Raw genomic sequence first — 54,902 nt, 5'->3', positions numbered from 1 at the left:
GCGCTGTATGAGCCTCGCGGCGAGCTTCAGTTCGTGGCCGAGTCCATGCGGCAGGCCGGAGCGGGCGCCCTGTTCGAGCAGTTCCTGCGGCTCAAGGCCCAGCTGGAAGCCGAAGGCCTGTTCGATGCGGGTCGCAAGCGCGACCTGCCGAGCTTTCCCAAGCGCTTGGGCGTGATCACCTCGACCGCCGGGGCTGCCCTGCATGACGTGCTGACGGCCCTGGCGCGGCGGGCGCCGCATGTCGAGGTCGTGATCTATCCCAGCCCCGTGCAGGGCGCAGAGGCGCCGGCCGCACTGATCAAAGCTTTGCGCACGGCCAATGAACGCGCCGAGGTCGATGCGCTGATCCTGTGCCGCGGCGGCGGTTCGATGGAAGACCTCTGGGCCTTCAACGACGAACGCCTGGTGCGCGCCGTGGCCCACTCCGTCCTGCCGATGGTCTGTGGTGTCGGCCACGAGACCGACGTCACGCTCTGCGATCTGGCGGCCGACCTTCGTGCACCCACGCCGACCGCCGCTGCCGAGCTGGCGGCGCCCGAGCGCGACACCTGCCTGGCCGAGCTGGCCGGCCTGGCGCGCTCGCTGCAGCGCCGCATGCAGCAGCGCGTTGATGCCGCAGCCCAGCGCCTGGACCGTGCCGGTCTGCGCCTCGCCCGCCCCGGCCAGGCCCTCGCCCAGCAGCGCCGCCGGCTTGACCTGCTGGCCCAGCGCTGGGGCCAGGTCTTGCCGAACCAGCAGCAGATCCGCTCGCAGCGCCTGGACATGCTGGAGGCACGCCGCCAGCGCGCATTGCCTTCACAGTTCCAGGCCGGCGCGCTGCGCTTGGATGCGCTGGCCGCACGGCTTTCGGCGCTCGATCCGGCCCGCGTGCTGGCCCGCGGCTACGCCTGGCTGGACGACGGCTCGGGCGGCGCATTGACCTCGGTCGAGCAACTGCAGCCGGCCCAGCAGGTCAGGGCGGTGCTGGCCGATGGCGAGGCCGAGCTGCAGGTGCTGTCCACACGGCTCAAGCCTGCTGTAGGGTCTTGAGCAAGCTGCCTACAATCGTCGCCGCCTCACCCTCCCATTAGAAGGAACAGACATGGAACACACCCTGCCCGCACTGCCTTATGCCAAGGACGCCCTGGCCCCTCACTACAGCGCCGAGACGCTGGAGTTCCACCACGGCAAGCATCACAACGCCTATGTGGTGAACCTGAACAACCTGCAGAAGGGCACCGAGTTCGAAAGCAAGACGCTGGAAGAGATCGTCAAGACCTCCAGCGGCGGCATCTACAACAACGCCGCCCAGATCTGGAACCACACTTTCTTCTGGAACTGCATGAAGCCGGCCGGCGGCGGCGCTCCGACGGGCGCGCTGGCTGACGCGATCAATGCCAAGTGGGGCAGCTACGATGCCTTCAAGGAAGCCTTTGTGAAGAGCGCCGTCGGCAACTTCGGTTCGGGCTGGACCTGGCTGGTCAAGAAGGCCGATGGCTCGGTCGACATCGTCAACACCGGCGCCGCCGGCACGCCGCTGACCACCGCTGACAAGGCCCTGCTGACCGTCGACGTCTGGGAACACGCCTACTACATCGACTACCGCAACCAGCGCCAGAAGTTCGTCGAGACCTTCCTCTCGAACCTGGTGAACTGGGAGTTCGCTCAGGCCAACTACGCCTGATCTGGCCCCGCCAAAAAGAAAGCCGGCTTCGTGCCGGCTTTTTGCTTATTTATTGCGACCAAGGTTTGCCGCGCAGCTTGCTGCCGGGCTTGATGCCCTTCTTGGCGAACCAGCCGGTGTTCATCTCCAGCGCATAGCGCACCGGCTTGAGCGAGCAATGGGAGTCCAGTGTCTGCGGCTTCATTTCCTCGATGTTGACCACCGTGCCGTCGTCGGCGATGAAGGCGATGGACAGCGGCAGCAAGGTGTTCTTCATCCAGAAGCATTGCGGCTGCGGCTGGTCGAAGATGAACAGCATGCCGTTGTTGGCGGGCATGCTGGGCCGGTGCATCAGGCCGATAGCGCGCTGCTCGTCGGTCTGGGCTACCTCGGCCTGGATCAGGTGCATGCCGGCGCCGAGCTGGATGCTCGGCAGCTGCTGGGCATGGTCCTGGGCTACGCCCAGGCCGGCGGCCAGGCTCAGCAGCAGGGCGGCAAGCGCCTTGAACTTGATTTGAGTCATGTCGTCTTGAGGCAGTGTGTATAGATTATGGGGCGGCAGCGCGAGGTCGCTGCAGCACCCATGAGCACCAGCGCCCTGCCTCTTTCCAATCCAGCCAGCATCGCGGTCGACGACCCGGCGCTGCTCGCCCCGTTCACCAGCTGGGAGGGCGGCGATGCCGTATCAGCCCTGCAGTTGTCGGGCCTGCATTGCGCCGCCTGTGCCGGCATCATCGAGCGAGCCTTGCTGGCCCAGCCGGGCGTGACCGGCGCCTCGGTCCATGCCGCGGCCTCGAGGCTCAAGCTGCGCTGGCGGCCCGAGCAGGCGCGACTGGCAGACCTGGTCGCCGCAGTGGAACACGCCGGCTACGGTGCCGTACCCGACGTGGCCGCCGAGGCCCGCCGGCTGCGCCAGCGCGAACAGCGCCAGGCGCTGTGGCGGCTGTTCGTTGCCGGCTTCATGATGATGCAGGTGATGATGCTGGCCACGCCGGTCTACGTGGCGGCGCCGGGCGAGATGGCGCCCGACCAGCAGCGACTGCTGCAATGGGGCCAGTGGGTTCTGAGCCTGCCGGTGCTGATGTTCTCGGCCTCGCCGTTCTTCAAGTCCGCCTGGCTGCAATTGCGCAGTCGGCAACTGGGCATGGACGTGCCCGTGGTGCTGGGTCTGGTCGTCGCCTTTGTCGCCAGCAGCGCCGCCAGCTTCGATCCCGGCGGCCTGTTCGGCCACGAGGTCTATTTCGATTCCCTGACCATGTTCGTCAGCTTCCTGCTGGCGGGCCGCTACCTGGAGCTGCGCTGGCGGCACAAGGCGGCCGAGCAGCTGGAGCAGTCGGTGCAGGCCCTGCCGGAGTTGGCCGAGCGCATCGACGAGCAAGGCCGCAGCGAGCAGGTCCACCCCAGCCGCCTGCGCGTCGGTGACCTTCTGCGAGTGGCTGCCGGCCAGGCCTTTGCGGCCGATGGTCGCGTGCAGAGCGGCCACAGTGCGGTCAACGAAGCCCTGCTGAGTGGCGAGTCGTTGCCGGTGGCCAAGGCGATGGGCGACGAGGTGGTGGCAGGCAGTCTCAACCTCGATGCGCCGCTGCTGGTGCGGGTGGAGCGGGTAGGTGGCGACACCCGCTACGAGGCCATAGTCCGACTGATGCGTGAAGCCCTGGTCCAGCGACCCGGCAGCCTCGCGTTCGCCGAGCGCATGGCCAGGCCCTTCCTGTGGACCGTGCTGCTGCTTGCGGCAGGTGCGGCGGCCTGGTGGTCTTGGTGGGATCCATCGCGAGCGGTCTGGGTGGCGGTCTCGGTCCTGATCGTGACCTGTCCCTGTGCGCTGTCGCTGGCGGCACCGGCGGCCCGCGTGGCGGCGACCGCGGCCCTGGCACGGCGAGGGCTGCTGCTGCGACGCGCGGAGCTGCTGGAGACGCTGGCCGAGGTCGATCTTCTGGTGCTCGACAAGACCGGCACCCTGACCGAGGGCCAGCTGGTTCTGGGTCGGCACTGGCTGGCTCCCGGTGCCAATCCCGGCCTGCCGGCGATGGCGGCGGCGCTGGCGGCCCAGTCGCGCCATCCGCTTTCGCAGGCGCTGCGCCGGGCTTGCCCCGAGACGACGTTCGATTGGCGCGACGTCCGCGAGCAAGCCGGCCAGGGCCTGGAAGCCATGGACGCGGATGGTCGCAGCTGGCGCCTCGGCTCACAGGCCTGGGTAGGGCAGGGCGTGGACCCGTCGCAGGGCCTGGCCCAGCTGGCCTTCGGCTGCGAGGGTCGGGTCTTGCTCTGGTTCCTGTTCGACGAACGGATGCGAGCTGACGCCGCTGCCGCGCTGGCGGCCTGGCATGAGGCCGGGCTGGACAGCCTGCTGTTGTCCGGCGATTCGCCGGCGCGCGCCGACCGTGTGGCCGCAGCCGCCGGCGTGCAGCGTTGCATCGCAGGTGCCAGTCCCGAACGCAAGCTGGCCGTCGTGGCCGAGCTGCAGGCGGCCGGACGCAAGGTCCTGATGGTCGGCGACGGGATCAACGATGCGCCGGTGCTGGCGCGGGCCGATGCCAGCATCGTGATGGCCGAGGGCGCCATGCTGGCGCGAGCGCAGGCCGACGGCGTGCTGCTGGTCAATCGGCTGGCGGAATTGCCGCGCGCCCGCGCCTTGGCCCTGGCGATGCGCCGCATCGTCAAGCAGAACCTGGCCTGGGCCGCGCTCTACAACCTGGCCTGCGTGCCGCTGGCGTTGGCCGGCCTGCTGCCGCCCTGGGCCGCCGGCCTCGGCATGGCGCTCAGCTCGCTGCTGGTCGTGGCCAACGCGCTGCGGTTGAATCGCTAGGCCCGAGATGGAGTCGCTTTATCTGCTCGTCCCCCTGTCGGTGCTGCTGGTGCTGATGCTGGTCGGCCTGTTCGGCTGGGCGCTCAACAGCGGCCAGCTGGAGGATCTGGAGCGCGAGGGGGAGCGGATTCTGGAGCCCGAGTTGCCTTCGGTTGATGGCGATCAAGGAGCCGGCTGAGGCAGCGCCGAACAATCCTTTTCATTCAAGCGCAATGACTGAAAAGGAGTAGGCGATGGTTCAAACAGCGCCTGGTGGAAGGACCAGTTACGAGGACGGCCCGGTACGCGCCTTTGCCCTGGCGGCCGTGCTTTGGGGCGTGGTCGGCATGCTGGTCGGCGTGGTGATCGCCGCGCAGCTGGCCTGGCCCGATCTGCTGGGAGGCATCTCCTGGCTGAGCTACGGGCGGCTGCGTCCGCTGCATACCAATGCCGTGATCTTCGCCTTTGGCGGCTGCGCGCTGTTCGCGACCTCGTACCACGTGGTCCAGCGCACCGGCCAGACGCGTCTGTTCGCGCCCGGCCTGGCCTGGTTCACCTTCTGGGGCTGGCAGCTCGTGATCCTGGCGGCGGCGATCTCGCTGCCGCTGGGCATCACCAGCGGCAAGGAATACGCCGAGCTGGAATGGCCGATCGACCTCTTGATCACGGTCGTCTGGGTCAGCTACGCCGTGGTGTTCTTCGGCACCGTGGGTACCCGCAAGATCCGCCACATCTACGTGGCCAACTGGTTCTTCGGCGCCTTCATCCTCGCGGTGGCTCTGCTGCACCTGGTCAACAGCGCAGCGCTGCCGGTGAGCCTGTTCAAGAGCTACTCGGCCTATGCCGGCGTGCAGGACGCGATGGTGCAGTGGTGGTACGGCCATAACGCCGTGGGCTTCTTCCTGACCGCCGGCTTCCTCGGGATGATGTACTACTACATCCCCAAGCAGGCTGGCCGGCCGGTCTACAGCTACCGCCTGTCCATCGTCCACTTCTGGGCGCTGATCTTCACCTATATGTGGGCGGGTCCGCACCACCTGCACTACACCGCGCTGCCTGACTGGGCGCAGAGCATTGGCATGCTGTTCTCGCTGGTGCTGCTGGCGCCCAGCTGGGGCGGCATGATCAACGGCGTGATGACGCTGTCGGGCGCCTGGCACAAGCTGCGTGACGACCCCATCCTGAAGTTCCTGATCGTCTCGCTGTCCTTCTACGGCATGTCGACCTTCGAGGGGCCGATGATGTCGATCAAGACGGTCAACGCGCTCTCGCACTACACGGACTGGACCGTGGGCCATGTGCACAGCGGCGCCCTCGGCTGGGTCGGACTGATCTCCATGGGCTGCCTTTACCACCTGATCCCGCGCATGTACGGCCGCACCGAGATGTTCAGCAAGCGCGCCATCGAGCTGCACTTCTGGGTGGCGACGCTGGGCATCGTTCTCTATATCGCCGCGATGTGGATCGCCGGCGTGATGCAGGGCCTCATGTGGCGCGCCGTGAATCCGGACGGCACCCTGGTCTACACCTTCGTCGAGAGCGTCAAGGCGACCTTCCCGTTCTATGTGGTGCGCCTGGGCGGCGGGCTGCTGTACCTCGGCGGCATGCTGATCATGGCCTGGAACGTGATCAAGACCGTGCAGGCCGGCAGGGTCGAACCGGTGGCCGTGCCGCTCTTGCCGGCCCACGCCTGAAGCCAAGGAGGAAAGCAAGATGGCAAGCCAACATGTGGCCGGTCACGAGAAGATCGAGACCAACAACTTCCTGATGATCGTGCTGGTGCTGCTGACCGTGGTGGTCGGCGGCATCGTCGAGATCGTTCCGCTGTTCTTCCAGCGCTCCACCACGCAGCCCGTTGCCGGCCTCAAGCCCTACACGGCGCTGCAGGTCGCGGGCCGCGACATCTATGTGCGCGAGGGTTGCTACAACTGCCACTCGCAGATGATCCGGCCCTTCCGCGCCGAGACGCTGCGCTACGGCCACTACTCGGTGGCCGGCGAGTTCGTCTACGACCGGCCGTTCCAGTGGGGCAGCAAGCGCACCGGGCCGGACCTGCACCGCGTGGGCGGCAAGTACAGCGATGAATGGCATCGCCTGCACCTGATCAACCCGCGCGACCTGGTGCCCGAGTCCAACATGCCGGCCTACCCCTGGCTGGCCAGCCAGCCGGTGGATGCCAGCGATATGGGCAAGAAGCTGAGCGTGCTGCGTACGCTGGGCGCGCCCTACAGCGATGCCGAGGTCGCCGGCGCCGCCGAGGCGGTCAAGGGCAAGACCGAGCTGGAAGCGGTGATCGCCTACCTGCAGGTGCTCGGCACTGCGGTCAAGTAAATCAAGGAGTCGCTGCCATGGATATCAACCATTTGCGCGTGCTGGTGACGCTGGTCTCGCTGGCCTGCTTCGCCGCCATCGTGGTCTGGGCCTACAGCCGCTCGCGCAACTTCAGCGCCGCCGCCGCCCTGCCGTTCGCAGAAGGCGAGGAATCCGCCGCCCCGCTGTCGGGGCAAGGAGTGAGGAATGAGTGACTTCATCAATGACGGCTGGTCGACCTTCGTCGCCGCCGCCACCGTGCTCGGCCTGGTGCTCTGCATCGTGCTGCTGCTGATCGCGGCGCGCCGCCGCGTGATGGCCGGCGACAACACCACCGGCCATGTCTGGGACGAGGACCTGCGCGAGCTGAACAACCCGCTGCCGCGCTGGTGGATGGGCCTGTTCGTCCTGACCGTGCTGTTCTCCGGCGTCTATCTGGCCCTGTACCCTGGGCTGGGTGCCATGGCCGGCAGCCTTGGCTGGACCAGCGAGGGCCAGCATGCCAACGAGATGCTCAAGGCCCGCGAGGCCATGGCCAAGGTCTATGCCCAGTACCAGGGCAAGACGGCGGAGCAACTGGCCAATGATCCGCAGGCCATGGGCATAGGCGAGCGGCTGTTTGCCAACAACTGCGCCGGCTGCCATGGTGCCGATGCCAAGGGCAGCAAGGGTTTTCCGAACCTGACCGACAACGACTGGCTGCACGGTGGCACGCAGGAGGCCATCGAGCAGACCATCGCCAAGGGTCGTACAGGCCAGATGCCGCCGATGGCGGCAGCGGTCGGTACGCCGCAAGACGTCAAGAATCTAGCCAACTATGTGCTGAGTCTGTCCGGTAGCGCCCACAACTCGATTGCGGCCCAGCTCGGCAAGTCCAAGTTCACGGCCTGCGCTGCGTGCCATGGCATGGACGGCAAGGGCAACCCGGCCCTGGGTGCTCCCAACCTGACCGACAAGATCTGGCTGCACGGCTGGGGCGAGGACGCCGTGGTCCGCATGATCAATGAAGGCAAGACCAACCAGATGCCGGCCCATGAGGCGCGGCTGAGCCCCGAGCAGGTCCATGTGCTGGGCGCCTATGTCTGGTCCCTGTCGGCGGGAGCCGCGAAGCCCTGAGCCATTGATGAGCATTCCGGAAGATTCCAGCGTCCAGGTCATCTCGCTCTACCGGGCCGAGGACAAGATCCACGCGCGGGCCGTGCACGGCTGGTTCGCGGCTTGGCGCTGGGGCCTGGTCTGGTTCACCCAGCTGCTGTTCTACGGCCTGCCCTGGCTGGAGTGGAACGCGCGCCAGGCCATGCTTTTCGACCTGGGCGCGCGTCGCTTCTACATCTTCGGCCTGGTCCTCTATCCGCAGGACTTCATCTATCTGACCGCGCTGCTGATGATCTCGGCCTATGCGCTGTTCCTGTTCACCGCGGTGGCGGGGCGGCTCTGGTGCGGCTATGCCTGCCCGCAGACGGTCTACACCGAGATCTTCATGTGGGTGGAGAAGCTCTTCGAGGGCGACCGCCAGGCCCGCATCAAGCTCGACAAGGCGCCCTGGAGCTTCAACAAGCTCTGGCGCAAGGCCGGCAAGCAGACGGCCTGGATTGCGACGGGCCTGTGGACCGGCTTCACCTTCGTCGGCTATTTCACGCCGATACGGCAGCTGGCTGGCGAGGTGCTTGCCTTCGGTCTCGGGCCCTGGGAGGCCTTCTGGATCCTGTTCTACGGCTTCGCCACTTATGGCAACGCCGGCTACATGCGCGAGCAGGTCTGCAAGTACATGTGCCCCTATGCACGCTTTCAGAGCGCCATGTTCGACAAGGACACGCTGATCATCAGCTACGACGCCGAACGCGGCGAGCCGCGCGGCTCGCGCAGCAAGAAGGCCGATCCCAAGGCTCTGGGCCTGGGTTCCTGCATCGACTGCACGCTGTGCGTCCAGGTCTGTCCGACCGGTATCGACATCCGCCAGGGCCTGCAGTACGAGTGCATAGGCTGTGCGGCCTGCATCGACGTCTGCAACGACGTGATGGACAAGATGAGCTACCCGCGCGGTCTGATCCGCTACGACACCGAGAACGGACTGTCGCAGCACCTCAGTCGCCTGCAACTGGTGCGGCGCATGTTCAGGCCGCGGGTGCTGATCTACGGCAGCATCCTGCTCCTGGTCTGTGTTGCGATGGCCGTGAGCCTGGCCATGCGCGAGCCGGTGCGCATGGACGTGGTGCGCGACCGCGCCAGTCTGGCTCGCCTCGTCGAGGACGGCATGGTCGAGAACCTCTACCGGGTGCAGCTGATGAATGCGACCGAGCAGGAGCAGCGGGTCAGCCTGTCGGTCCAGGGCCTGCCGGGCCTGCGCCTGCGAGACGCCACCGTGGTGACACTGGCGCCGGCCGAGGCCAAATGGGTGACGCTGGCCCTGCGACTTGCTCCCGAGGCGGCGCAGGCAGCCGGATCGGGCGTCCACAAGATCGAGTTCCTGTTGACCCGTGAGGGCCCTGAGGCGCAGGCCGGCCCGCACGAGAAATCCAGTTTCGTGGTGCCGCGCTGAACGGCAGCTACAAGGAGAGCATTCATGCAAGCCAGCCAGAATGACAAGCCCGCCCCCTGGTGGCGCGAACGCCTGATGTGGTTGGTGGTCGGCGGCCCGGCTGCGGTCGTGATCGCCAGCTTTGCCACGCTGACCCTGGCGATGCGCCATCCCGACCCGGTGATCGAGGTGGCCAGCCGGCCCTCGGCCGACAGCGAGGGTGATGCGGCGGCGATGCAGCCTGCGGTCAAGGCCCGCAACCATGCCGCCACTGGCGGCCGCTGAACAGCATGGATTCGCAGCTCGACAAGGGCCTGCCGCCGTCGCGCCTGGCGATGGTCGTGCTGTGGCCCTCGTTCATGATGGCCGGCGTGCTGGAGGCGCTGATCTTCGCCGTGGTCGATCCGGGCGACTTGTGGGTCAGCGATCAGCTGGGCCTGTCCAGGCAAGGCTGCTATACCCTGGTGTTCCTGCTTCTGTGGCTGCTGGTCAGCATCGCCGCGGGCATCAGCGTGCTGCTGGCCCGCATGCCCGAAGACAATGAGCCCGGCCGGCGCAGCGCGCCGCACTGGCCGCGCTAGCGCGTCACTTGGCCGAGGGCTCGAAGCGCCATTCCATGCCGCGCAGCCTGCCCTGCATCTGCCCTTCGATGCGGGCGCGCAGCGCGCCGTCGGCCTCCTGCCAGTAGATCACCCGCTGGGGGAAGTCATGGGCCAGGTTCTCGAACACGACACGGCGCTCGCCCATCTCCTTGAGCTTGAATTCCACCACCGGCTTGCCGCCTGGGCTGGCCAGGTAGGCGATGCCGGCGGCCGTCTCGACGATGCGCAGGAACTCGAAGCTGCTGCCGCGCTTGGCCGAGGTCGTCAGGTTGACCGCGGCCATCAGCTGGCCGCGCGGGCCCAGCCAGGATTCCTGGACGGTCTCGCCGTCCTTGCTCTGGGTCCAGCTGCCGGCCATCCAGGCGAGCTTGTCCAGCGACTGGGCCTGGCTGGCCAGGCTGCTGCCCAGCAGGGTCAGGGCGGCGAGGCAGCGAATTGAGGCATGCATGTGGAGGACTCCGTCTTGTCCGTTGATGAGGCCTCCAGCCTAGGCACGAGCTCAGCCCGGGTCTTGTACGAATCCGACATCAGCGGCGCCGACCATGGCGGCCGACAGGCCTTGCAGCGAACGATGGAAGGCGGCCGGCGGCAGGCCGGCAAAACGCCTGAAGTCGCGGACCATGTGGGCCTGGTCGAAATAGCCCGCGGCCAGCGCCGCCTCCACCCAGCGGCCGGCCTGCGGCGACTCGAGCCGATCGAAGACCCGGCGGAAACGCAGGATGCTGGCCAGCAGCCGCGGCGGCACGCCGACCTCGGCGCGGAAGCGTCGCTCCAGCTGGCGGCCCGACATCTCGCAGCTGGCCGCCAAGGCATCGATGCTCAGCTCGCCCTCGCTGGCTTGCAGGGCGCGCACGCCTGCGCTCACCGCGGCATCGGGTTGGTGCCGGACCTGGTCGAGGCGGCGCAGCAGGAAGCGTTCGACGATGGCAACGCGCGCGCGCGCTTCAGCGGCTTCGTGAATCTCGTCCAGCAGGCTTTCGCCGGCCTGGCCCCAGGGCGTGGCCAGGTCCAGGCGGGCGTCCAGCAATTCATGCAGCGGCGGCAGCTCGCCAAGCAGGGCGCGTGCGCCAGCCGGTCGGAAGCGCACGCCGATCACGCCCGCGCGTCGCCCCGGTTGCAGCAGCAGCGGGCCGGTGATCTGGCCGGCAAAGACCAGCCGCGATTGCTCGCCGGCGCCGCTGGCCGATCCGTCGTATTCCAGGAACGGGTCGCCGTAGTGCAGCAGCAGCTCCGGATGTCCGTCGGGCACGATGCGCTGGGCCTCGGCCGCCGCGCCATGGTCGGCCTCGAACACCCAGATGCAGTGCAGGAAGGCGGCCAGCCGGGGCGGGGGGGCGAACTCGGCGAAGAACATCAGGGACGGGCAGGGTGGGCGAAGGCCCAGTATGCCCGCCGCCCGTCAGCAGGCTTGGCCGTTGAGCAGCTGCTGCAGGCCGGCCTGGTCCAGGATGCGGATCTGGCGCTGCTTGACCTCGAGCAGGCCCTCGTCCTGGAACTTGGAAAAGGTGCGGCTGACGGTCTCGAGCTTGAGGCCCAGGTAGCTGCCGATTTCCTCGCGGGTCATGCGCAGCACCAGGCTTGACGCGGAGAAGCCGCGGGCGTTGAGGCGCTGAGTCAGGTTGAGCAGGAAGGCGGCGAGGCGTTCCTCGGCGCGCATCGATCCCAGCAGCAGCATCACGCCGTGGTCGCGCACGATCTCGCGGCTCATGATCTTGTGGAACTGGCGCTGCAGGTCGTTGATCTCGCGCGAGAGCTCCTCCAGCTGGCTGAACGGAATCACGCAGACCTGCGAGTCCTCCAGCGCCACGGCATCGCAGCTGTGGCGGTCGTTGCTGATGCCGTCCAGACCGAGCAGCTCCCCGGCCATCTGGAAGCCGGTCACCTGGTCGCGGCCGTCCTCGGACGAGACGCAGGTCTTGAAGAAGCCGGTGCGCACCGCATAGATCGCCTGGAACTCGTCGCCGGTGCGGAACAGGGTGTCGCCGCGCGGCACCGACTTGCGGCTGCCGACCATGGTGTCGATCTGGTCCAGGTTGTCAGGGCTCAGGCCCACCGGCAAGCAAAGCTCGCGCAGATTGCAGCTGGAGCAGGCGACCTTGAAGTGCTCGGGCTTGACGGCAGTGGGGGTGGCGGTGGCGGCTTGCATGATGCTCCTCAAACTGAGCCGCATTGTTCGATGCCTCATGCGCAGGGAGATTGATCGGCATCAATTCGTTTGGCGATGCCCTTGGCAAAGTAGCGTTCATGGTCAAGACGCTCTCCGCCCCACCGCCCGGCATCGATGCCGACCTGCTGCGCCGATTCGACGTGGCCGGACCACGCTATACGTCCTACCCGACGGCAGACCGTTTCGTCGAGGCCTTTGGTGAATCCGAGTACATCCGCGCGCTGGAACAGCGCCGCGACATGGTCGGCGGCAGCGCGCCGCTGTCGGTCTATGTCCATATTCCTTTCTGCGAATCGGTCTGCTACTACTGCGCCTGCAACAAGGTGATCACCAAGCACCATGAGCGTGCCGGTGAGTACCTGCAGGCGCTGCGCAAAGAGATCGCCTTGACGCTGCGCCACCTGGACCGAGCCCCGCTGGTCTCGCAGCTTCACTTCGGTGGTGGCTCGCCGACCTTCCTGAGCGACGCCGAACTGGAAGCGCTGATGGCCGACCTGCGCCAGGCCTTCCGGCTGCAGCCGGGGGCCGAGGTGTCCATCGAAGTTGATCCACGCACGGTCGACGCCGGGCGGCTGGCCCATCTGCGCCGGCTCGGCTTCAACCGGCTTTCCTTCGGCGTGCAGGACTTCGACCCCGACGTGCAGAAGGCAGTGCATCGCATCCAGAGCCATGACAGCGTGGTCTCGCTGATGCAGGAGGCGAGGGCGCTGGGCTTCGAGTCCATCAATGTGGACCTGATCTACGGCCTGCCGCTGCAGACGCCGGCCAGCTTTGCCCGAACAGTGCAGCAGGTGGCCTCGCTGAGGCCGGACCGCATTGCTCTGTATGGCTACGCCCATCTGCCGCAACGCTTCAAGCCGCAGCGCCGCATCGATGCGGCTCAGCTGCCGCAGGCGGCCGACAAGATCCAGATGCTGGCCGGGGCCATCGGCGGCTTCCTGTCGAACGGCTACAGCTACATCGGCATGGACCATTTCGCGCTGCACGAGGATTCCCTGGCCGTGGCCAAGCGCCAGGGTCGGTTGCACCGCAATTTCCAGGGCTACAGCACCCAGCCGGACTGCGACCTGATCGGCCTGGGCGTCTCCAGCATCGGACGGGTGGGCGCCACCTACAGCCAAAGCGTCAAGACCTTGCCGGAGTACTACGACGCGCTGGCCCAGGATCAGCTGCCGGTGGCCCGTGGCCTGGCGCTCAACCGCGACGAACTGCTGCGCCGCGCGGTGATCATGGCCCTGATGTGCCAGGGCCGGATCGAGTTCGAGTCGATAGAGCTGGCCCATCTGATCGACTTCAAGCGCTACTTTGCGTCGGAGCTGGCTCAGCTGCATGGGCTGGAGGAGACCGGCATGGTCGTCGTCGAGCCGGCCGCCATCCAGGTGACCGCCCTGGGCTGGTACTTCGTGCGGGCCGTGGCCATGGTGTTCGACCGCTACCTGCAGGCCGACCAGCAACGGGCGCGCTTCTCGCGCATCATTTGAACGCCCGGGCAACGGCATGCTGGACCTTGCGCTCGCCGGATCAGCCCTACTGATGGGGTTGGCGGGAACGCCGCATTGCCTGGTCATGTGCGGCGCATCGTCCGCCGCCTGCAGCCGGGGAGGCCACGCTTCGGCGGGTGCATTCCAGATCGGACGGCTGCTCAGCTACTCGGTGGCAGGCGCACTCGCCGCAGCGAGTGTCGGTGCGCTTGCCTGGCTGGGTAGTGCCGCAGCCTGGTTGCGGCCGCTCTGGTTGCTCGTCCATTGCGCGGCCCTGTTGCTGGGGCTCTACCTGCTGGTCTTCGCGCGCCAGCCGGCGTGGCTGGCCCAGTTCGGTCGGCAGACCGCCGAAGTCAGCGTGGCCGTGCCAGGGGCAGGGGCGGGGCGGGTAGGCCTGTCGGCGCCGGCCCGCTCCGGCCTGCTTGGCCTGGCCTGGGTCGCCTGGCCTTGCGGGTTGCTGCAATCGGCGTTGCTGACCGCCAGCCTGGCCAGCGGGCCGGCCGCCGGCGCAGGGGTCATGGCCTCATTTGCGGGCGCCTCGGGCCTGGGCCTGGCCCTGGGGCCGGCGGTACTGAAGCGCTCGCTGGGCGGCGAAGGCATGGCCTGGGCGGTGCGCCTGGCTGGCTTGTGCCTTGTCGTCGCTTCCGGCTGGGCGCTGGGCCATGGGCTGTGGCTGCAGATCGCCCTGATCTGCGGCCTCCCGACCTGAGTCGCCGGGCGGCCAAGACTTATATAAGACTGGGGCTCGCAGCCCGGCGCGGCTGTCCTAGAATCGCCGCTCTAGTTGTCCCACCCCCTGCGCCTGCTTGTTGGCCGATCTGGATTCCCCATGACTACTCAGCAACCGACCATCATCTACACCCTGACCGACGAAGCGCCGCTGCTGGCGACCGCCTCGTTCCTGCCCATCGTCCGCGCCTTCGCGGCGCCGGCGGGTGTGAATGTCGAGACCAGTGACATCTCCGTGGCCGGCCGCATCCTGGGCCAGTTCCCGGAGAGCCTGCGTGAAGACCAGCGCGTGCCGGACCGCCTGTCCGAGCTGGGCAAGCTGACGCTGAAGGCCGAGGCCAACATCATCAAGCTGCCCAACATCAGCGCCTCGGTGGCCCAGCTGAAGGCCGCGATCAAGGAGCTGCAGGGTCAGGGCTATGCGATCCCGGATTACCCGGAATCGCCCAAGACCGATGAAGAAAAGGACATCCGCGCCCGCTACAACAAGTGCGTCGGCAGCGCGGTGAACCCGGTGCTGCGCGAAGGCAACTCCGACCGCCGCGCACCCAAGGCCGTCAAGGAATACGCCCGCAAGAACCCGCACAGCATGGCCGACTGGAGCCAGGCCTCGCGCTCGCATGTCTCGCACATGCATGGCGGCGACTTCTATCACGGCGAAAAGTCGATGACGCTGGACCGCCCGCGTAACGTCAAGATGGAGCTGATCACGAAGAGCGGCAAGACCATCGTTCTGAAGCCCAAGGTGGCGCTGCTGGACCGCGAGGTGATCGACAGCATGTTCATGAGCAAGAAGGCCTTGCTCGACTTCTATGAAAAGGAAATCGAGGACGCGCGCCAGACCGGCGTGATGTTCTCGCTGCACGTCAAGGCCACGATGATGAAGGTCTCGCACCCCATCGTGTTCGGCCATTGCGTCAAGATCTTCTACCGCGAGGCCTTCGAGAAGCACGGCGCCCTGTTCCAGGAGCTGGGCATCAACGTCAACAACGGCATGGTCGATCTGTACAACAAGATCGCCACGCTGCCGCAGAGCAAGCAGGACGAGATCAAGCGCGACCTGCACGCCTGCCATGAGCACCGCCCGGAGCTGGCCATGGTCGACTCGGCCAAGGGCATCACCAACTTCCATTCGCCCAACGACATCATCGTCGACGCGTCGATGCCGGCCATGATCCGTCAGGGCGGCAAGATGTGGGGCGCCGACGGCCGCCTGAAGGACGTCAAGGCCGTGATGCCCGAATCGACCTTCGCCCGCATCTACCAGGAGATGATCAACTTCTGCAAGTGGCACGGCGCCTTCGACCCGAAGACCATGGGCACGGTGCCCAACGTCGGCCTGATGGCCCAGCAGGCCGAGGAATACGGTTCGCACGACAAGACCTTCGAGATCACCGAGGCCGGCACGGCCAACATCACCGACCTGGACAGCGGCGAAGTGCTGATGAGCCAGGAAGTGGAAGAGGGCGACATCTGGCGCATGTGCCAGGTCAAGGACGCCGCGATCCGCGACTGGGTCAAGCTGGCCGTCAACCGCGCCCGCAACTCGGGCATGCCGGTGGTGTTCTGGCTGGACCAGTACCGCCCGCATGAGGCCCAGCTGATCACGAAGGTCAAGATGTACCTTCATGAGCACAACACGCAGGGCCTGGACATCCAGATCATGAGCCAGGTGCGTGCGATGCGTTACACGCTGGAGCGCGTGATCCGCGGCCTGGACACCATCAGCGCCACCGGCAACATCCTGCGCGACTACCTGACCGACCTGTTCCCCATCATGGAGCTGGGCACCTCGGCCAAGATGCTGTCCATCGTGCCGCTGATGGCCGGCGGTGGCATGTACGAAACCGGCGCGGGCGGCTCGGCACCGAAGCATGTGCAGCAGCTGGTCGAAGAAAACCATCTGCGCTGGGACTCGCTGGGCGAATTCCTGGCCCTGGCCGTTAGCCTGGAAGATCTGGGCCTGAAGAACAACAACGCCCGCGCCAAGCTGCTGGCCAAGACGCTGGATGCCGCCACCGGCCAGCTGCTGGACAACAACAAGAACCCCAGCCCCAAGACCGGCCAGCTGGACAACCGCGGCAGCCAGTTCTACCTGTCGCTGTACTGGGCCCAGGCCCTGGCCGCGCAGGGCGACGACGCCGAGCTGGCCGCCAAGTTCGCGCCGCTGGCCAAGCAGCTTTCCGAGAACGAAGCCACCATCGTGGCCGAGCTGGCGGCCGTGCAGGGCAAGCCGGCCGACATCGGTGGCTACTACAAGCCCGACATGGCCAAGCTGGAAGCCGTGATGCGCCCGAGCGCTACCTTCAACGCCGCGCTGGCCGCGATCTGAGCAGGAGACCTTCTTTCATGTACCAGCACATCAAGGTGCCTGAGCAGGGCAGCAAGATCACCGTCAACGCCGACATGTCGCTCAATGTGCCGGACGAACCCATCGTCCCGTACATCGAGGGCGACGGCACCGGCTTCGACATCACGCCGGTGATGCTCAAGGTGGTCGATGCAGCCGTGGCCAAGGCCTATGGCGGCAAGAAGAAGATCCACTGGATGGAGGTCTATGCCGGCGAGAAGGCGACCAAGGTCTACGGCCCGGACGTCTGGCTGCCGGCCGAGACCATGGACGTGCTGCGCGAGTACCTGGTCTCGATCAAGGGCCCGCTGACCACGCCGGTGGGTGGCGGTATCCGTTCGCTGAACGTGGCCCTGCGCCAGGAGCTGGACCTTTACGTCTGCCTGCGCCCGGTGCGCTATTTCAAGGGCGTGCCATCGCCGGTCAAGGAACCGGAGAAGACCGACATGGTCATCTTCCGCGAGAACTCGGAAGACATCTATGCCGGCATCGAGTTCGAGGCCGAGAGCGACAAGGCGAAGAAGCTGATCAAGTTCCTGCAGGACGAGTTCGGCGTCAAGAAGATCCGCTTCCCCGAGACCTCGGGCATTGGCGTCAAGCCGGTCTCGCGTGAGGGCACGGAGCGCCTGGTTCGCAAGGCCATCCAGTACGCCATCGACAACGACAAGCCCAGCGTCACCATCGTCCACAAGGGCAACATCATGAAGTACACCGAGGGTGGCTTCCGTGACTGGGCCTACGCGCTGGCGCAGAAGGAATTCGGCGCCGAGCTGATCGACGGCGGCCCCTGGGTCAAGTTCAAGAATCCCAAGACCGGCCGCGACATCGTCGTCAAGGATTCGATTGCCGATGCCTTCCTGCAGCAGATCCTGCTGCGCCCGGTCGAGTACTCGGTGATCGCCACGCTGAACCTGAACGGCGACTACATCTCGGACGCCCTGGCGGCGCAGGTCGGTGGCATCGGCATCGCGCCGGGCGCCAACCTGAGCGATTCGGTCGCCATGTTCGAGGCCACGCATGGCACGGCCCCGAAGTACGCCGGCAAGGACTACGTCAATCCGGGCTCGGAAATCCTCTCGGCCGAGATGATGCTGCGCCACATGGGCTGGACCGAGGCGGCCGACCTGATCATCTCGTCGATGGAAGCTTCCGTCCTGAGCAAGAAGGTCACCTACGACTTCGCCCGCCTGCTGGATGGTGCGACCCAGGTGTCGTGCTCCGGCTTTGGCGAAGTGATGATTGCCAATATGTGAACGAGCAAACCCGGTCCGCAACTGCGGCTGGACCCAGAAACGAAAAGGCCCGCGTTAGCGGGCCTTCGTTTTGGCTGCGGCGATCTGTCGATCAGGCCGCGGCGCTGATGCCGAGCTCGGCAAGCGATGGCGGAGGCGTTTCGCCGTCCATCGGGGTGATGTTCTGCGCCAGCTGGCCCTTGGGGCCTTGCACCAGCTCGAAACTCACCTTGCCACCTTGCCTCAGGGTTCGGAATCCCTCCATCTTGATTGCCGAGAAATGGGCGAACACGTCCTCGCCGCCCAATTCAGGCTCGATGAAGCCAAAACCCTTGGCGTCGTTGAACCACTTGACTGTTCCTGTTTGCATACTCTCTCTCCAATTCTCCATCCCGGTGTCTATGCACCGGGGCGGATTCTCAAAGGCGAGTCAGCTTCATGTCAATTCCACCAAGGGTCCGTACAGACCCCTAGATGGGGGCCTGGGACCGGGCGCTTTGGCACTTGCAATCCGGCATTCGGCCATCAGCTGGGCTTGGGTCGGCTCCCGGCAGGGGCATGGCCCAATCGATAGAATCGAGGCCATGTCAGATACCCCCCGCCAGCCGCCCGCGCCCCCTGTCGTGAAGCCGGGGCGCGAGGATGCGGACGGCACCGTCATCCTGGAGCGCGTGCCTCAGAAGACTGAGCCTCCGCGGCTCTACCAGGTGCTGCTGCTGAATGACGATTTCACGCCCATGGAGTTTGTCGTGATGGTGTTGCAGGAATTTTTTCGCCACGACCTGGATACGGCGACCCAGATCATGCTCAAAATCCACCACGAGGGTCGGGGCGTCTGCGGGACCTACACCAAGGACGTGGCCGCGACCAAGGTTGAGCTGGTGCTGGCCGCTGCGCGCCGCGCCGGCCATCCGCTGCAGTGCATTATGGAGGCCGCATGATTGCGCAAGAGCTTGAAGTCAGCCTGCACATGGCGTTTGTCGAAGCGCGCCAGCAGCGCCACGAGTTCATCACCGTCGAACATCTGCTGATGGCCCTGCTGGACAACCCATCGGCGGCCGAGGTGCTGCGCGCCTGTTCGGCCAACATCGAAGACCTGCGCAAGAGCCTGGCGCAGTTCATCAAGGAAAACACGCCCACCGTGGGCGGCACCGAAGAGGTCGACACCCAGCCCACGCTGGGCTTCCAGCGCGTGATCCAGCGCGCCATCATGCATGTGCAGTCCACCGGCTCCGGCAAGAAGGAAGTGACCGGCGCCAATGTGCTGGTGGCCATCTTCGGCGAGAAGGATTCGCACGCGGTCTACTACCTGCACCAGCAGGGCGTGACCCGGCTGGACGTGGTGAACTACATCGCCCACGGCATCAAGAAGAGCGAACCGCCCGAGCCGCCCAAGAACCAGGATTCCAATGGCTCCGGACAGGAGGGCGGCGAGCGCGAGGAAGCTGAAGGCCAGGGCGGTGGCAAGGGTTCGCCGCTGGAGCAGTTCACGCAGAACCTGAACCAGCTGGCCAAGGACGGCAAGATCGACCCGCTGATCGGCCGCGAGCTGGAGGTCGAGCGGGTGGTGCAGGTGCTGTGCCGCCGCCGCAAGAACAACCCGCTGCTGGTCGGCGAAGCCGGCGTGGGCAAGACCGCCATCGCCGAAGGTCTGGCCTGGCGCATCACCGAGGGCGATGTGCCCGACGTGCTGGGCGACAGCGTGGTCTATTCGCTGGACATGGGCGCGCTCTTGGCGGGCACCAAGTACCGCGGCGACTTCGAGCAGCGCCTCAAGGCCGTGCTCAAGCAGCTGAAGGAACAGCCGCATGCCATCCTCTTCATCGACGAGATCCACACGCTGATCGGCGCGGGCGCCGCCTCCGGTGGCACGCTGGACGCGAGCAATCTGCTCAAGCCGGCCCTGAGCTCCGGCGCGATGAAGTGCATTGGCGCGACCACCTTCACCGAGTACCGCGGCATCTTCGAGAAGGACGCCGCGCTGTCACGTCGCTTCCAGAAGGTGGACGTGAATGAACCCTCGGTCGAGCAGACCATTGAGATCCTCAAGGGCCTGAAGTCGCGCTTCGAAGAGCACCACAGCGTCAAGTACGCCTTGGGCGCTTTGCAGGCTGCGGCGGAGCTGTCGGCCAAGTACATCAACGACAGGCACCTGCCGGACAAGGCCATCGACGTGATCGACGAGGCCGGTGCCGCCCAGCGCATCCTGCCCAAGAGCAAGCAGAAGAAGACCATCACCCGCGCCGAGGTCGAGGACATCGTCGCCAAGATCGCGCGCATCCCGCCGGCTTCGGTGTCGACGGATGACCGCGGCAAGCTCAAGAGCCTGGACCGCGACCTCAAGAGCGTGGTCTTCGGCCAGGAGCCGGCCATTGACGCTCTGGCCGCTGCCATCAAGATGGCGCGCTCGGGTCTTGGCAAGCCGGACAAGCCCATCGGCAGCTTCCTTTTCAGCGGCCCCACCGGTGTCGGCAAGACGGAAGTCGCCAAGCAACTGGCCTACATCCTGGGTATAGAGCTGATCCGCTTCGACATGTCGGAGTACATGGAGCGCCATGCCGTGAGCCGCCTGATTGGCGCGCCTCCGGGCTATGTGGGCTTCGACCAGGGTGGCCTGCTCACCGAAGCCATCACCAAGAAGCCGCATGCGGTGCTCCTGCTCGACGAAATCGAAAAGGCACATCCGGACGTCTTCAACGTGCTCTTGCAGGTGATGGACCACGGCTCGCTGACCGACAACAACGGGCGCAAGGCCGACTTCCGCAACGTCATCATCATCATGACGACGAATGCGGGCGCCGAGACCATGAACAAGTCGACCATAGGCTTCACCAACGCCCGCGAACAGGGCGACGAGATGGCCGACATCAAGCGCCTGTTCACGCCCGAGTTCCGCAACCGCCTGGATGCCATCGTGTCCTTCCGTGCGCTGGACGAGGAGATCATCCTGCGTGTGGTCGACAAGTTCCTGCTGCAGCTGGAAAGCCAGCTGGCCGAGAAGAAGGTTGAGGTCACTTTCAGCGACGAGCTGCGCAAGCACCTGGCCAAGAAGGGCTTCGATCCGCTGATGGGCGCCCGGCCCATGCAGCGCCTGATCCAGGACACGATTCGCCGCGCGCTGGCGGACGAACTGCTGTTCGGCAAGCTGGTAGACGGCGGCCGCCTGCGCGTGGACGTGGACGCCGAGGGCAATACCGCGCTGGACATCCAGCCGCTGAAGCAGCCCAAGGACAACAAGCCCAAGGCCGAGCCAGCGACTACCGACTAGAAAGGCCGCTTCCTCAGTCCTGCCTGAAGAAGCCCGAGAGCAGCCCGTACAAGCGCGGCTGCTCTTTTTTCATCTCCAGTGGCGCTACGAAGAAGGCCTCGACGGCGACGGCGAAGAATTCTTCCAGCGCCTCGACTCCATAAGGGTCGATCAGCGTCATCTCGCCCCCTTCGACGCGCTGGCAGAACTCGTCCCATTCGGCTTCGATGACATCCAGCCAGGCCTCGCGCTCGGCCAGGCTGGCCAGCGGCGGCACGCCGTCGGCCCAGCCATCGCGCATGTCGATCACATGGGCGAACTCGTGGATCACCACGTTGTAGATCGCGTCCGGCTCGCTGCTCGGCGCGTCGGCCTCGCTCCAGGCCAGCATCAAGGGCCCGCCTTCCATGGCCTCGCCGGCCAGCACTTCCTCGTAGCGGTGGACCACGCCGTCTTCGTCCATCACCTCGCGAGGCGCCAGCACCTCCTCGCGGTGAACGACGATGCCCACGAAGCCCCCGTACCAGGACAGGCCCAGCTTCAAGACCGGCAGGCAGGCCTGGGCGGCTATGGCCAGGGCCACCTCGTCGGTGACCTCGAAGCCGCCGGCGCCGTGGAACTCCTTGCTGGCGAGGAAGAGCGAGCTCAGCCGGCGCAGCTCCGCCAGGTCATCGGCGCTGCGGTCGGCGAGGAAGGGGTAGCGCAGCAGCGTCAGCTGCCACAGCTGTTCGGGGATGGCATGGCGGCGCAGCAGCTCGGCTTCGCGGCGCTCGCGCCAGGCCTGGAGCAGGCGGCCGAACATCTCAAGCGGCGAGCTGGATGCGCTGCAGGCCGGCGGCCGTCAGGCGCAGCACGTCGCCGCGCGGCTGTTCGCCGTCGAAGTCCCAGTCGGACAGCACCCAGCGCTGGCGGCCCTCGCCGAGCTCGTGGACCATGGGCCTGTGGGTGTGGCCATTGATCAGGGTCTTGCAATCGGCGGCGTTCAGCCACTCGACGCAGGCCTCGGCATCCAGGTCGGACCAGGTCTCCTGCATCGCCTGCTTTTGCTGGCTGGCGCCGCGCAATTGGCGCGCGAGCGCCTGGCGCTCGGCCAGCGGGCGGGCCAGGGTCTGGCGCTGCCACTCGGGGTTGCGGACCATGGCGCGGAAGCGCTGGTAGTCGGCGTCGGCGAGGCACAGGGCATCGCCATGGGTCAGCAGCACGCGCTGTCCGAATGCCTGCAACAGCGTCGGATCGGGCAGGGCCTGCATGCCGCAGTCGGCAAGCATCTCGGTGCCGACCAGGAAGTCGCGGTTGCCGATCATGTAGTACAGCGGACGCTGGGCCGCTGCTTCACGCAGCAGGGCAGCGATTTCGGCCTCGAAGCCTTCGTGCCGGGCATCGTCGCCCAGCCAGACTTCGACGATGTCGCCCAGCAGCAGCACGGCCGAAGCCGGCGTCTCGGCCAGATGCTGGCGCAAGCGCGCGACGGTGTGCGGCAGCTCGGGCGACAGGTGCAGGTCCGACAGCAGGTCGATCGCGCTCCATTCAGGCGGCGCGATCAGGGCCGTCGGCGTCGGGATCTCAGGCGATTTCAATCGCGCGCTCGATCACCACATCTTCCAGCGGCACATCGTCATGAAAGCCGCTGCGGCCGGTCTTGACCTTTTCAATGGCGTCGACGATGTCCTTGCCTTCGATGACCTTGCCGAACACGGCATAGCCCCAGCCCGAGGGCGACTCGGACTTGAAGTTCAGGAAGCCGTTGTTGGTGGTGTTGATGAAGAACTGGCTGGAGGCCGAGTGCGGGGCGTTGGTACGGGCCATGGCGACCGTGTAGTGGTCGTTGGTCAGGCCGTTGTTCGCCTCGTTCTGGATAGGCGCATCGGTGGCCTTCTGCTTCATGCCGGCTTCCATGCCGCCGCCCTGGATCATGAAGCCCTTGATGACGCGGTGGAACACCGTGCCGTCGTAGTGGCCCTTCTGCACATAGGACAGGAAGTTGGCCACGCTGATCGGGGCCTTGGCGGCGTCCAGCTCCAGGCGGATCACGCCCTTGTTGGTCTGCAGTTCGACGGTCTTGGTATCGCTCATTTCTTGGACTCCACGGTGGCCTTGTTGATCAGGATGGTCGTCACCGGCATGTGCGGGAACGATTCGGTCTTGGGCGCCACCGGCGTGGCGCGGATCTGGTCGACGACTTCCATGCCCTCGATCACGCGGCCGAAGACGGCGTAGCCGTTGCCGTCGCGGGCGTTCTCGGCGTCGAGGAAGGGGTTGTCGACGGTGTTGATGAAGAACTGCGAGGTGGCCGAGTTCGGGTCGCTGCTACGCGCCATGGCGATGGTGCCGCGCACATTGTTCAGGCCGTTGCGGCTCTCAAGCGGAATCGGCGCCTTGGTCGGGCGCTGCTTCAGGTCGGCGCTGTAGCCGCCGGTCTGGATCATGAAGTTCTCGATCACGCGATGAAAGATCAGGCCGTTGTAGTGGCCGGCCTTCACATAGGCGATGAAGTTGGCCACCGACTTGGGCGCCTTCTCGGCATCCAGCTCGATGCGGATGTCGCCGGCCGTGGTGGCCAGCTTGACGATGGTCTGGGCCAGGGCCGCGCTGCTGATCAGCAGACCGGCGGACAAGGCGGCGAGGGACTTCAGGCTCTTGGCAGCGAAGAGGTTCATCGGCTTGGGTGGGCGAGGAAAAGAAGGGTGGCGCGGCGGGTGGCCGGCCGGAGAGGCGATTGTGGCCTAGCGGGCTGCGTTGCGCGCGTTGCTGGCAATCAGCTCACGGGAACGGTTCAGCTTCATCGCCGCCTGGGCCTGGTTCGGGCTGGTCAGCTTGGCGGCCTGCTCGTACGCGCGGGCCGCCAGGCGCAGCAGCACGTCACCCAGGTTCTCCTGCGCCAGCGCATGGTCGGGCTGCAGGCGGACCGCCTGCTCCAGGGCCTGGCGGGCGCCGTCCAGGTCGCCGCGGCCGGCCAGGATCACGGCCAGGTTGTTGAACGGGTCGGCCAGGTCGGGGAAGTCCTGGGTCAGGGTGGTGAACAGCTTGGCCGCCAACTCCATCTGGCCCAGTTCCATGCGCATCACGGCCAGCGCGAAGCGGGGCTTGGCTTCGTTGGGCGACTGGCTGACCAGGCGCTCGACGGCGGCGATGGCCTGGTCGCGCTTGCCGGCATGCCAGAGCGCCTGGGCTTCATCGAGCGGGGCCACCGCCTGCACGAGCAGGGGCAGGGCCAGGGCAAGCAGGGCGATCAGCCGGGCAGGGCGCCAGGATTGGGACATCTTGTAGGTTTTTCGCTGATCGGCGCGGCGGTGTTGCGCGCCGGGTCAGGGTCGGTGCTCAGCACGTGCGCCGGACCCTGTCGGTATACTGGATCGGCATTCTAAGGCGCGTGTCCCTGGTCTGTCCGGTCCTGCCGCGGCATGCCTGTAGCGCCCGAATCCACCCCTAGAGTCCACCGATTGCCAGGCGCTGCTTTGCCCGGCGGCCGGTTCATCGAAGTTCCATGTCCCTGCGCATCTACAACACCCTGACCCGCGCGGTCGAGCCCTTTGCCCCCATCGAGCCTGGCCATGCCCGCATGTATGTCTGCGGCATGACCATCTACGACCTCTGTCACGTGGGCCATGCCCGCATGATGATGGCCTTCGATGTGGTGCAGCGCTGGCTCAAGGCCTCGGGCTACAAGGTCACCTATGTGCGCAACATCACCGACATCGACGACAAGATCATCAAGCGCGCCGTCGAGCGAGGCATGTCCATACGCGCGCTGACCGACGAGATGATTGCCGCCATGCACCGCGACATCGGCGCCCTTGGCGTCGAGCGGGCCACGCATGAGCCGCGCGCCACCGAGTACGTGCCGCAGATGCTCAGCATGATCGGCACGCTGGAAGGCAAGGGCCTGGCCTACCGCGCCAGCAACGGCGACGTGAACTACGCAGTCCGCAAGTTCGAGGGATACGGCAAGCTGTCCGGCAAGTCGCTGGACGACCTGCGCGCCGGTGAACGCATTGCTGTCGATGAAGGCAAGCTCGACCCGCTGGACTTCGTGCTCTGGAAGGCGGCCAAGGCGACCGAACCCGAGGACGCCAAGTACGCCAGCGACTTCGGTGCCGGCCGTCCCGGCTGGCATATCGAATGCTCGGCCATGAGCTGCGCCCTGCTGGGCGAGCGCTTCGACATCCATGGCGGCGGCATGGACCTGCAGTTCCCGCACCACGAGAACGAGATCGCCCAGAGCGAGGGCGCCCTGGGCCACCCGTTCGTCAACACCTGGATGCACAACGGCTTCCTGAACGTGGACAACGAGAAGATGTCCAAGAGCCTGGGCAACTTCTTCACCATCCAGGACGTGCTGAAGAAGTTCGACGGCGAGACGCTGCGCTACTTCATGCTGCGCACCCACTACCGCAGCCCGTTCAACTTCAGCGACGCCCACCTGGACGATGCCCGTAGCGCGCTGCGCCGCCTCTACACGGCGCTGGACGGCGTGGGCGAGGTCGAGGCCGGCGAGGTCGATTGGAGCCATCCGCAGGCGGCGGCTTTCAAGGCGGCCATGGACGACGACTTCAACACGCCGGGCGCCATCGCCCAGCTGTTCGAGCTGGCCACCGAGCTGAACCGCAGCCGCTCGCTGGGCGACGCCCGTCTGATGAAGGCTCTCGGCGCGACGCTTGGCATCCTGCAGCAGGCGCCCAAGGCCTATCTGCAAGGTGGCGCCGGCCTCGACGAGGCGGCGATCCAGGCTCAGATCGAAGCCCGCGCCGCCGCCAAGGCCGCCAAGGACTTTGCCGAGGCCGACCGCATCCGCAAGGAACTGGCCGCCCAGGGCATCGAGCTCAAGGACACGCCGCAAGGCACGACCTGGGTGAAGGCCTGAGCCGATGGCGCGCGCATCGGCGGGGGTGACCCCGGACTATTGGGACGAGGCCTGCCGCCACCTGGTCAAGCGCGACCGGGTGATGAAGAAGCTGATTCCGCAGTTCGGCGAGGCCCGGCTGCAGAGCAAGGGCGATGCGTTCACCACGCTGGCCCGCTCGGTGGTCGGCCAGCAGATCTCGGTCAAGGCCGCCCAGGCGGTCTGGGACCGTTTTGCGGCCCTGACCAGCGGCCCTTCGACCAAGATCCAGCCGGTCAGCGTCCTGGGCCTGTCGGTCGAGCAGTTGCGCGGCGTCGGCCTGTCGGCCCGCAAGGTCGAATACCTGACCGACCTGGCGCAGAGCTTCGAGGCCGGCAAGGTTCATGTGCGCCAATGGCAGCAGATGGACGACGAAGCCATCATTGACGAGCTGGTTGCGATCCGGGGCATAGGCCGCTGGACGGCCGAGATGTTCCTGATCTTCCACCTGATGCGGCCCAATGTGATGCCGCTGGACGACCTGGGTCTGCTCAAGGGCATCAGCGAAAACTACTTCTCCGGCGAGCCGGTTTCGCGGGCTGAAGCGCGCGAGGTGGGGGACGCCTGGGCACCCTACCGCTCGGTCGCCACATGGTACATTTGGCGCAGCCTCGACCCCCTGCCTGTTGACTACTGACCCGTCCAGGCAGACTTCCGGCGCCCGACCGCTGTCTACCGACGGCATGCCGCCCGCCCCGCAGGCCCATCATCACTGAGAGACCCAAGCAGGATGAGCAAACGACATTTCCTCGAGTTCGAGCAGCCGATCGCCGAACTTGAAAGCAAGATCGAAGAACTTCGCTACGTGCAGAGCGAATCCGCCGTCGACATCTCGGAAGAGATCGACCGGCTGAGCAAGAAGAGCCAGCAGCTGACCAAGGACATCTACGGCAGCGTGGCGCCCTGGCAGACCTACCAGGTGGCCCGCCACCCGCAGCGTCCGCAGACGCTGGACTACTGCAACGAGGTCTTCACCGAGTTCCAGGAACTGCACGGCGACCGCCATTTCGCCGATGACGCCGCCATCGTCGGCGGCCTGGCCCGCTTCAACGGCCAGCCCTGCATGGTGGTCGGCCACCAGCGCGGCAGCGACGCCAAGGAGCGCACGCTGCGCAACTTCGGCATGCCGCGCCCTGAGGGCTATCGCAAGGCCCTGCGCCTGATGAAGCTGGCCGAGAAGTTCGGCCTGCCGGTGTTCACCTTCATCGACACCATGGGTGCCTATCCCGGCATCGGTGCCGAGGAGCGCGGCCAGTCCGAAGCCATCGGCAAAAACATCTTCGAGATGGCCCAGCTGGAAGTGCCCATCATCGCCACCGTGATCGGCGAAGGCGGCTCCGGCGGCGCGCTGGCCATTGGCGTGGCCGACCAGGTGCTGATGCTGCAGTTCGCTGCCTATTCGGTGATCTCGCCGGAAGGTTGTGCCTCCATCCTCTGGAAGTCGTCGGCCCGCGCGGCCGAAGCGGCCGAGGCCCTGGGCATCACCGCCCACCGCCTGAAGGCCCTGGGCCTGATCGACAAGATCGTCAACGAGCCGGTCGGTGGCGCCCACCGCGATCCCAAGCAGGCGGCCGCCAGCCTCAAGCGCGCCTTGGGCGACGCGCTGCGCCAGGTCAGTGACCTGAAGCCGGCCGAGCTGCTGGAGCGCCGCTACGAGCGCCTGCAGGCCTATGGCCGTTTCAGCGACACCAAGAACCGCTGAGCCTCTGACGGGAACGGTGGCCGTTGCCTACAGCGGCGGCCGCGATTCCACTGCGCTTCTTCATGCGACCGCCCGCAGCGCCCGTGAACTGGGTCTGCGGGTGCTTGCCTTGCATGTCCACCATGGACTGAGTCGCCATGCCGACGACTGGCTGCTGCATTGCCGCGCCCAGTGCGAACACTGGCATGCGGATGGTCTGCCGGTCTCCTTTCTTGCCCACCGGCTGAACGGTGCTCCCGCACCAGGCCAGAGCGTGGAAGCCTGGGCTCGCGAAGGGCGCTATGAGGCGCTGCAGACCCTGGCGACTGAGCAGGGGGCGACGCTGCTGCTGCTGGCCCAGCACCGGCGGGACCAGGCCGAGACCTTCATGCTGCAGGCCCTGCGCGGCGTTGGCGCTGCCGGGCTGGCAGCAATGCCGGCGGAACAGACCCGCGATGGCTTGGTCTGGGCCAGACCCTGGCTCGAGCGGCCCCGCGAGGCCATCGAGGCCTATCTCGCCGAACAGGGTCTCAGCTTCATAGAAGACGACAGCAATGCCGATGAGCGCTATGCCCGCAACCGGCTGCGGCTGGCGGTCTGGCCGGCGCTAGGCAATGCTTTCCCACAAGCCGAGGCAGCCCTGGCCCAGTCGGCAGCCTGGGCGCAGCAGGCTCTGGACCTGCAGCGAGAAATGGCCGCACTGGACCTGGCTGGCCTGCTTGATGATGCGGGCCTGGACTGGGCCGGCCTGCGTCAGCTTTCTGAGGCTCGCGCCAGCAATGCCCTGCGCGCCTGGCTGCAGGCCGAGCTGGGCGAAGCGGCGCCTGCCAGTCTGGTGAAGCGATTGCTGATCGAGGCGCGGGAAGAGGGCGCCTGGCCTTGCAGTGACGGCATGCTCCGCCTCTATCGCGGCCGCCTGAGTTTCGAGCTCATGGCGGAGCCGCCGACCGAGGCCCGGCCGGTGATCCAGCTTGACCTCAGCCGGCCCGGCCTCTATCCGCAGCCCGGCTGGCAAGGTAGCTGGCAGGTCGCCCCGAGCGCGACCGAAGGGGCTTCGGAAGATGTCTTGCGATGCTTGAACATGCGCGAACGCAGCGGCGGCGAGCAGTTCCAGCGCGGCCCCAAGGGCCTGCCGCGCAGCCTCAAGAAATGCTTCCAGACCGAGGGCGTGCCGGCCTGGCGACGCCAGGGGCCGCTGCTGTTTTCAGGGGAGCAGCTACTGTTCGTGCCCGGCCTCGGCATCGATGGCCGAAGCCTCGCCAGCGGTACGGCTCCAAGGCTGCAGCTGCACTGGATTCCTGATGTGGCGCCGTAACCGGCGGCGGCCAATTGCTGCAATGCGATAGATAGAATCGGCGGCTGCATTCGCGACGCAGCGCAAGCGGTGCAACCCCAATAAACCGCGCAGCAAGAATCCCCATGGCACTGATAGTTCACAAGTACGGCGGCACGTCGATGGGTTCCACCGACCGCATCCGCAACGTCGCCAAGCGCGTCGCCAAATGGGCGCGAGCCGGCCATCAGATGGTGGTCGTGCCCTCGGCCATGAGTGGCGAGACCAACCGCCTGCTGGGCCTGGCCAAGGAGTTGTCGCCGTCCACGCATTCGGCCTCGCTGGCGCGTGAGCTGGACATGATTGCCTCCACCGGCGAGCAGGTCTCGGTCGGGCTGCTGGCCATCGCGCTGCAGGCCGAAGGCGTCGAGGCGGTCAGCTACACCGGCTGGCAGGTGCCGGTGGCGACCGACTCCTCGTACACCAAGGCCCGCATCGAGAGCATCGACGACAAGCGCATCCGTGCCGACCTGGCTGCGGGCAAGGTGGTGGTGATCACCGGCTTCCAGGGCGTGGACGAGGACATGAACATCACGACCCTGGGTCGTGGCGGCTCCGACACCTCGGCCGTGGCCATCGCCGCTGCGGTCAAGGCCGATGAATGCCTGATCTATACCGACGTGGACGGCGTCTACACCACCGACCCGCGCATCGTGCCCGAGGCGCGCCGCCTGCACACCATCAGCTTCGAAGAGATGCTGGAGATGGCTTCGCTGGGCTCCAAGATCCTGCAGATCCGCTCGGTCGAGTTCGCCGGCAAGTACCGCGTGCCGCTGCGCGTGCTGTCCAGCTTCACGCCCTGGGACATCGACATCAACGAGGAAGCCAAGTCCGGCACCTTGATCAGTTTTGAAGAGGACGAAAACATGGAACAAGCCGTCGTGTCCGGCATCGCCTTCAACCGTGACGAAGCCAAGGTGACCCTGCTGGGCGTGCCCGACAAGCCCGGCATCGCGTTCCAGATCCTGGGCCCGGTGGCCGAGGCCAACATCGATGTGGACGTGATCATCCAGAACGTCTCGCAGGACGGCAAGACCGACTTCTCGTTCACGGTGCACCGCAACGACTACCAGCGCGCCATCGAGCTGCTCGAGAAGACCGTGGGCCCTGCCGTGCAGGCCGCCAAGGTCATGGGAGATGCCAAGATCTGCAAGGTCTCCATCGTCGGCATCGGCATGCGCTCGCATGTGGGCGTGGCTTCCAAGATGTTCCGCTCGCTGAGCGAGGAGGGCATCAACATCCAGATGATCTCCACCAGCGAGATCAAGACCTCGGTGGTGATCGACGAGAAGTACATGGAACTGGCCGTGCGCGCCCTGCACAAGGCCTTTGAACTGGACCAGGAAGTTTCGGCCTGACGAGGCCGGAGAGCCGAAAAAACGCTGCTATACTGCGAGGCTCTTCTGGAGTCGTGACCGAGTGGCCGAAGGTGCTCCCCTGCTAAGGGAGTATGTGGGCAAAACCTGCATCGAGGGTTCGAATCCCTCCGACTCCGCCAGACTGAAAAGCCCGTCCTTGTGACGGGCTTTTTCTTTGCTGGCGCCGCTGGATGCAAAGCGCTGACCGCGGCGAGAATCGCGGGGTTTCCCGTCTTCGTCGTGGATGCCGATCCGCCTGCCGGGCCTGCAAGGATGCAAAGCAGCAATCAAGGAATTCAAGACCGCCGTTCACCGGTGAATGGCAGGCGTCGCGCCTGGCTTTTGGGCTTGTGCCTGATGCCTTGCGGCGTCCTGGCCGAATCGCGAGCGACGCCCGAGGAGGCGGTGGCCCTGGTTAGGCAGGGCGTGGCCTTTTACCAGGCGAATGGCCGGGTCAAGGCCCTGGCCGCCTTCAACGACCCCAAGGGCCCATTCGTCAAAGGCGAGCTGTACTTCTTTGTCTACGGCGCCAACGGCGACGGCGTGGCGCTGGCGCATGGCCAGAATCCCAAGATGGTGGGCAAGAAATTGCTGGACATGCGGGACGCGAACGGGCGCTTCCTGATTCGCGACGCCAACCGGGTGGCTGCCAGTCCGGACGGCCGGGGGTGGATTCGCTACATGTGGCCGAATCGGCTGACCAAGCGAGTCGAACCCAAGCTGTCCTACATCGAGCGGGTCGGCGACATCTGGATCGGTTGCGGTGTGCTGGATTCGGGTGCCGGCGCTTCGTCCCCTCAGCGCTGACGGCGCTTCATCTCCAGGCGCAGCTAGAAGCGATAGGTCGCCTGCATGGTCCAGGCGCGGCCGGACAGCGGCAGGTCGCGCGGCACGGCACCCGGTGCGGGGCTGGGGTCGCGGGCATCGGCATTGAAGAGGTTGCGGACCAGCAGGTCCAGGCTCCAGCCGCGCGCAGGCTGGGCGCGCCATTGCAGCACCAGGTCGAACCAGCTGTAGTCGGGAATCGGCAGACGCGGGTCGCCCGCCGTGCGCTGTCGGCCGGCCACGCGGCGGCCCTGCAGGCTGAGCGACCAGTCCGGCATGATTTGCCAGTCGGCCACCATCTTCAGCATCCAGTGAGGCACGGTGCCGGCATCGCGTTGCGTGAGTTCGTCGAACGAGCGCTGATGCGACAGGTTGCCGCCAATCCGCCAGCCGTCGGCCGGCAGCCAGCGCCATTCCCATTCGAAGCCATGGCCGGTCTGCCTGCCGAGGTTGCCCATCTTGGCGCCCAGGGCTGGATCGGCCGAGGGCACGAACCTCAGGATGTCGTCCATCTGGTAGCGGAACAGGTTCAGTCGCGTCTGCAGGCTGCGCGAGACCTGCCAGTCCATCACCGCCTCGCTCATCGCCATACGCTCGGGCGCAAGCTGCGGGTTGCCGAAGTAGGCCGGGTTGTTGACCACGTAGAGCTCGACGAAGGCCGGCGCCCGGAAGGCCCGCCCGTGCAGCAGCTTGAAGCTCAGGTTGTAGGCCGCGTCCCAGACCAGGGCCAGGCGCGGAATGGTCACGCCGCCGAACTGCGAATCGCGGTCATGCCGCAGGCCTGCGGTCAGCGTCCAGTCGCGGGCGAGTGTCCATTCGTCCTGGATCAGCAGGTTCTCGCTGCTGCGCTGCGCCGGCACGATGTAGATGTTGCCGGGGCCGGCCTCTTCCAGGCGCCCCAGGTTGATCAGGGTGACGATGTCGGGCTGGCTGAAGTTCTTGCGCTCGCGGACATGGTTCATGAACGAGCGGCGCCAGCCGGCGCCCAGCCGCAGCCGGTGGTCGGCCCAGCCCCGGTAGCTCAGCTGGACCGAGGCTTCGCCGTCGCCTTCCTGCCGGTCCGGAGCTCCAATGACACCGTTTGGAAACAGGCCGCCAAAGGCCCCGGCCGGAAACAGATTGACCAGGGCTTTTTCCGACTGATGGGTGTAGGCGAGCTGGGCCTGCAGGTCCCATTGCGGCAGCCAATCGGTCTCGGTGTAGGACAGCTGGGCCGAGCCCACATGGTTGCTGACCCAGCCCTTGGGATCCAGCGCATGGGCCAGGCCCTGGTTGGTGCCGGTGCGCCTGAACTTGCCCTGCAGATGCAGACGCCAGCCGCGCCACTCGGCGCCCAGGGCCAGGTCCAAGGCGGTGTAGGACCGGTTCACAGGTCCTGGCGCCAGCGAGGCATGAGTGCCCAGCAACTGATCGACGCCGCTCTGGGCGTCGAAGTCAATCAGGGAGCGGGCGCCGCGGCTGGTCTCGGCGCCGGCATGCAGGCTGTAGCGCAGCTCGCCCCGCTGACCGCCCAGCAGGGCGCCGAAGCCGGCGGTGCCGAAGCGGCCGGCCCGCAGCCGCAGCTCCTGGCCCTGGAAGCCGCTGTCGGTGCGGGTGATCACGTTGATGACGCCGGCAAAGGCATCGGCGCCGTAGAGAGCCGATCCCGGCCCGCGTATCACCTCGACGCGTTCCACGTTGTCCAGCGGCAGCCGGGCCCAGACCTCTTCTGGGCGCCCGTAATAGGGCGACTGCCAGCGCATGCCGTTGACCAGCAGCAGCACCTGCTGGTTGAAGGTGCTGGTGATGCCGCGGAACTGCACCTCGGGCTCGTTGACCAGCGGTGAGACGGCCACGTTCAGACCCGGCACCAGGTTCAAGAGTTCGTGCAGGTCGTTGAGACCCAGGGCGCGTATGTCCTCGGCCGTGAACACCGAGGCCACGGCCGGCGCGCGGCGCAGGCTCTGGCGCCGGCCGGTGGCGATGGAGATGGTCGCGCTATCGCCATAGACCTGGCTCAGGTCTTCCTCGGATTGGGCCCAGGTGCCGGTCCAGGCCAGGCAAAGCAGCGACAGCAGCGCACGGCGAGGCCAGGGTGGCGAACTCAGGATTGACGACAGCAAAAGGGGACTCCTAGGCGCCACGAATGCAGGCGACGATACCTCCGCGCGGCAGCGCCGTCACCAGGGTCTGCCGCGGTGTTGGAATCAGTCCCCGGGCCGGTAGCGGCGCTGCACATGACCCTTCAGCTGGTCGTCGTGGAACAGCACTTCGCGCAGCCGGCCTTCGACGAAGCGCTGGGCCTGGTCCTTGAAATGCGGCGAGTCCGCATGGCCGCTCTGGCCGCCGGCGCTGATGGCGATGGCGCGCAGCCGCGGACCGAATTCGACGGCGGCCAGGAAGCTGTTGCCACTGTCGCCGTACCAGCGCTTGGTGCCTGGGTAGCGTCGCGCGCCGAACGAAGCCAGCGAACCCCAGCGCGCCGAGGTGAAGGGTACGGCCAGGCTGGGCTTGTCGTCGCTGAATTCCTGCTTGATGGCACTGCTCTCGCGCTGAAAGCGGTTGAGCTCGCCCCAGGGCTGGCGCCAGTCGCCGAAGTCGGCCTGCAGGCGCGCGGTCACTGCGGCCAGGGCGGCGAGCAGCACGTCGGGCGGCGAGCGGGTCTCCATGTAGGCGTAGAGCGGCATGCGCAGCTTGCGCGCCGGCTCCGAAAGGCGCGCCCACACCTCGTCGGCCCACAGGTTGGCCAGCGTGTTGGCCACCGACTCATTGGCCCAGCGATGGTCCCAGCGGCGCAGCAGGGCCACCGGCTCGGCGAGGCCGGACTGTGCTTCAGGTGTTGCGGCATCGAAGGCCTTGAACACCTGGGGCAGCAGCCAGTCGAAGGCCGGCTGGTCGGGGTCGAAGGCGAGGGCGGCCAGCGATTCCGGGTTCAGGCCCGAGCGCTCGCCCAGCAGCCGCACGGCATGGACGCCGCGCGGGTTCTCTTCGCCGGCATCCACATAGGCGGCGTAGTCCTGGCGGCGCGGGCTGTGCTCCGGGCCGGCGACGGAATAGGGCCAATTGTTGGTGTTCTGCACCCAGCCGCTGCGCGGGTTGATGGCGTTGGGGCTCTGGTCCAGGCTCAGCGGCGGACCCCAGTCGGTGGCCGGATCGCTGCCGTCGACCGGCCGGGTCCAGTCGAAGCGGGTGTCGCGGCGCGGAATGAAGTTGGCGTGGAAGTAGGCGATGTTGCCGTCGGCGTCGGCATAGACCGTGTTGTTGGACGAGTTGGTGTGCAGGTCCAGCGTGGCGCGGAACTCCTTCAGGTTGCGCGCCTTGGTGCGCAGAAAGCTCTGCATCAAGGCCTTCTGCGGTGCCTCCATCAGGGCCGCGCTGACCCAGCGTTCGCCGTCCTGGCGCACCACCGGGCCGTGGTGGCTGCGGTAGGTGGTGAAGCTGCGCCGGGCCAGCTCGCCCGAGGCGGTTCTGTAGGCCAGCTCGACTTCGCGGACCTGGAAGGGCTTGCTGGCCTTGCCGTGGCGGTACTGCCAGCGGCCGTCCTTGGCCTGCTCCACCGTCTCCAGGTATTCGTCGATGTTGTCCACGGTGCTCGAGGTGTGCATCCAGCCCAGCCGCGCATTGAAGCCCTGGTAGATGAAGAACTGGCCCCAGGTCGCCGCGCCATAGGCATTGAGGCCCTGGTCGCTGCGCACCTGCTGCTCGGAGCGGAAGAAGAACGAGGTGTGCGGATTGATCCACAGCAGGGCATGGCCCGAGGCGCTGCGCTGCGGCGCGACGGCGAAGCCGTTCGAGCCGGTCGGCTCCACGGTCACCGGCATGGCCTCGGCCAGCTGCTGGGGTCGGGTCTTGTCATAGAAGGCCTGCAGCTGCGAAACGCTGACCCGCTCTATGTCGCCGCCGATGCTGCCTTCGCTGAAGGCCAGGGCCATCCAGGGCTCGAAGCGGGTCAGCACCCGCGGCTTCACTTCCGGGTGCTTTTGCAGATAGAGGTTGAGCCCGCCGGCCCAGGCGTCCATCAGGGCGCGCAGCCAGGCCGGGCTGCTGGCGTACTGCTTCTTCAGCTGCACCGGATCGATGAAGAGGCGCTGGCGCAGGTCGCGGTACAGCGCCGATTCACCGTCCGCCTCGGCCAGCCGGCCCAGGGCCTGCAGGAAGTTTTGTTCGATGCGCGGGAAGTCGTCCTCGGCCTGGGCGTACATCATGCCGAAGACCGCGTCGGCATCGGTCTTGCCGTGGATGTGGGCAATGCCCCAGTGGTCGCGGGCGATGGTCACGTCGCGCTTGTCGGCGGCCTGCGCAACCGGGGTCAGCAGGGCTGCACAGAGCAGGGCAAGGCGGAGTCGGGAGTTCAGCACGGTCATTGGCTTAGGTTTTCAGTCGTTCGATCAGGCTCATGGCGGCGGCCGGTGCTTTCTCCTTGGCGCCGCTGATGAAGAACAGGAACACGTCGCGCTCGGGCCCGCTCGCGGGCGCGGCTTCGACCAGCGGCAGCCCGGTCGGCATGCCGCCTTGCTGCCAGACGCGGCTGCTTGCAGCCAGGCCGTCCAGCACTCGGGCCGTGCAGCCCTGGGGCAGTTCGGACGAGGTACGCATCACGCGGCAATAGACGAAGTCGCCGGTCAGGTCGGCGATGGCCGGGTAGTCGTCCGACTCGGTGAACACCGTGGCCGCGCCGTAGCGACGCGCCAGCGCGAGGTAGGCCGAACTGCGGAAGCTCTCGTGCCGCACGTCCATCGCGTGGCGCAGCTTCTGCCCCTTGAGCTCGGCCGGCAGCAACTTGAGAAACGCCTCGAAGTCGGCCGCATCGAACTTCTTGGTCGGCGCGAACTGCCAGACGATGGGCCCTAGCTTGGGCCCCAGCTCGGCGATGCCGCTTGCTATGAAGCGCTGCACCGATTCGCCGGCCTCGGCCAGCACTCGCCGGTTGGTGGCGAAGCGTGAGGCCTTGAGCGAGAACAGGAAGTCGTCGGGCGTCTCAGCGCGCCACTTGGCAAAGGTCGAGGGCTTTTGCGAGCTGTAGTAGGTCGAGTTGATCTCGATCGCCGTCAGCTTTCGGCTCGCGTATTCCAGCTCGCGGGCCTGGGGCCAGCCGGCCGGGTAGAAATGGTTGCGCCAGGGCTCGAAGTTCCAGCCGCCGATGCCGACTCGGATCCGCCTCATGTCCATTGCTCTGTTGCTCAGGGAGCGGACATTGGACGCAAAGCCCGTGGCCCGCGCAAGCAAGAAAAAACCCGCCGAAGCGGGCTTGTGCGAGCAGAAGCAGCGCCGGGCTTACATGCCGGCGTAGTTCGGACCGCCGCCGCCCTCGGGCGTGACCCAGACGATGTTCTGGGTCGGGTCCTTGATGTCGCAGGTCTTGCAGTGCACGCAGTTCTGCGCATTGATCTGCAGCCGGTCCTGGCCTTCGTCCGTCTTGACGAATTCATAGACCCCGGCCGGGCAGTAGCGGCTCTCCGGACCGGCGTACCTGGCCAGATTGGTGGCCACCGGCACGCCGGCGTCCTTGAGCGTCAGGTGGGCAGGCTGGTTTTCTTCGTGGTTGGTGTTCGAGATGAACACCGAGGACAGGCGATCGAAGCTCAGCTTGCCGTCCGGCTTGGGATAGGCGATCGGCTGGCATTCGGCCGCGGGGCGCAGGGCCAAGTGGTCGGGCTTGCTGTTGTGCAGGGTCCAGGGCGGGCTGGTGACGCCGACCTTGGGCAGCAGCCACTGCTCGATGCCGGTCATCAGCTGGCCGGCCAGCTTGCCCTTCTTGAACCAGAGCTTGAAGTTGCGGGTCTGCTGCAGCTCCTCGTTCAGCCAGCTGCCTTCGAAGGCGGCCGGGTAGGCGGACAGTTCGTCCTGGGCGCGGCCGGCGAAGACCGCATCGGCCAGCGCATCGGCGCACAGCATGCCGGACTTGATGGCCGCATGGCTGCCCTTGATGCGCGCGGCATTCAGGTAGCCGGCATCGCAGCCGATCAGGGCGCCGCCCGGGAACACGGTCTTGGGCAGGGCCTGCGGCGTGCCGTTGTTGATGGCGCGGGCGCCGTAGCCTATGCGCTTGCCGCCTTCGATGTGGGCGCGGATCGCGGGATGCGTCTTCCAGCGCTGCATTTCCTCGAAGGGGCTCATGTAGGGGTTCTGGTAGTCCAGGCCGATCACGAAGCCGAGCGTGACCTTTTTGTCCTCCAGGTGGTAGAGGAAGCCGCCGCCGAAGGTGTCGTCCGTCATCGGCCAGCCGGCCGTGTGCACGACCAGGCCCGGCTTGGCCTTGTCGGCCGGAATCTCCCACAGCTCCTTGATGCCGATGGCATAGCTCTGCGCGTCCTTGCCGGCGGCCAGGTCGTACTTGGCGATCAGCTGCTTGCCCAGATGGCCGCGTGCGCCTTCGGCGAAGACCGTGTACTTGCCCAGCAGCTCCATGCCGAGCTGGAAGCCGTCATGCGGCTCGCCGTCCTTGCCTATGCCCAGATTGCCGGTGGCCACGCCCTTGACGCGGCCCTGCTCGTCGTAGAGCACCTCGGCGGCGGTGAAGCCGGGGAAGATCTCCACGCCCAGCGCCTCGGCCTGGGCCGCCAGCCACTTGACCACGTTGGACAACGAGATCACGTAGCAGCCGTGGTTGTGGAAGTTGCGCGGCACCAGCCAGTCGGGCGTGCGGGTGCTGCCGGTCTCGGACAGGAACAGGATGTCGTCGCCGGTTACGGCCTGGCCCAGCGGTGCGCCTTGTTCCTTCCAGTCGGGAATCAGCTCGTTCAGCGCGCGCGGATCCATCACCGCACCCGAGAGAATGTGGGCGCCGGGCTCGGAACCCTTTTCAAGCACCACGACCGAAATTTCCTTGCCTTCGGCGGCGGCGCGCTGCTTCAAACGAATCGCCGTGGCCAGGCCGGCCGGGCCGCCGCCCACGATGACGGCGTCGTATTCCATGCTGTCGCGCGGGCCGTACTGGGCGAGGAGTTCTGCAGAGGTCATGTCAATCAATCCTTTGGCTGGCTCGTGCTTGCTGTCTCAGCGTCGCGGCGCATTCTACTGGCGGGATTTCAAAAAAGAACGGTCGTTCTATTCTTTGGGGCAGGCCCTCAAGACCGTAGCGCCCTGCCGGCCATCGTCCTGCGGCAGCCAGTGGCTGATCGGGCGGCAGCGGCCCGCAAAACAGAGTTCATGGTCGGGCGTGAAACCGGAGCGTGCCAGCAGCAGTTCGCGCCGCCAGCGGTCCGCCGGCCGGTAGTGCCAGACACCCTGGATCAGCACCGCATCGGCGGGTGGCTCCATGCCCGCGCCCGAGCCGCGGATGCGGGCCTGGCTCAAGAGCAGCCAGGGGCCGGCGATCTCATAGTCTTCCGCCCATTCGGTCTTCTCTATGGAATGCTGCCAGCGCAAGGTGAAGCTGCGGATGGGTAGCTTCACCTCCAGCGCGCCGGCGCTGAGGCACAGGGCCAGCAGCGCGGCGCCGACCATGGCTCAGGCTCTCGCCGCCGCGGCGGCCTTGCGCACCCGCAGCACATGCCACAGCGCCAGCACTGCCGTCATGGCCAGGCCGATCTCGTCGGTCAGCGGCACGGCGGCGATCAGGAAGGCCGCTGCGGCAAAGGCCCAGGCCCGCTCCAGCCAGTTCAAGGGCGCCAGCCAATAGCCGATCGCCGTGCCGCCCCACAGGATGATGGCGAGCACCGCCTTGAATACCACGTAGCCGGTGTCCAGCCAGGTGCCGCCCTGCAGCATCAGGGCCGGTGCATAGACGGCCATGAAGGGCACGACGAAGCCCGCTATGGCGATGCGCATGGCCTGCAGGCCGATCTTCATGGCCGACTCGCGCGCAATCGGTGCGGCGGCAAAGGCCGCCAGCGCCACCGGCGGGGTCAGGTCGGCCATGATGCCGAAGTAGAAGACGAACATGTGCGAGACGATCAGCGGCACGCCCAGCTGCAAGAGCGCCGGCGCGGCCAGCGAGCTGGTGATGATGTAGTTCGGGATCGTCGGGATGCCCATGCCCAGGATCAGGCACACGATCATGGTCAGCAGCAGGCTCAGCAGCAGATTGTTCTGGCCCAGCTGGATCACCATGCCGGCAAAGCTGGTGGCGGCGCCGGTCAGCGTCAGCGAGCCGATGATCACGCCCACCAGGGCGCAGGCCACGCCCACCGGCAACGCATGCTTGGCGCCGTCGGCCAATGCGCCCAGGGCCAGGCGCAGGGTGTCGCGTCCGCCCTTGGCAAACCACAGTGCCAGGCCCAGCACCGCGGCCAGCGCGATGACGGCCTGGATGCCCCAGCGGAAGAAGCTGGACGCGGCCAGGCCGATCAGCACCCAGAACAGGATTTGCAGCCCGCGAGCCCCCACGCGCGGCGTCAAGGCGGCGCCGAAGATCAGGATGACCGTCAGCGCCAGGCCCACCATGCCCGAGAACAGCGGTGTGTAGCCAGCAAAAAGCAGCCACACCAGCACCAGCAGCGGCAGGATCAGGTACCAGCGAAGGCGCAGCGCCGTCCAGGGGTTGGGGCACTGCTCCTTGGGCAGGCCCACCAGGCCGGCCCGGCCCGCTTCCAGGTGCACCATCACGAAGGCGGTGAGGAAGTACAGGATGGCCGGTATCGCCGCCGCCTTGCAGATCTCCACATAGGGCACGTTGATGGTCTCGGCCATGATGAAGGCCACGGCCCCCATCACCGGCGGCATGATCTGGCCGCCCATGCTGGCGCAGGCCTCGACGCCGCCCGCGAAGGCCGGCTTGTAGCCGAAGCGCTTCATCAGCGGGATCGTGAACTGGCCGGTGGTCACCACATTGGCCACGCCCGAGCCGTTGATCGTGCCCATCAGGCCCGAGGACACCACGGCCACCTTGGCCGGCCCGCCCTTGGCATGGCCGAACAGGCCCAGCGCGAAGTCGGTGAACAGCGCGATCATCCCCGCCTGCTCCAGGAAGGAGCCGAACAGGATGAACAGGAAGATGTAGGAGGAGGAGACGTAGGTCGGCGTGCCGTAGATGCCCTCGGTGCCGAAGCCCAGCTGGGCGACGACCTGGTCAAAGCCATAGCCGCGATGCGCCAGCGCGCCCGGCAGGTATTCGCCGAACAGCGCGTAGGCCAGGAAGCTGCCGCAGATCAGCGGCAGGGCCAGGCCCATGATGCGCCGCGCCGCCTCGAACACCAGGGCGATGCTGAGCACGCCGACGACCATGTCGGCCGTCGTCAGCTCGCCGGCCCGTTGCACCAGCTGGGCCTCGAAGACCCAGTGGTAGAGCCCGGCCGCAAACGCGGCGGCACCCACGGCCCAGCCGAACCAGCGCTGCCTCAGCGGCGGATGCAGCGTAAAGGTCAGCAGCAGCAGAAAGCCCACATGCACCGCCCGCACCACGCTGCTGGACAGCGGACTGAAGGCGGCCGTGACGATCTGGAAGGTCGAGAAGGCGACCGCGATCCAGAACAGCGTGCCGACAAAGGCCGGCGCCGGCGGTTCGGCGGCCGGCAGGTCCGGGGCGACGGTGCTCACTTGACCAGGCCGGCTTCGCGGAAGTACTTCTCGGCGCCCGGATGCAGGGGCACCGGCGTGCCGCCCAGCGCGATGTCCTTCTTGATGCCCTTGGCCGCGCTGTGGGCGGCGACCAGGGTATCGAGGTTGTCGTACATGCTCTTGAGCATGGCGTGCACCGCATCGGCCGACACGCCTTCATGCGTGACCAGGAAGTTCTTGATCGCGATGGCCGGCACGTCGGCCGCCTGCCCGGCATAGGTGCCGGCCGGGATCATGGCGGGCTGGTAGGCCGCGTCGCCCACCTTGGCCACGACGTCGGCCGGGATGGCCACCACATTGATCTTGACCGCCGAGGCCAGGTCGCGGATCGAGGCCACGCCCAGGCCCGCGCTTTGCAGCGTCACGTCCAGCTGGCGGTTCTTCATCAGCTCCACCGACTCGCCGAAGGGCAGGTACTCGACCTTGGCGAAATCCGAGTAGCTCAGGCCCGCCGCCTTGAGCACCGCGCGGGCATTCAGCTCGGTGCCGGACTTGGGCGCGCCGACCGAGATGCGCTTGCCCTTCAGGTCGGCCAGGGTCTTGATGCCGGACTCGCCGCTGGCCACGATCTGGATGTAGTTGGCATAGATGCCGGCCACCACGCGCAGCTTCTTCAGCGGTGTCGCAAAACCGGATTCGGCATCGCCCTTCCAGGCATCGGACAGCGCATCGGCCAGCGTGAAACCGAGCTCGCCGCGGCCGGCCTGCAGCAGGTTCAGGTTCTCGGCCGAGGCCTTGGTGGCCTGCACGCTGATCTTGGCGTCGGGCAGGGCCTTGCCATAGAGCTGCGACAGCGCCACTCCCATGGGGTAGTAGACGCCGCTCTGGCCGCCGGTCAGCACGGTGATGAATTTCTGCGGCTGGGCGAAGGCGCCCGGCGCCAGGCCGGCGCAGGCAGCAGCGATCAACAGCGAACGACGGGGCAGGGGATGGTCTTGCATGGGTGTCTCCTGTGGGGTCCGGTCGGTCGCCGGGATCGGGCCACTCTAGGCGCGAAACCCGGGCCGCGGCATCGGTAGTTCCACTTTGGCAGTGGCCCTGCGTGCTATCGTTTCCGTCAAGGATTTCAAGGACAGACGATGAGCTATGCCATTGACCTCGAAGGCCGTGTCGCCCTGGTGACCGGCGCCTCCAGCGGCCTGGGCGCGCAGTTCGCGCGTACGCTGGCAAAGGCCGGTGCCGGCGTGGTGCTGGCGGGCCGCCGCGTCGAGCGGCTCAAGACCCTGCGCGCCGAGATCGAAGGCGGCGGCGGCGATGCCCATGTGGTGCAGCTGGACGTGACCGACCTGGACAGCATCAAGGCCGCCGTGGCTCACGCCGAGACCGAGATGGGCACCATAGACATCCTGGTCAACAACTCCGGCGTCAGCACCACGCAGCGCCTGACCGACGTCAGCGGCGACGACTACGACTTCGTGATGGACACCAATGTGCGCGGCGCCTTCTTCGTGGCCCAGGAGGTGGGCAAGCGCATGCTGGCCCGGTCCCGCGGCGCGGCGCCCGGCACCTTCACCGGCGGCCGCATCGTCAACATCGCTTCGATGGCGGGCCTGCGCGTGCTGAGCCAGATCGGCGTCTACTCGATGAGCAAGGCGGCGGTCATCCACATGACCCGCGCCATGGCGCTCGAGTGGGGCAAGTACGGCATCAATGTGAATGCCATCTGCCCGGGCTACATAGACACCGAGATCAACCACCACCACTGGGACACCGAGCAGGGCCGCAAGCTGGTCGAGCTGCTGCCGCGCAAGCGCGTGGGCCAGCCGCAGGACCTGGACACGGCGCTCCTGATGCTGTGTGCCAACGAGAGCCATTTCATCAATGGCGCGGTGCTGCAAGCCGATGACGGCTTTGGAGTATGAGTCTGAGAATCCTGAGCGCCCTGGAGGCCCGCGTGCTGGCCGTCCTGGTCGAGAAGCAGCACACGGTGCCCGACAGCTATCCGATGTCGCTGAACAGCCTGACCCTGGGCTGCAACCAGAAGACCGCCCGCGACCCGGTGATGAATGCCAGCGAGAACGAGGTGCTGCGCGCGCTTGACGAACTGCGCGGCATGGACCTGGTGAACCGCGTCAGCGGCAGCCGGGTCGAACGCTATGAGCACAACTTCCGCCGCGGCGCCAATGTGCCCGGCCAGGCCGAGGCGCTGCTGACCACGCTGATGTTGCGCGGCCCGCAGACCGCGGCCGAGCTGCGCTCCAACTGCGAGCGCTTGCACCGCTTTGCCGACATCTCCTCGGTCGAGGGCTTCCTGGAAGAACTGGCCGAACGCCAGCCGCCGCTGGCCCTCAAGCTGGCCAAGGCATCGGGGGCGCGCGAGGCGCGCTGGGCCCATCTGCTGTGCGGCGAAGTGATAGCCGCCGAACCCGCGCTCGCCGCCGCGGGAGGTGTCGACAGGGATGACGAAATCCTGCAGCTGCGCGCCGAGCAGGCGCGCCAGGCGGCCGAGATCGAGCAGCTCAAGGCGCAGCTCGAGAGAATCCGCAGCGAACTGGGCATGGGCGAGGCCTAGATGAAGCTGGAGATTCCCGACAACAAGCGCCTGGTCCACCAGGCCGTGTTCCCCATGCGCTGGGGCGACATGGACGCCATGGGCCATGTCAACAACACCATCTACTTCCGCTACCTGGAGATCGTGCGGGTGGATTGGCTGAACTCGGTCAATGCCGCGCCCAATCCGGCCGGCGAGGGGCCGGTCATCGTCAACACCTTCTGCAATTTCTACAAGCAGCTGGAGTACCCCGGCGAGGTGCTGGCCAAGCACTACGTCAGCAATCCCGGCCGCAGCAGCTTCGACTGCTGGATCACGCTGGAACGCACCGACCGCCCCGGCGAGATCTGCGCGGCCGGCGGTGCCACCACGGTGTGGATGGACTTCCCGGCGCAGAAGTCGGCGCCGCTGCCGGACTGGCTGAGGCGGCTGATAGACGGCTGAAGACGCGCGTCTTTGGCGTCGCCAAAGATTCCAGGTTGCAGGATGCGGAACGGCATTCATTGAATGCCCGGCCGGGGCCATGCCTTGGCCCACCATCACCCTAGCCCTGAGACTTCCATGCGCAAACTGATTCCCACCCTTGTCCTCTTGCCTGCCCTGGCATCCGGCCTGGCCCATGCTTCCGACGGCCCCTATGTCGGTGGTGGCCTGCTGCTGAGGCACTACGACCTGCAGCAAGCCGGCACGACGGCGACCAAGGATTCGGCCAAGGGCCATGTGCTGAGCGGCAAGCTGCTGGCCGGCTTCGAGTTCAACGAACACTGGGCCCTGGAGACCGGCTACCTGGGTTTTGGCAAGCCTGGCTACGACTACCTGACGACGCTGGGCGCGCCGGGCCGGCTCGCCGTTGGTGGCCACGCCTGGTACGGTGCGCTGCGCGCCAGCTGGGACCTGGGCAACCCCTCCTGGGGCGGCTTCGTCAAGCTGGGGGCCGACCGCCTGAGCCAGGAGGTCAGCGGCAGCGGTGCACAGGTGCAGCCGGCCTTCAGCCGCCGCTCGACCGAGCTCTATGTTGCCGCCGGCCTCAAGTACAAGCTCGGCCCCAATGCGGCCGTCACCGTGGAGCTGGAACATTTCGGCAAGCAGCAGGCGCCAGGCAATGCGCTCAACGGCGTCTCGACCGGCCTGCAATTCAAGTTCTAATCCGCCGCCTTTGGCTTTTTGCTCCTGCCATGCACCTGCTGCTGATCGAAGACGACCTGGACCTGGGCAGCGCCTTGCTGGCGGCGCTGCGCCTGCATGGCTTCAGCGTGGAATGGCAGCGCCGCGCCGATGCCGCGCCGCTGCAGCTGGACCCAGGCCTGTTCGACTGTGTGCTGCTGGATTTGAATCTCGCGACCCACAGCGGCTTCGAGCTGCTGGCCCGCTGGCGGCGCCAAGGTGCCAGCACGCCCATCATCGTCATCACGGCCCGCACCTCACTCGACGACAAGCTCGCCGGCCTTGATGGCGGCGCGGACGATTTCCTGGTCAAGCCCTTCGCGCCCGAGGAGCTGCTCTCGCGCATCCGCGCCGTGGTGCGCCGCAGTGCCCGCCAGGCCAGCGAGCGCTGGCGGCTGGGCGAGCTGGAGATCGAGCCGCGCCTCCACGAGGCCCGGCTGGCCGGCGAGCCGCTGGAGCTGTCGCCGCGCGAGTTCCAGCTGCTGGTTGAGCTTGCGCGCGAGCCCGGCGTGGTGGTTCCCAAGCGCCAGCTGGCGCAGAAGCTGGAGCCGCTGGGCGATGCGCTGAACTATGCGGCCATCGAGATGCACGTCTTCAATCTGCGCCGCAAGATCGGCGCCGAGCGGGTGCGCACGGTGCGCGGCGTCGGCTATGCGCTGAACGCGGCATGAGGGCCTCAGCCCTGTGGGCCCGGGCGCGCCAGCCCAGCCTGATGCGACGCATATTCGCCGCGCTGCTGCTGGCCTACCTGCTCGTCGCCCTGGTGCTGCTGGCCAACGACTACCGCGACCTGAAGAGCCGCTTCGAGGAAGACCTGGCGATCAAGTTGCGGGCGGAGTCCATGGCGCCCATTCTGGCCAAGCTGTCCGACGAACGGCAGGCCGGTCTGGTCGTGGCCGCTATCACCGAGCTTTTCAACACGCGCCGCGCCAGCATGGGCAACGAGGGGCAGGTGATCCACCAGCTGCGCCGTGCCGATGGCAGCGTGGTCATGGAGGCACCGGCGGGCCGGCGTCTGGCTTTCGAATCGGCGCCGGGGCAGATCGTCCACACACGCATTGACGGCAAGGCCTTCTGGACCGTCGAGGTGGCCGCCGGCCCCTGGCGCCTGGCCATCGCCGAACCCAGCAGCAGCGACTGGCGCATCCTGGAAGTGCTGGCCGTGGAGATCCTCGACAAGATGCTGCTGGTCTTCCCGCTGGTGCTGCTGCCGCTGTGGCTGGCCGTGCGCAGCGGCGTCGCGCCCCTGCTGCACCTGGCCCGGACCCTGGCCGCGCGGGCGCCGGATGACTTGTCGCCGCTCGGCGTGGCCACGCCCCACGCCGAGTTGCGGCCGCTGGTGGCGGCCTTCGAGCAGTTGCTGGCGCGCCTGCGACGCAAGGTGCAGCTGGAACGCGCCTTCGTGCAGGACGCCGCCCATGAGATGCGAACGCCCATGGCGGCCATCGCGGCGCAGAGCCATGTGCTGGCCCGCAGTCGCGACGAGGCCGAGCGCCAGGCGGCCGAGGCGGCCCTGGCCCAGATGCTGGAGCGCGCGGCCCACCTGAACCAGCAGTTGCTGGAATTGGCCGCGTTGGACGATGGCACTGCGCCCGGTGCGCGCTCTAGCGACCTGGTGCAGCTGATCGAGCAGACCCTGGCACTGGCCCATCCGCAGGCCGCGAGCCGGGGCCTGGAGCTGTCGCTGGAAGCACCCGAGCGACTGCTGTGCGAGCTGGACCTGCCGGCCTTCCAGTCGGTGCTGCAGAACCTGCTGGACAACGCCCTGCGCTATGTGCCCGAGGGCGGCCGCATCGTCGTGAGCCTCGCCGAGCAGGGGCCGGGCTGGCACTTGAGCGTTGCCGACGATGGGCCGGGCATTGCCGTTGAAGCACGCGAGCGTGCCTTCGACCGCTTCTGGCGCGGCGAGCATGCCGGCGTGCGCGGCTCGGGCCTGGGCCTGGCCATCGCACGCCAGGCCGCGCGGCGCCTGGGCGGGCGCCTGGAGATCGAGGACGGCCTGGCCCGACCCGGCGGCTGCGGTGCAGCCTTCGTGCTGAGCGTGCCCCGATAGGCGCTAGCATCGCCCGCAGCGAAGCAGCGAGAGGTAGCCATGGTCATTCGCGTCGTCCGCCTGGGTTCAGATCGAGTCGAGGGCGAGGGCCTGCGCCTGGGCACGGTGCGCCGGCCGCCGCGCGGCGTGCCCAAGAGCGAGTTCGCCTCGCAGAACTGGTACGACCTCTGGTTCCCCAATCTGGCGCCCAGCGCCGAGACCATGAAGCTGGGCCAGGCCGCCGGCACGCCCGCCGAATGGAAGGCCTTTGAGCGCAAGTACCGCGCCGAGATGGGCACGCCCGAGGCCGGGCATGACCTGGCCCTGCTGGCCGCGCTGTCGCACCGCACTCACCTGGCCGTGGGCTGCTACTGCGAGCAGGAATCGCATTGCCACCGCTCCATCCTGCGGGCCCTGCTGGTCGAGAACGGCGCGGCGGTGGAGTGATGGCCGCCAGCGCGCCTACGCTCAAGCAGGCGCTGGCCGAGCTGAAGAAGCGGGCCAGTCCCGAGGTGCTGGCCGGCTATGCCCGCTATGCGATTCCGAGCGAGGGTGCCTGGGGCGTGGCCATGCGCGATGTGCAGGCCCTGGCCAAGCAGCTGGGCCGGCCGCATGTGCTGGCCGATGCGCTCTGGGATGCCGGCATCTACGAGGCGCGCTTGTTGGCCTGCTATGTGGCCGACCCGAAGCGGATGACGGCCGAGCAGATGCAGCGCTGGGTCGAGGGCATGGACAACTGGGCCGTGGTGGACACGGCTTGCTTCGCCCTGTTCGACCGCACGAACCAAGCCTGGGCCCTGGTCAAGGCCTGGACGCCGCGCGAAGAGCTCTATGTGCGCCGCGCCGGCTTTGCGCTGATCTGGGGCCTGAGCGTGCATGACAAGACGGCCAAGGACGCGCTCTTCCTCGATGCGCTGAAGCGTGTCGAGAAGGCCTCCACCGACGAGCGCCATTTCGTGATGAAGTCGGTCAGCATGGCCTTGCGGGCCACCGGCAAGCGCAACGCCGCCTTGCGCGCCGCGGCGGTGGACCTGGCCACCAAGCTGGCAGCTTCCGGCGATGCGACCCAGCGCGCCCTGGGCAAGGAAGCGCTGCGCGAGCTGCAGCCCAAGACCAAGGCCTGAGCGCCGGCCTTGCTTCAATGCGACATGCAATTGCGCCGGCCGCGCCGTGGCCGGGCATGCCCGGCCTTTCCCGATGGTGGCGACGGCAGGGCGCTGCCAAGATGGCGGTCATGCTGTCATCGCTTCTCACTCGCCGCTGTTTCGCGGTCCTGGCCCTGTCGGCTTTGGCCGCGGGCGCACATGCCGAGACGCCGCAGGGCACGGTCATCGCCATCGGTGGCGCGCTCAAGCCCGACAACGCCGCCATCTGGCAGCGCGTGGTCGATGCCGCCGGTGGCCCGGGCGCTCGCATCGCCGTGTTCGCCACGGCGTCCGGCAATCCGCAGCGCGCAGCGGCCCAGATCGTGGAGCCGCTGACCCGCCATGGCGCGCGGCCCGAGGTGATTCCGGTCGCTCCCGGTCTGACCGGCGTGGACCTGCACGCGGCCTTGAACGACCCGGTCCTGATCGAGAAGGTGCGCAGCAGCGGCGGCGTGTTCTTCTCCGGCGGTGGGCAGGAGCTGATCGTCAACACCTTGCAGCCCAAGGGCGAGCCCACGGAAATGCTGAAGGCGATCTGGGCGGTCTACCGGCGCGGCGGCGTGGTGGCCGGCACCAGTGCCGGCGCGGCCATCATGAGCCGCACCATGTTCCGGGACGCGGCGGACGGCATCGCCGTGCTGCAGGGCCGCATCCGCGAAGGTCGCGAATGGGGCCGCGGCCTGGGCTTCGTCGAGAGCGAGCTCTTCGTCGACCAGCATTTCCTCAAGCGCGGCCGCATTGGCCGCATCCTGCCCTTGATGCAGGCGCGCGGCCTGAAGCTGGGCCTGGGCGTGGAGGAAGACAGCGCCGCCGTGCTGCGCGGCTCGCAGGTCGAGGTCATAGGCGCGCGCGGTGTGCTTCTGGTGGATCTGGGCGAGGCCAGCAGCGACGACAAGCTGGGCGCCTTCAACATCCGCAACGTCAAACTCAGCTACCTGGATCGCGGCGACCGGCACGACCTGGCCACCGGCCGCAGCACGCCTTCCGAGCAGAAGCTGGCCGGATCCAAGGTCGATCCGCGCGCCGCCGACTTCGAGCCGCGCTTTCAGGCCGAACCCTTCTTCATTGACATGCTGGCCGACAACGTCATCGTCCGCGCGATGACCCAGCTGATCGACAGCCCCCATGCCGAGCTGCGCGGCATCGCCTTCAAGGGCAAGCCCGGCCCGCAGGACCCGCAGCCCGACCTGGGCTTCGAGTTCCGTTTGCACAAGGCGGCCGAAAGCCTGGCCTGGTCCGGCGCTGACGGTGCCGGTGACTACACGCTGCTCGGCCTGCGCCTCGATGTGCAGCCGGTGCAGATCAGGCGCCCGTTCTATGCGCCGCTGAGCGCCTCGCGCTGAGCGACAGACGAATCCGAAAGAAGACAGAGAGAGACAAGCCATGCGACTCGTGCAGCACGCACTCCCATCCCCCAGCGCCGGCGTTCAGCGCACGCTACGTAGCCTGCACTACGGCCGCGCCGAGAACGGCCGCAAGGTCTACATCCAGGCCTCGCTGCATGCCGACGAGATTCCGGCCCTGCTGGTGGCCCAGCACCTGCGCGAGCAGCTGCAGGCGCTGGACGATGCCGGTGCCATCGCCGGCGAGATCGTGCTGGTGCCCATGGCCAATCCCATAGGCCTGGCCCAGGAGCTGCAAGGCACGTTGTTCGGCCGCTTCGACCTGGCGACCGGCATCAACTTCAACCGCCTCTACAAGCACCTGACGCCGCTGGTGCTACCGCGCCTGCAAGGCAAGCTCGGCAGCGATGCCGCGGCCAATGTGGCGATCATCCGCAAGGAGGGCCTGGCGGTGCTGGCCGAGTGGGAGGCGCAAAGCGAGACCGAGGCCTTGAAGAAACTCTTGCAGACCCTGGCCACCGATGCCGACGTCGTGCTGGACCTGCACTGCGACAACGAGGCCGTCTTGCATCTCTACACCGGCACGCCGCTGGCTGAACCGGTGATGCAGCTGGCCCGCCGCATGGGCGCCGAGGCGGTGCTGCTCGCCAAGGTCTCGGGCGACGATCCCTTCGACGAAACGCTGTCGCGCCATTGGTGGGAACTGGCTGAACAGCTGCCCACCCATCCGATTCCGAATGCCTGCATCTCGGTCACCGTGGAGCTGCGCGGCGAGCACCAGGTCGAGCATGGACTGGCCCGCCAGGACGCCGAGGCCCTGGTCGCCTGGCTGCAGGACATGGGCCATGTGGCCGGCGCAGCGCCTGCGCAGCCCGCAGCGCGCTGCGCAGCCACACCGCTGGAAGGCGTGGAGCCGCTGGCGGCACCGCATGCCGGCGTCATCGTCTTCCACAAGAACCCGGGCGAGCAGGTCGCGGCCGGCGAGCTGGTGGCCGAGGTGATAGACCCGGCCACCGACCAGCGCAGCGAGCTCCGGGCCACGGTCACGGGCGTGCTGTTCGCCCGCGTGGCCAGGCGCTATGCAGCGCGTGGCATGAAGGTGGCCAAGATCGCCGGGGCTGTGGCCTTCCGCAGCGGCAAGCTGCTGTCGATGTGAAGGGGCGGCGTCCATGAAATTGCGCATGCCCAATACCTTCGTGCTGCTGTTCGCGCTGCTGGCGCTGATAGCGCTGGCCACCTGGCTGGTGCCGGGCGGGCAGTACGAGACCACCCTGGTCAACGGCAAGAAGCTGGTCGATCCGAATTCCTTCCGCTACATAGACGCCAAGCCGCAGGGGCCGGTGGCCCTGCTGATCGCGCCGATCAAGGGCTTCGTCGAGGCCGGCCTGATCATCGGCTTCGTGCTGCTGGTCGGCGGCGTGTTCAACGTGCTGCACAAGACCCAGGCCATCGATGCGCTGATCAAGTCGGTGGCCAAGGCCCATACCCGCTCGGCCCTGGTGCGGCGCGCGGTGATCCCGGTCTTCGTCACCCTGTTCTCGCTGGGCGGCGCCACCTTCGGCATGGCCGAGGAGGCGATTCCCTTCGTGCTGATCTTCATTCCGCTGGCGTTGGCGCTGAAGTACGACAGCGTGGTCGGCGTCGCCATTCCCTTCGTCGGATCCCAGGTCGGTTTCGCCACCGCCTTCCTGAACCCCTTCAACGTGGGCGTGGCCCAGGGCATTGCCGGCGTTCCGCTGTTCTCGGGCATTGGCTTTCGCTTCGTCTGCTGGCTGATCTTCACGGCCCTGACCATCGCCTTCCTGCTCTGGTACGCCGCCCGCGTGAAGCGCGACCCGACGCTCAGCCCCACCTATGCGCTGGACGAGCAGCGCCGCCGCGAGCTCAACCTGGCCGAGTTCGAGGCCTTCGCCGGCATGAGCGGCACGCACAAGGCGGTGCTCTTGCTGTTCGCCGGCGCGCTGGGCCTGATGATCGTCGGCGTGGTCCAGTTCGGCTGGTACATCGAGGAGATTGCCGCGCTGTTCCTGGTGCTGGGCATCCTGGTGGGCCTGGTGGCTCGGCTGTCGGCCGACGACTGGGTGGCCGCCTTCCTGCAGGGTGCACGGGACCTGGTCAGCACGGCCCTGGTGATCGCGCTGGCCAAAGGCACGGTGGTGCTGATGCGCGACGCCCATATCGTCGACACCATGCTGCATGCGCTGGCGCCGCTGGTGCAGTCCAGCAGCCCGGTGTTCTCGGCCCAGAAGATGTTCCTGATCCAGTCGGTGATCAACTTCTTCATCCATTCGGGCACCGGCCAGGCGGCCCTGACCATGCCCATCATGGGTCCGCTGGCCGACCTCGTGGGCATCAGCCGCCAGACCGCCATCCTGGCCTTCCAGTTCGGTGAGCTGACCACGCCCATGATCCCGACTTCGGGCATCACCGTGGGCGTGCTGGCCCTGGCCGGCATCCCCTGGGCGACCTGGGCGCGCTGGATGCTGAAGCTGCAGGCGATCTACCTGGTCGCGGCGCTGGCGCTGCTGGCCGTGCCCCACCTGATCGCCTGGCAGTGACAGCAAGACAGTCCCAGCCGCGCTGCTGCGGTGTGCTGTTGACGGCCGAGGCTTCGCTGCTGGCGGCGGCCGCGGTGCAGGCTGCGCTGCTGGGGCTGAACGAGCTGCAGGACGAGGCGGCGTACGAGGCGCCGCTGCTGGCCGAAGCGGGCGGCCTGCTGCGCCTCGCAGGTGGCGCCGCGGTCCAGACCCAGGCCCTGGCCGAGGCCGGCGAGCTGTTCGCGCTGTTCGTCGTGGCCGGCGAGGGTCAGGTCTTGAGCGAGCCCTTGCGCCAGGCCTTGCAGGAGCGTCGCGAGCTGGTGCTGGCCGGCGTCGATGGCGGCGCCTTGCTGCTGGCCGCTGCCGGACTGCTCGACGGCCAGCGGGCCACGGTCGACTGGCGCCTGCAGGACCTGGCCCAGCAGGAGCATGGCGCCGTGGTCTGGTCCGGCCAGGTCTGGGAGATGGCGCAGGAGGGCCGGCGGCTCAGTAGCGCGGCCGGCGTGGCCGTGCTGGACCTGATGCTGGCCTGGGCCGCGCGACTGCATGGCGAGCGCGTCTCGCAGCAGCTGGCCCTGCAGCTGTCGCTGGCCCAGCCGCGCGCTGCGGGCGAGCGCCAGCGTCCGCCCATCACCGAGCTGATGGGCGGTGGCAGTGCACGGCTCAGCGAGGCCCTGGCCCTGATGGAAGCCAACCTCGGCGAGCCGCTGCCCACCGAGGACATCGCCCGCCTGGTGGGCCTGTCGCGCCGCCAGCTGGAACGCCTGTTCAAGCAGCACCTGGACTCGCTGCCCTCGCGCTATTACCTGGAGCTGCGGCTGCGCCGGGCCCAGCGCCTGCTGCAGCAGAGCAGCCAGTCCATCCTGCAGATCGGCCTGTCCTGCGGTTTCGCCTCGGGGCCGCATTTCTCGAATGCCTACAAGAGTTTTTTCGGCCGCACGCCGCGCGAGGAACGCGGCCAGCGCGCCGCGGCCTGGCGCCAGGGCGCGCCTGGGGAGTCCACATGAAGAACCAATCCGAACAACTGCTGCTGCGGCCCTGTGCCGCGGCCGACCTGCCGGCGCTGGAGCGCCTGGCCGCCGCCTCGGTGGACGGCATCAGCTCGCTGCCGAGCGACCGTGAGCAGCTGCGCCAGCGCATCGCGCGCTCCGAGCATGCCTTCGCCAACGAGGACGCGGCCAGCGGCGAGGAGAGCTATCTGTTCGTGCTGGAAGACGCCGGCCGCGTGGTCGGCTGCAGCGGCATAGCGGCCAGCGCCGGCTTCAACGACCGCTTCTACAGCTACCGCAACGAGTTCGTGGTCCATGCGTCCAAGGCCCTGGGCATCAGCCAGCGGCTGCATACCCTGCACCTGTGCCACGACCTGAGCGGCTGCACCCTGCTGACCTCGTTCTACATCGAGCCTGCCTACGAGGACGGCCCGGCGCCGGAGTTGCTGTCGCGGGCGCGGCTGCTTTTCATCGCCGCCCAGGCCGAGCGCTTCAGTGAGCGCATCGCCTCCGAGCATCCCGGCCTGGTCGATGCACAGGGCCAGAGCCCGTTCTGGGATGCCGTGGGCCGGCGCTTCTTCCGCATGGACTATCCGCAGGCCGAGCGCGTGATCGGCGGGCGCAGCAAGGCCTTCATCGCCGACCTGATGCCCACCTCGGCGGTCTATGTGACCCTTTTGCCGGCCGAGGCCCAGTTCGCGCTGGGGCAGCTGCATCCGGTCGGAGAGCTGCCTTTCTCCATGCTGCTGGCCGAGGGCTTCGATGCCGACAGCTATGTGGACATCTTCGACGGCGGCCCGACCGTGGAAGGGCGCTTGCCCTTGCTGGCCAGCGTGCGTCGCCAGCGCCAGCTGAAAGTCGAAGCAAAAACGGGCGAGGCGGGAACTATGGACTGGCATCTGGTCGCGCATTGCGAGCGCTCGCGCTTCCGCGCCGGCCTGGCGCTATTGCCTGTGCGAGGCACTGCAATAGCGGCCAGCCACGAGCTGGTGCAGCGGCTCGGTCTGCAACGCGGCGACCGTCTCAGCGTGACACCGCTGGATCTGGCGGGGGAGGCTTCAGCATGAGCAGCAACTGCCTGATACGCGCGGCCGGCGAAGCCGATCTGCCTACGCTGCTGGGCTGGACCGCGCAGGACGGCTGGCCGGTGGACACCACGCTGCAGCGCGAAGGCGAGCAGCTGTGGGTGGCCGTCGATGCCGAGGGCCGGCTGCGCGGCTGCCTGCGCTTGCGCGAGCGGCTGGGCCTGGTCCTGCCACGCTACAGCTATCACGTGGGCCAGGCCGTGCATGCGGCGGCCGAGCTGCAGCTCTTCCATCGTCAGGCCACGCTGCTGCTGGGCAATGACCAGACCGGCTGCAGCGAGATCTGCTCGCTGGCCGGTGATGAGACCGCGCTGCCGGCGCTGCTCGCCCATGCGCTGGGCCAGCTGAGCCCGGGAGCGCGCGTCGTCGTCGAGCTGCAAGGGCAGCGCGATGCCCGGGGCAGCTCGCCGTTCTGGCGCTCGCTGGGCGCGCATTTCTGCCCACGCGATCCGGCCGAGGCGCGGGCCAGCCTGGGCGAGGCCTGGCTCAGCCACCTGGCTGCGCTGCTGCCGCGCCAGCTGCTCTATGTGTCCTTTCTTGAAGCCGATGCCCAGGCGGCCCTGGGTCGCCATGATGCTTCGCTGGAAGCCGTTGCCCGGCTGCTGAATGCGGCCGGCTTCGCGCCGGGCCAGCATGTGCGCATCGATGACGGCGGTCCGATCTGGGAGCGGCTGGCCGGCTGATCTTTCGGTAGGGGTAGGCCGTACCGCTAGCATCGCCGCTCCCAAGGAGGAGTGGATGCAAAAGACAAGCAAGAGATGGATGGCGGCGGCCCTGCTGGGCGCCGCCTTGGCAGGGCCGGCGATGGCCGATCCGGCGGCGCAGGCGCTTCGCACGGCCACGGTGGCCATGCCGGCCGCCAGCCCGGCGGCGCTGAGCGACGCCCAGCTGCAGGCCTTCGGCGATGCGGTGGGTGCGGCGCGCGTGGTGGCCCTGGGCGAGCAGACGCATGGCGGGCGGGAAGAGTTCGAGCTCAAGACCCGGCTGCTGCGCTACCTGCATGAGGTCAAGGGCTTCGACCTGCTGCTGCTGGAGAGCGGCGTGTTCGACATCGCCCGCCTGGTCGAGGCCATGGAGCGGGGTGCCAGGCTGGACGATCTGGCGCCGGGCAATGTGTTCTACATGTATGCCAACAGCGACGCCGGCCGCGGGCTGCTGCGCTACCTGGACGAAGCCACGCGCAGCCCCAAGCCGCTGAAGCTCGCCGGCATCGACAGCCAGCTCACCGGCGGGACCAGCGGCCGCGAGCTGCTGCCGGCGCTGAAGGCCCATGCCAAGGCCGATGCCGACTGGCTGCTGTTCGAACGTCATGCCCAGCGGCTGATGAAGCTGGACCGCCAGGCGCCGGCGCCGGCCGAGCTGCAGCGCTTCGACGCCGTGGCCCGCTCGCTGCGCGAAAGCCTGTGCGCCAAGCCCGATGACGAACTGCTGTGCCGCAGCCTGGCCGGCCTGCAGGCCCAGGCCGATTCGCTGTGGCGCGGCGACTACCAGCGCGACCAT

55 protein-coding genes and 1 tRNA gene (2 of these 56 only partly in view) are annotated in these 54,902 nt (G+C 67.3%); 39 read left to right on the top strand and 17 right to left on the bottom strand.

Annotation, left to right across the window (positions count from 1 at the left end; translation table 11 throughout):
• Together xseA and QT382_RS06610 are read left to right on the top strand one after the other, a co-directional pair.
• On the top strand, positions 1-1,029 hold the 3' portion of the coding sequence (xseA, locus tag QT382_RS06615; RefSeq protein WP_289253241.1) for an exodeoxyribonuclease VII large subunit. Its footprint begins 276 nt before the window's first position; 1,029 of the gene's 1,305 nt are visible here — the last part of the coding sequence; its start codon lies beyond the left edge, outside the window; its stop codon occupies positions 1,027-1,029.
• Positions 1,030-1,081: 52 nt separating this feature from the next.
• The gene (locus QT382_RS06610) at positions 1,082-1,663 is read left to right on the top strand and encodes a superoxide dismutase (protein ID WP_289253240.1); all 582 of its coding nucleotides are present in this window, start codon (positions 1,082-1,084) and stop codon (positions 1,661-1,663) included.
• A gap of 49 nt (positions 1,664-1,712) precedes the next feature.
• On the opposite strand, the gene QT382_RS06605 is transcribed toward QT382_RS06610, so the two are convergent.
• The gene (locus QT382_RS06605) at positions 1,713-2,165 is read right to left on the bottom strand and encodes a DUF192 domain-containing protein (protein WP_289253239.1); all 453 of its coding nucleotides are present in this window, start codon (positions 2,163-2,165) and stop codon (positions 1,713-1,715) included.
• Positions 2,166-2,225: 60 nt separating this feature from the next.
• Between QT382_RS06605 and QT382_RS06600 the strand changes: the two genes are divergently transcribed.
• The 9 genes from QT382_RS06600 to QT382_RS06560 are packed head-to-tail and all read left to right on the top strand — an operon-like array spanning position 2,226 to position 9,836.
• A complete protein-coding gene (locus QT382_RS06600) occupies positions 2,226-4,448 on the top strand; it encodes a heavy metal translocating P-type ATPase (RefSeq protein WP_289253238.1) in 2,223 nt (740 codons plus the stop codon).
• Between the two features lie 7 nt (positions 4,449-4,455).
• Positions 4,456-4,626 carry a cbb3-type cytochrome oxidase assembly protein CcoS gene (ccoS, locus tag QT382_RS06595; protein WP_289253237.1) on the top strand — a complete coding sequence of 57 codons (171 nt, stop codon included), beginning with the start codon at positions 4,456-4,458 and terminating at the stop codon, positions 4,624-4,626.
• A 55-nt stretch (positions 4,627-4,681) separates the two neighbouring features.
• Positions 4,682-6,121: a cytochrome-c oxidase, cbb3-type subunit I gene (gene ccoN / locus QT382_RS06590; protein WP_289253236.1), complete on the top strand. Its 1,440-nt coding sequence runs from the start codon at positions 4,682-4,684 to the stop codon at positions 6,119-6,121.
• Positions 6,122-6,140: 19 nt separating this feature from the next.
• Positions 6,141-6,758, top strand: coding sequence for a cytochrome-c oxidase, cbb3-type subunit II (ccoO, locus tag QT382_RS06585; RefSeq protein WP_289253235.1), 618 nt, complete (start codon positions 6,141-6,143; stop codon positions 6,756-6,758).
• A 17-nt stretch (positions 6,759-6,775) separates the two neighbouring features.
• Positions 6,776-6,952 carry a cbb3-type cytochrome oxidase subunit 3 gene (locus QT382_RS06580; RefSeq protein WP_289253234.1) on the top strand — a complete coding sequence of 59 codons (177 nt, stop codon included), beginning with the start codon at positions 6,776-6,778 and terminating at the stop codon, positions 6,950-6,952.
• Complete coding sequence (gene ccoP, locus QT382_RS06575) at positions 6,945-7,853, top strand: cytochrome-c oxidase, cbb3-type subunit III (RefSeq protein ID WP_289253233.1); 909 nt, start codon at positions 6,945-6,947, stop codon at positions 7,851-7,853. The genes QT382_RS06580 and ccoP overlap by 8 nt, the downstream gene beginning before the upstream one ends.
• A 7-nt stretch (positions 7,854-7,860) precedes the next feature.
• Positions 7,861-9,276 (top strand): cytochrome c oxidase accessory protein CcoG, encoded by a 1,416-nt coding sequence (ccoG, locus tag QT382_RS06570; protein WP_289253232.1) that lies wholly within the window; start codon positions 7,861-7,863, stop codon positions 9,274-9,276.
• Between the two features lie 24 nt (positions 9,277-9,300).
• Positions 9,301-9,540 (top strand): hypothetical protein, encoded by a 240-nt coding sequence (locus tag QT382_RS06565; RefSeq protein ID WP_289253231.1) that lies wholly within the window; start codon positions 9,301-9,303, stop codon positions 9,538-9,540.
• A gap of 5 nt (positions 9,541-9,545) precedes the next feature.
• A complete protein-coding gene (locus QT382_RS06560) occupies positions 9,546-9,836 on the top strand; it encodes a hypothetical protein (RefSeq protein ID WP_289253230.1) in 291 nt (96 codons plus the stop codon).
• Between the two features lie 4 nt (positions 9,837-9,840).
• On the opposite strand, the gene QT382_RS06555 is transcribed toward QT382_RS06560, so the two are convergent.
• The 3 genes from QT382_RS06555 to fnr are packed head-to-tail and all read right to left on the bottom strand — an operon-like array spanning position 9,841 to position 12,003.
• The gene (locus tag QT382_RS06555; RefSeq protein WP_289253229.1) at positions 9,841-10,305 is read right to left on the bottom strand and encodes a DUF6265 family protein; all 465 of its coding nucleotides are present in this window, start codon (positions 10,303-10,305) and stop codon (positions 9,841-9,843) included.
• Positions 10,306-10,356: 51 nt separating this feature from the next.
• The gene (locus QT382_RS06550) at positions 10,357-11,211 is read right to left on the bottom strand and encodes a DUF6597 domain-containing transcriptional factor (RefSeq protein WP_289253228.1); all 855 of its coding nucleotides are present in this window, start codon (positions 11,209-11,211) and stop codon (positions 10,357-10,359) included.
• A gap of 45 nt (positions 11,212-11,256) precedes the next feature.
• Positions 11,257-12,003: a fumarate/nitrate reduction transcriptional regulator Fnr gene (gene fnr / locus QT382_RS06545; RefSeq protein WP_289253227.1), complete on the bottom strand. Its 747-nt coding sequence runs from the start codon at positions 12,001-12,003 to the stop codon at positions 11,257-11,259.
• Between the two features lie 98 nt (positions 12,004-12,101).
• Here fnr and hemN point away from each other — a divergent pair, with 98 nt between their 5' ends.
• The 4 genes from hemN (at position 12,102) to icd (ending at position 17,837) form a co-directional block, all read left to right on the top strand.
• Positions 12,102-13,505 (top strand): oxygen-independent coproporphyrinogen III oxidase, encoded by a 1,404-nt coding sequence (gene hemN, locus QT382_RS06540; protein WP_289253226.1) that lies wholly within the window; start codon positions 12,102-12,104, stop codon positions 13,503-13,505.
• 16 nt (positions 13,506-13,521) lie between these two features.
• On the top strand, positions 13,522-14,214 hold the full coding sequence (locus tag QT382_RS06535) for a sulfite exporter TauE/SafE family protein (protein WP_353957258.1): 693 nt from the start codon (positions 13,522-13,524) through the stop codon (positions 14,212-14,214).
• A gap of 120 nt (positions 14,215-14,334) precedes the next feature.
• Positions 14,335-16,566 (top strand): NADP-dependent isocitrate dehydrogenase, encoded by a 2,232-nt coding sequence (locus QT382_RS06530; protein ID WP_289253225.1) that lies wholly within the window; start codon positions 14,335-14,337, stop codon positions 16,564-16,566.
• A 17-nt stretch (positions 16,567-16,583) separates the two neighbouring features.
• Entirely contained in the window at positions 16,584-17,837 is a 1,254-nt protein-coding gene (icd, locus tag QT382_RS06525; RefSeq protein ID WP_289253224.1) for an NADP-dependent isocitrate dehydrogenase, read from the top strand.
• 91 nt (positions 17,838-17,928) lie between these two features.
• On the opposite strand, the gene QT382_RS06520 is transcribed toward icd, so the two are convergent.
• Positions 17,929-18,186 (bottom strand): cold-shock protein, encoded by a 258-nt coding sequence (locus QT382_RS06520; RefSeq protein WP_289253223.1) that lies wholly within the window; start codon positions 18,184-18,186, stop codon positions 17,929-17,931.
• A 214-nt stretch (positions 18,187-18,400) separates the two neighbouring features.
• Here QT382_RS06520 and clpS point away from each other — a divergent pair, with 214 nt between their 5' ends.
• Both clpS and clpA read left to right on the top strand, forming a co-directional pair.
• Positions 18,401-18,757, top strand: coding sequence for an ATP-dependent Clp protease adapter ClpS (gene clpS, locus QT382_RS06515; protein ID WP_289253222.1), 357 nt, complete (start codon positions 18,401-18,403; stop codon positions 18,755-18,757).
• Entirely contained in the window at positions 18,754-21,084 is a 2,331-nt protein-coding gene (clpA, locus tag QT382_RS06510) for an ATP-dependent Clp protease ATP-binding subunit ClpA (RefSeq protein WP_289253221.1), read from the top strand. Before clpS ends, clpA begins: the two co-directional genes overlap by 4 nt.
• 13 nt (positions 21,085-21,097) lie before the next feature.
• Here the strand turns inward: clpA and QT382_RS06505 are convergent, their stop codons facing one another.
• The 5 genes from QT382_RS06505 to QT382_RS06485 form a co-directional block, all read right to left on the bottom strand.
• A complete protein-coding gene (locus QT382_RS06505; RefSeq protein WP_289253220.1) occupies positions 21,098-21,865 on the bottom strand; it encodes a M90 family metallopeptidase in 768 nt (255 codons plus the stop codon).
• A gap of 1 nt (position 21,866) precedes the next feature.
• Positions 21,867-22,640, bottom strand: coding sequence for a UDP-2,3-diacylglucosamine diphosphatase (locus tag QT382_RS06500; protein WP_289253219.1), 774 nt, complete (start codon positions 22,638-22,640; stop codon positions 21,867-21,869).
• A complete protein-coding gene (locus tag QT382_RS06495; RefSeq protein WP_289253218.1) occupies positions 22,627-23,136 on the bottom strand; it encodes a peptidylprolyl isomerase in 510 nt (169 codons plus the stop codon). Before QT382_RS06495 ends, QT382_RS06500 begins: the two co-directional genes overlap by 14 nt.
• Entirely contained in the window at positions 23,133-23,720 is a 588-nt protein-coding gene (locus QT382_RS06490; protein WP_289253217.1) for a peptidylprolyl isomerase, read from the bottom strand. The genes QT382_RS06495 and QT382_RS06490 overlap by 4 nt, the downstream gene beginning before the upstream one ends.
• A 66-nt stretch (positions 23,721-23,786) precedes the next feature.
• Positions 23,787-24,323 (bottom strand): tetratricopeptide repeat protein, encoded by a 537-nt coding sequence (locus QT382_RS06485; protein WP_289253216.1) that lies wholly within the window; start codon positions 24,321-24,323, stop codon positions 23,787-23,789.
• 224 nt (positions 24,324-24,547) lie between these two features.
• Here QT382_RS06485 and cysS point away from each other — a divergent pair, with 224 nt between their 5' ends.
• The 7 genes from cysS (at position 24,548) to QT382_RS06450 (ending at position 31,121) form a co-directional block, all read left to right on the top strand.
• Positions 24,548-25,924 (top strand): cysteine--tRNA ligase, encoded by a 1,377-nt coding sequence (gene cysS / locus QT382_RS06480; protein WP_289253215.1) that lies wholly within the window; start codon positions 24,548-24,550, stop codon positions 25,922-25,924.
• Between the two features lie 4 nt (positions 25,925-25,928).
• Positions 25,929-26,579: a DNA-3-methyladenine glycosylase family protein gene (locus QT382_RS06475; protein ID WP_289253214.1), complete on the top strand. Its 651-nt coding sequence runs from the start codon at positions 25,929-25,931 to the stop codon at positions 26,577-26,579.
• A 93-nt stretch (positions 26,580-26,672) separates the two neighbouring features.
• Entirely contained in the window at positions 26,673-27,644 is a 972-nt protein-coding gene (locus QT382_RS06470; RefSeq protein WP_289253213.1) for an acetyl-CoA carboxylase carboxyltransferase subunit alpha, read from the top strand.
• A gap of 16 nt (positions 27,645-27,660) precedes the next feature.
• On the top strand, positions 27,661-28,938 hold the full coding sequence (gene tilS / locus QT382_RS06465; protein WP_289253212.1) for a tRNA lysidine(34) synthetase TilS: 1,278 nt from the start codon (positions 27,661-27,663) through the stop codon (positions 28,936-28,938).
• 104 nt (positions 28,939-29,042) lie between these two features.
• On the top strand, positions 29,043-30,314 hold the full coding sequence (locus QT382_RS06460; protein WP_289253211.1) for an aspartate kinase: 1,272 nt from the start codon (positions 29,043-29,045) through the stop codon (positions 30,312-30,314).
• Between the two features lie 47 nt (positions 30,315-30,361).
• Positions 30,362-30,454, top strand: a tRNA-Ser gene (locus QT382_RS06455).
• 19 nt (positions 30,455-30,473) lie between these two features.
• Positions 30,474-31,121 (top strand): cache domain-containing protein, encoded by a 648-nt coding sequence (locus QT382_RS06450; RefSeq protein WP_289253210.1) that lies wholly within the window; start codon positions 30,474-30,476, stop codon positions 31,119-31,121.
• A 23-nt stretch (positions 31,122-31,144) separates the two neighbouring features.
• Here QT382_RS06450 and QT382_RS06445 read toward each other — a convergent pair whose 3' ends face one another.
• The 7 genes from QT382_RS06445 to QT382_RS06415 form a co-directional block, all read right to left on the bottom strand.
• Positions 31,145-33,241 (bottom strand): TonB-dependent receptor plug domain-containing protein, encoded by a 2,097-nt coding sequence (locus QT382_RS06445; protein ID WP_289253209.1) that lies wholly within the window; start codon positions 33,239-33,241, stop codon positions 31,145-31,147.
• An 84-nt stretch (positions 33,242-33,325) separates the two neighbouring features.
• Positions 33,326-35,476: a penicillin acylase family protein gene (locus tag QT382_RS06440; protein ID WP_502929833.1), complete on the bottom strand. Its 2,151-nt coding sequence runs from the start codon at positions 35,474-35,476 to the stop codon at positions 33,326-33,328.
• A gap of 10 nt (positions 35,477-35,486) precedes the next feature.
• Positions 35,487-36,287 carry a DUF72 domain-containing protein gene (locus QT382_RS06435; protein ID WP_502929832.1) on the bottom strand — a complete coding sequence of 267 codons (801 nt, stop codon included), beginning with the start codon at positions 36,285-36,287 and terminating at the stop codon, positions 35,487-35,489.
• A 105-nt stretch (positions 36,288-36,392) separates the two neighbouring features.
• Positions 36,393-38,078 (bottom strand): electron transfer flavoprotein-ubiquinone oxidoreductase, encoded by a 1,686-nt coding sequence (locus tag QT382_RS06430; protein WP_289253206.1) that lies wholly within the window; start codon positions 38,076-38,078, stop codon positions 36,393-36,395.
• An 87-nt stretch (positions 38,079-38,165) separates the two neighbouring features.
• A complete protein-coding gene (locus QT382_RS06425) occupies positions 38,166-38,564 on the bottom strand; it encodes a DUF1850 domain-containing protein (protein ID WP_289253205.1) in 399 nt (132 codons plus the stop codon).
• Positions 38,565-38,567: 3 nt separating this feature from the next.
• Complete coding sequence (locus tag QT382_RS06420) at positions 38,568-40,595, bottom strand: TRAP transporter permease (RefSeq protein WP_289253204.1); 2,028 nt, start codon at positions 40,593-40,595, stop codon at positions 38,568-38,570.
• Positions 40,592-41,557, bottom strand: coding sequence for a TAXI family TRAP transporter solute-binding subunit (locus tag QT382_RS06415; protein WP_289253203.1), 966 nt, complete (start codon positions 41,555-41,557; stop codon positions 40,592-40,594). Before QT382_RS06415 ends, QT382_RS06420 begins: the two co-directional genes overlap by 4 nt.
• A 138-nt stretch (positions 41,558-41,695) precedes the next feature.
• Between QT382_RS06415 and QT382_RS06410 the strand changes: the two genes are divergently transcribed.
• From QT382_RS06410 to QT382_RS06340, 15 genes are all read left to right on the top strand, one after another.
• Complete coding sequence (locus QT382_RS06410) at positions 41,696-42,478, top strand: SDR family oxidoreductase (RefSeq protein WP_289253202.1); 783 nt, start codon at positions 41,696-41,698, stop codon at positions 42,476-42,478.
• Positions 42,475-43,128, top strand: coding sequence for a YceH family protein (locus QT382_RS06405; protein ID WP_289253201.1), 654 nt, complete (start codon positions 42,475-42,477; stop codon positions 43,126-43,128). The genes QT382_RS06410 and QT382_RS06405 overlap by 4 nt, the downstream gene beginning before the upstream one ends.
• On the top strand, positions 43,129-43,551 hold the full coding sequence (locus tag QT382_RS06400; RefSeq protein WP_289253200.1) for an acyl-CoA thioesterase: 423 nt from the start codon (positions 43,129-43,131) through the stop codon (positions 43,549-43,551).
• A 117-nt stretch (positions 43,552-43,668) separates the two neighbouring features.
• Positions 43,669-44,253, top strand: coding sequence for an outer membrane beta-barrel protein (locus QT382_RS06395; protein WP_289253199.1), 585 nt, complete (start codon positions 43,669-43,671; stop codon positions 44,251-44,253).
• Positions 44,254-44,282: 29 nt separating this feature from the next.
• Positions 44,283-44,942 (top strand): response regulator, encoded by a 660-nt coding sequence (locus QT382_RS06390; protein WP_289253198.1) that lies wholly within the window; start codon positions 44,283-44,285, stop codon positions 44,940-44,942.
• Positions 44,939-46,324, top strand: coding sequence for a sensor histidine kinase (locus QT382_RS06385; RefSeq protein ID WP_289253197.1), 1,386 nt, complete (start codon positions 44,939-44,941; stop codon positions 46,322-46,324). The genes QT382_RS06390 and QT382_RS06385 overlap by 4 nt, the downstream gene beginning before the upstream one ends.
• 39 nt (positions 46,325-46,363) lie before the next feature.
• Complete coding sequence (locus tag QT382_RS06380; protein WP_289253196.1) at positions 46,364-46,750, top strand: DUF488 domain-containing protein; 387 nt, start codon at positions 46,364-46,366, stop codon at positions 46,748-46,750.
• Complete coding sequence (locus tag QT382_RS06375; protein ID WP_289253195.1) at positions 46,750-47,427, top strand: DNA alkylation repair protein; 678 nt, start codon at positions 46,750-46,752, stop codon at positions 47,425-47,427. The genes QT382_RS06380 and QT382_RS06375 overlap by 1 nt, the downstream gene beginning before the upstream one ends.
• Positions 47,428-47,537: 110 nt before the next feature.
• Positions 47,538-48,791 carry a cyanophycinase gene (locus tag QT382_RS06370; RefSeq protein ID WP_289253194.1) on the top strand — a complete coding sequence of 418 codons (1,254 nt, stop codon included), beginning with the start codon at positions 47,538-47,540 and terminating at the stop codon, positions 48,789-48,791.
• Between the two features lie 40 nt (positions 48,792-48,831).
• The gene (locus QT382_RS06365; protein WP_289253193.1) at positions 48,832-49,947 is read left to right on the top strand and encodes a succinylglutamate desuccinylase/aspartoacylase family protein; all 1,116 of its coding nucleotides are present in this window, start codon (positions 48,832-48,834) and stop codon (positions 49,945-49,947) included.
• 13 nt (positions 49,948-49,960) lie between these two features.
• Positions 49,961-51,349, top strand: coding sequence for a YfcC family protein (locus QT382_RS06360; protein ID WP_289253192.1), 1,389 nt, complete (start codon positions 49,961-49,963; stop codon positions 51,347-51,349).
• Positions 51,346-52,335 (top strand): GlxA family transcriptional regulator, encoded by a 990-nt coding sequence (locus tag QT382_RS06355; RefSeq protein WP_289253191.1) that lies wholly within the window; start codon positions 51,346-51,348, stop codon positions 52,333-52,335. The genes QT382_RS06360 and QT382_RS06355 overlap by 4 nt, the downstream gene beginning before the upstream one ends.
• Positions 52,332-53,384: an arginine N-succinyltransferase gene (locus QT382_RS06350; RefSeq protein WP_289253190.1), complete on the top strand. Its 1,053-nt coding sequence runs from the start codon at positions 52,332-52,334 to the stop codon at positions 53,382-53,384. Before QT382_RS06355 ends, QT382_RS06350 begins: the two co-directional genes overlap by 4 nt.
• Complete coding sequence (locus QT382_RS06345; protein WP_289253189.1) at positions 53,381-54,085, top strand: arginine N-succinyltransferase; 705 nt, start codon at positions 53,381-53,383, stop codon at positions 54,083-54,085. The genes QT382_RS06350 and QT382_RS06345 overlap by 4 nt, the downstream gene beginning before the upstream one ends.
• A 55-nt stretch (positions 54,086-54,140) precedes the next feature.
• Positions 54,141-54,902: the 5' portion of an erythromycin esterase family protein gene (locus QT382_RS06340; RefSeq protein ID WP_289253188.1), read on the top strand. It continues 444 nt past the right edge of the window; 762 of the gene's 1,206 nt are visible here — the first part of the coding sequence; the start codon lies at positions 54,141-54,143; the stop codon falls past the right edge of the window.

It is taken from the genome of Pelomonas sp. SE-A7, from assembly GCF_030345705.1.
In the GTDB taxonomy this organism is placed as follows: domain Bacteria; phylum Pseudomonadota; class Gammaproteobacteria; order Burkholderiales; family Burkholderiaceae_C; genus JAUASW01.
The sequence above is the reverse complement of the archived record's forward strand: the minus strand, read 5'-3'. Positions and strand labels throughout refer to the sequence as shown.

What these genes read in the sequence shown, in the direction of transcription:
- QT382_RS06610 (WP_289253240.1), top strand. Translation starts at nt 1,082, where the DNA reads ATGGAACACACCCTGCCCGCACTGCCTTATGCCAAGGACGCCCTGGCC.
- QT382_RS06605 (WP_289253239.1), bottom strand. Translation starts at nt 2,165, where the DNA reads ATGACTCAAATCAAGTTCAAGGCGCTTGCCGCCCTGCTGCTGAGCCTG.
- QT382_RS06600 (WP_289253238.1), top strand. Translation starts at nt 2,226, where the DNA reads ATGAGCACCAGCGCCCTGCCTCTTTCCAATCCAGCCAGCATCGCGGTC.
- ccoS (WP_289253237.1), top strand. Translation starts at nt 4,456, where the DNA reads ATGGAGTCGCTTTATCTGCTCGTCCCCCTGTCGGTGCTGCTGGTGCTG.
- ccoN (WP_289253236.1), top strand. Translation starts at nt 4,682, where the DNA reads ATGGTTCAAACAGCGCCTGGTGGAAGGACCAGTTACGAGGACGGCCCG.
- ccoO (WP_289253235.1), top strand. Translation starts at nt 6,141, where the DNA reads ATGGCAAGCCAACATGTGGCCGGTCACGAGAAGATCGAGACCAACAAC.
- QT382_RS06580 (WP_289253234.1), top strand. Translation starts at nt 6,776, where the DNA reads ATGGATATCAACCATTTGCGCGTGCTGGTGACGCTGGTCTCGCTGGCC.
- ccoP (WP_289253233.1), top strand. Translation starts at nt 6,945, where the DNA reads ATGAGTGACTTCATCAATGACGGCTGGTCGACCTTCGTCGCCGCCGCC.
- ccoG (WP_289253232.1), top strand. Translation starts at nt 7,861, where the DNA reads ATGAGCATTCCGGAAGATTCCAGCGTCCAGGTCATCTCGCTCTACCGG.
- QT382_RS06565 (WP_289253231.1), top strand. Translation starts at nt 9,301, where the DNA reads ATGCAAGCCAGCCAGAATGACAAGCCCGCCCCCTGGTGGCGCGAACGC.
- QT382_RS06560 (WP_289253230.1), top strand. Translation starts at nt 9,546, where the DNA reads ATGGATTCGCAGCTCGACAAGGGCCTGCCGCCGTCGCGCCTGGCGATG.
- QT382_RS06555 (WP_289253229.1), bottom strand. Translation starts at nt 10,305, where the DNA reads ATGCATGCCTCAATTCGCTGCCTCGCCGCCCTGACCCTGCTGGGCAGC.
- QT382_RS06550 (WP_289253228.1), bottom strand. Translation starts at nt 11,211, where the DNA reads ATGTTCTTCGCCGAGTTCGCCCCCCCGCCCCGGCTGGCCGCCTTCCTG.
- fnr (WP_289253227.1), bottom strand. Translation starts at nt 12,003, where the DNA reads ATGCAAGCCGCCACCGCCACCCCCACTGCCGTCAAGCCCGAGCACTTC.
- hemN (WP_289253226.1), top strand. Translation starts at nt 12,102, where the DNA reads ATGGTCAAGACGCTCTCCGCCCCACCGCCCGGCATCGATGCCGACCTG.
- QT382_RS06535 (WP_353957258.1), top strand. Translation starts at nt 13,522, where the DNA reads ATGCTGGACCTTGCGCTCGCCGGATCAGCCCTACTGATGGGGTTGGCG.
- QT382_RS06530 (WP_289253225.1), top strand. Translation starts at nt 14,335, where the DNA reads ATGACTACTCAGCAACCGACCATCATCTACACCCTGACCGACGAAGCG.
- icd (WP_289253224.1), top strand. Translation starts at nt 16,584, where the DNA reads ATGTACCAGCACATCAAGGTGCCTGAGCAGGGCAGCAAGATCACCGTC.
- QT382_RS06520 (WP_289253223.1), bottom strand. Translation starts at nt 18,186, where the DNA reads ATGCAAACAGGAACAGTCAAGTGGTTCAACGACGCCAAGGGTTTTGGC.
- clpS (WP_289253222.1), top strand. Translation starts at nt 18,401, where the DNA reads ATGTCAGATACCCCCCGCCAGCCGCCCGCGCCCCCTGTCGTGAAGCCG.
- clpA (WP_289253221.1), top strand. Translation starts at nt 18,754, where the DNA reads ATGATTGCGCAAGAGCTTGAAGTCAGCCTGCACATGGCGTTTGTCGAA.
- QT382_RS06505 (WP_289253220.1), bottom strand. Translation starts at nt 21,865, where the DNA reads ATGTTCGGCCGCCTGCTCCAGGCCTGGCGCGAGCGCCGCGAAGCCGAG.
- QT382_RS06495 (WP_289253218.1), bottom strand. Translation starts at nt 23,136, where the DNA reads ATGAGCGATACCAAGACCGTCGAACTGCAGACCAACAAGGGCGTGATC.
- QT382_RS06490 (WP_289253217.1), bottom strand. Translation starts at nt 23,720, where the DNA reads ATGAACCTCTTCGCTGCCAAGAGCCTGAAGTCCCTCGCCGCCTTGTCC.
- QT382_RS06485 (WP_289253216.1), bottom strand. Translation starts at nt 24,323, where the DNA reads ATGTCCCAATCCTGGCGCCCTGCCCGGCTGATCGCCCTGCTTGCCCTG.
- cysS (WP_289253215.1), top strand. Translation starts at nt 24,548, where the DNA reads ATGTCCCTGCGCATCTACAACACCCTGACCCGCGCGGTCGAGCCCTTT.
- QT382_RS06475 (WP_289253214.1), top strand. Translation starts at nt 25,929, where the DNA reads ATGGCGCGCGCATCGGCGGGGGTGACCCCGGACTATTGGGACGAGGCC.
- QT382_RS06470 (WP_289253213.1), top strand. Translation starts at nt 26,673, where the DNA reads ATGAGCAAACGACATTTCCTCGAGTTCGAGCAGCCGATCGCCGAACTT.
- QT382_RS06460 (WP_289253211.1), top strand. Translation starts at nt 29,043, where the DNA reads ATGGCACTGATAGTTCACAAGTACGGCGGCACGTCGATGGGTTCCACC.
- QT382_RS06435 (WP_502929832.1), bottom strand. Translation starts at nt 36,287, where the DNA reads ATGGACATGAGGCGGATCCGAGTCGGCATCGGCGGCTGGAACTTCGAG.
- QT382_RS06430 (WP_289253206.1), bottom strand. Translation starts at nt 38,078, where the DNA reads ATGACCTCTGCAGAACTCCTCGCCCAGTACGGCCCGCGCGACAGCATG.
- QT382_RS06425 (WP_289253205.1), bottom strand. Translation starts at nt 38,564, where the DNA reads ATGGTCGGCGCCGCGCTGCTGGCCCTGTGCCTCAGCGCCGGCGCGCTG.
- QT382_RS06415 (WP_289253203.1), bottom strand. Translation starts at nt 41,557, where the DNA reads ATGCAAGACCATCCCCTGCCCCGTCGTTCGCTGTTGATCGCTGCTGCC.
- QT382_RS06410 (WP_289253202.1), top strand. Translation starts at nt 41,696, where the DNA reads ATGAGCTATGCCATTGACCTCGAAGGCCGTGTCGCCCTGGTGACCGGC.
- QT382_RS06405 (WP_289253201.1), top strand. Translation starts at nt 42,475, where the DNA reads ATGAGTCTGAGAATCCTGAGCGCCCTGGAGGCCCGCGTGCTGGCCGTC.
- QT382_RS06400 (WP_289253200.1), top strand. Translation starts at nt 43,129, where the DNA reads ATGAAGCTGGAGATTCCCGACAACAAGCGCCTGGTCCACCAGGCCGTG.
- QT382_RS06395 (WP_289253199.1), top strand. Translation starts at nt 43,669, where the DNA reads ATGCGCAAACTGATTCCCACCCTTGTCCTCTTGCCTGCCCTGGCATCC.
- QT382_RS06390 (WP_289253198.1), top strand. Translation starts at nt 44,283, where the DNA reads ATGCACCTGCTGCTGATCGAAGACGACCTGGACCTGGGCAGCGCCTTG.
- QT382_RS06385 (WP_289253197.1), top strand. Translation starts at nt 44,939, where the DNA reads ATGAGGGCCTCAGCCCTGTGGGCCCGGGCGCGCCAGCCCAGCCTGATG.
- QT382_RS06380 (WP_289253196.1), top strand. Translation starts at nt 46,364, where the DNA reads ATGGTCATTCGCGTCGTCCGCCTGGGTTCAGATCGAGTCGAGGGCGAG.
- QT382_RS06375 (WP_289253195.1), top strand. Translation starts at nt 46,750, where the DNA reads ATGGCCGCCAGCGCGCCTACGCTCAAGCAGGCGCTGGCCGAGCTGAAG.
- QT382_RS06370 (WP_289253194.1), top strand. Translation starts at nt 47,538, where the DNA reads ATGCTGTCATCGCTTCTCACTCGCCGCTGTTTCGCGGTCCTGGCCCTG.
- QT382_RS06365 (WP_289253193.1), top strand. Translation starts at nt 48,832, where the DNA reads ATGCGACTCGTGCAGCACGCACTCCCATCCCCCAGCGCCGGCGTTCAG.
- QT382_RS06360 (WP_289253192.1), top strand. Translation starts at nt 49,961, where the DNA reads ATGAAATTGCGCATGCCCAATACCTTCGTGCTGCTGTTCGCGCTGCTG.
- QT382_RS06350 (WP_289253190.1), top strand. Translation starts at nt 52,332, where the DNA reads ATGAAGAACCAATCCGAACAACTGCTGCTGCGGCCCTGTGCCGCGGCC.
- QT382_RS06345 (WP_289253189.1), top strand. Translation starts at nt 53,381, where the DNA reads ATGAGCAGCAACTGCCTGATACGCGCGGCCGGCGAAGCCGATCTGCCT.